Annotated in this window: 51 protein-coding genes and 1 tRNA gene (1 of these 52 running past the window's edge); 20 read left to right on the top strand and 32 right to left on the bottom strand. The window is 63.9% G+C overall.

Annotated features, from left to right (window positions below):
- Positions 1-756: 756 nt before the first annotated feature.
- Both QXZ85_RS31605 and QXZ85_RS31600 read left to right on the top strand, forming a co-directional pair.
- A complete protein-coding gene (locus QXZ85_RS31605) occupies positions 757-954 on the top strand; it encodes a hypothetical protein (RefSeq protein ID WP_006614936.1) in 198 nt (65 codons plus the stop codon).
- 82 nt (positions 955-1,036) lie between these two features.
- Positions 1,037-1,519 carry a GcrA family cell cycle regulator gene (locus tag QXZ85_RS31600; protein WP_315743305.1) on the top strand — a complete coding sequence of 161 codons (483 nt, stop codon included), beginning with the start codon at positions 1,037-1,039 and terminating at the stop codon, positions 1,517-1,519.
- A 130-nt stretch (positions 1,520-1,649) separates the two neighbouring features.
- On the opposite strand, the gene QXZ85_RS31595 is transcribed toward QXZ85_RS31600, so the two are convergent.
- Positions 1,650-2,618 (bottom strand): SDR family NAD(P)-dependent oxidoreductase, encoded by a 969-nt coding sequence (locus QXZ85_RS31595; RefSeq protein ID WP_316175481.1) that lies wholly within the window; start codon positions 2,616-2,618, stop codon positions 1,650-1,652.
- Between the two features lie 199 nt (positions 2,619-2,817).
- Between QXZ85_RS31595 and QXZ85_RS31590 the strand changes: the two genes are divergently transcribed.
- The 9 genes from QXZ85_RS31590 (at position 2,818) to QXZ85_RS31550 (ending at position 12,002) form a co-directional block, all read left to right on the top strand.
- On the top strand, positions 2,818-2,949 hold the full coding sequence (locus QXZ85_RS31590; RefSeq protein ID WP_315703405.1) for a hypothetical protein: 132 nt from the start codon (positions 2,818-2,820) through the stop codon (positions 2,947-2,949).
- Between the two features lie 535 nt (positions 2,950-3,484).
- Positions 3,485-4,594, top strand: a complete 1,110-nt coding sequence (locus QXZ85_RS31585; protein ID WP_315703404.1) for a BMP family ABC transporter substrate-binding protein — start codon at positions 3,485-3,487, stop codon at positions 4,592-4,594.
- A complete protein-coding gene (locus QXZ85_RS31580; protein ID WP_315766606.1) occupies positions 4,591-5,700 on the top strand; it encodes an ABC transporter permease in 1,110 nt (369 codons plus the stop codon). The genes QXZ85_RS31585 and QXZ85_RS31580 overlap by 4 nt, the downstream gene beginning before the upstream one ends.
- The gene (locus QXZ85_RS31575; protein WP_316175482.1) at positions 5,700-6,626 is read left to right on the top strand and encodes an ABC transporter permease; all 927 of its coding nucleotides are present in this window, start codon (positions 5,700-5,702) and stop codon (positions 6,624-6,626) included. The genes QXZ85_RS31580 and QXZ85_RS31575 overlap by 1 nt, the downstream gene beginning before the upstream one ends.
- A gap of 16 nt (positions 6,627-6,642) precedes the next feature.
- On the top strand, positions 6,643-7,326 hold the full coding sequence (locus QXZ85_RS31570) for an isochorismatase family cysteine hydrolase (protein WP_315703401.1): 684 nt from the start codon (positions 6,643-6,645) through the stop codon (positions 7,324-7,326).
- Positions 7,327-7,361: 35 nt separating this feature from the next.
- The gene (locus tag QXZ85_RS31565; protein ID WP_315704256.1) at positions 7,362-8,837 is read left to right on the top strand and encodes an ABC transporter ATP-binding protein; all 1,476 of its coding nucleotides are present in this window, start codon (positions 7,362-7,364) and stop codon (positions 8,835-8,837) included.
- Between the two features lie 138 nt (positions 8,838-8,975).
- Positions 8,976-9,788 carry a hypothetical protein gene (locus QXZ85_RS31560; RefSeq protein ID WP_315703400.1) on the top strand — a complete coding sequence of 271 codons (813 nt, stop codon included), beginning with the start codon at positions 8,976-8,978 and terminating at the stop codon, positions 9,786-9,788.
- A 233-nt stretch (positions 9,789-10,021) separates the two neighbouring features.
- Positions 10,022-11,581, top strand: coding sequence for an oleate hydratase (locus QXZ85_RS31555; RefSeq protein ID WP_315766603.1), 1,560 nt, complete (start codon positions 10,022-10,024; stop codon positions 11,579-11,581).
- Between the two features lie 166 nt (positions 11,582-11,747).
- A complete protein-coding gene (locus QXZ85_RS31550) occupies positions 11,748-12,002 on the top strand; it encodes a septal ring lytic transglycosylase RlpA family protein (protein WP_315763080.1) in 255 nt (84 codons plus the stop codon).
- Positions 12,003-12,483: 481 nt separating this feature from the next.
- Here the strand turns inward: QXZ85_RS31550 and QXZ85_RS31545 are convergent, their stop codons facing one another.
- A complete protein-coding gene (locus QXZ85_RS31545) occupies positions 12,484-13,356 on the bottom strand; it encodes a class I SAM-dependent methyltransferase (protein WP_315762972.1) in 873 nt (290 codons plus the stop codon).
- Between the two features lie 315 nt (positions 13,357-13,671).
- Between QXZ85_RS31545 and QXZ85_RS31540 the strand changes: the two genes are divergently transcribed.
- Complete coding sequence (locus tag QXZ85_RS31540) at positions 13,672-15,678, top strand: acyltransferase family protein (protein ID WP_316175484.1); 2,007 nt, start codon at positions 13,672-13,674, stop codon at positions 15,676-15,678.
- Positions 15,679-16,128: 450 nt separating this feature from the next.
- Here the strand turns inward: QXZ85_RS31540 and QXZ85_RS31535 are convergent, their stop codons facing one another.
- A complete protein-coding gene (locus QXZ85_RS31535) occupies positions 16,129-16,380 on the bottom strand; it encodes a hypothetical protein (protein WP_315769147.1) in 252 nt (83 codons plus the stop codon).
- A 495-nt stretch (positions 16,381-16,875) separates the two neighbouring features.
- Positions 16,876-17,955, bottom strand: a complete 1,080-nt coding sequence (locus QXZ85_RS31530) for an AI-2E family transporter (RefSeq protein ID WP_315769146.1) — start codon at positions 17,953-17,955, stop codon at positions 16,876-16,878.
- A gap of 297 nt (positions 17,956-18,252) precedes the next feature.
- Here QXZ85_RS31530 and QXZ85_RS31525 point away from each other — a divergent pair, with 297 nt between their 5' ends.
- Entirely contained in the window at positions 18,253-18,528 is a 276-nt protein-coding gene (locus QXZ85_RS31525; protein ID WP_315703389.1) for a hypothetical protein, read from the top strand.
- A gap of 302 nt (positions 18,529-18,830) precedes the next feature.
- Positions 18,831-19,004 carry a hypothetical protein gene (locus QXZ85_RS31520; protein ID WP_315703388.1) on the top strand — a complete coding sequence of 58 codons (174 nt, stop codon included), beginning with the start codon at positions 18,831-18,833 and terminating at the stop codon, positions 19,002-19,004.
- Between the two features lie 332 nt (positions 19,005-19,336).
- Here QXZ85_RS31520 and QXZ85_RS31515 read toward each other — a convergent pair whose 3' ends face one another.
- A complete protein-coding gene (locus QXZ85_RS31515) occupies positions 19,337-20,167 on the bottom strand; it encodes a hypothetical protein (protein ID WP_315730190.1) in 831 nt (276 codons plus the stop codon).
- A 402-nt stretch (positions 20,168-20,569) separates the two neighbouring features.
- On the opposite strand from QXZ85_RS31515, the gene QXZ85_RS31510 reads away from it, so the two are divergent.
- Positions 20,570-20,800 (top strand): helix-turn-helix transcriptional regulator, encoded by a 231-nt coding sequence (locus QXZ85_RS31510; RefSeq protein WP_315703387.1) that lies wholly within the window; start codon positions 20,570-20,572, stop codon positions 20,798-20,800.
- Positions 20,801-20,904: 104 nt separating this feature from the next.
- Here the strand turns inward: QXZ85_RS31510 and QXZ85_RS31505 are convergent.
- From QXZ85_RS31505 to QXZ85_RS31470, 8 genes are all read right to left on the bottom strand, one after another.
- A tRNA-Pro gene (locus QXZ85_RS31505) sits at positions 20,905-20,982 on the bottom strand.
- A 237-nt stretch (positions 20,983-21,219) separates the two neighbouring features.
- Entirely contained in the window at positions 21,220-21,954 is a 735-nt protein-coding gene (locus QXZ85_RS31500; RefSeq protein WP_315703386.1) for a porin family protein, read from the bottom strand.
- 205 nt (positions 21,955-22,159) lie between these two features.
- Positions 22,160-22,729, bottom strand: coding sequence for a MerR family transcriptional regulator (locus tag QXZ85_RS31495; protein ID WP_315703385.1), 570 nt, complete (start codon positions 22,727-22,729; stop codon positions 22,160-22,162).
- 124 nt (positions 22,730-22,853) lie between these two features.
- Positions 22,854-23,210, bottom strand: coding sequence for an integration host factor subunit alpha (locus QXZ85_RS31490; RefSeq protein ID WP_315703384.1), 357 nt, complete (start codon positions 23,208-23,210; stop codon positions 22,854-22,856).
- A 130-nt stretch (positions 23,211-23,340) separates the two neighbouring features.
- Positions 23,341-24,315 (bottom strand): beta-ketoacyl-ACP synthase III, encoded by a 975-nt coding sequence (locus tag QXZ85_RS31485; RefSeq protein WP_315703383.1) that lies wholly within the window; start codon positions 24,313-24,315, stop codon positions 23,341-23,343.
- Complete coding sequence (gene plsX / locus QXZ85_RS31480) at positions 24,312-25,373, bottom strand: phosphate acyltransferase PlsX (RefSeq protein WP_315703382.1); 1,062 nt, start codon at positions 25,371-25,373, stop codon at positions 24,312-24,314. The genes QXZ85_RS31485 and plsX overlap by 4 nt, the downstream gene beginning before the upstream one ends.
- 282 nt (positions 25,374-25,655) lie before the next feature.
- A complete protein-coding gene (locus QXZ85_RS31475; protein WP_315703381.1) occupies positions 25,656-26,282 on the bottom strand; it encodes a DUF177 domain-containing protein in 627 nt (208 codons plus the stop codon).
- Positions 26,283-26,287: 5 nt separating this feature from the next.
- Complete coding sequence (locus tag QXZ85_RS31470; RefSeq protein WP_315703380.1) at positions 26,288-26,830, bottom strand: ubiquinol-cytochrome C chaperone family protein; 543 nt, start codon at positions 26,828-26,830, stop codon at positions 26,288-26,290.
- 124 nt (positions 26,831-26,954) lie between these two features.
- On the opposite strand from QXZ85_RS31470, the gene QXZ85_RS31465 reads away from it, so the two are divergent.
- Entirely contained in the window at positions 26,955-27,416 is a 462-nt protein-coding gene (locus QXZ85_RS31465) for an outer membrane protein assembly factor BamE (RefSeq protein WP_315745437.1), read from the top strand.
- A 128-nt stretch (positions 27,417-27,544) separates the two neighbouring features.
- On the opposite strand, the gene QXZ85_RS31460 is transcribed toward QXZ85_RS31465, so the two are convergent.
- The 13 genes from QXZ85_RS31460 to QXZ85_RS31400 form a co-directional block, all read right to left on the bottom strand.
- The gene (locus QXZ85_RS31460) at positions 27,545-29,665 is read right to left on the bottom strand and encodes a sodium-translocating pyrophosphatase (protein WP_315703378.1); all 2,121 of its coding nucleotides are present in this window, start codon (positions 29,663-29,665) and stop codon (positions 27,545-27,547) included.
- A 209-nt stretch (positions 29,666-29,874) separates the two neighbouring features.
- Complete coding sequence (gene thiL, locus QXZ85_RS31455; RefSeq protein WP_316175487.1) at positions 29,875-30,870, bottom strand: thiamine-phosphate kinase; 996 nt, start codon at positions 30,868-30,870, stop codon at positions 29,875-29,877.
- Positions 30,871-31,059: 189 nt separating this feature from the next.
- On the bottom strand, positions 31,060-31,566 hold the full coding sequence (gene nusB, locus QXZ85_RS31450; RefSeq protein WP_315703376.1) for a transcription antitermination factor NusB: 507 nt from the start codon (positions 31,564-31,566) through the stop codon (positions 31,060-31,062).
- A gap of 3 nt (positions 31,567-31,569) precedes the next feature.
- Positions 31,570-32,061, bottom strand: coding sequence for a 6,7-dimethyl-8-ribityllumazine synthase (ribH, locus tag QXZ85_RS31445; protein ID WP_315762982.1), 492 nt, complete (start codon positions 32,059-32,061; stop codon positions 31,570-31,572).
- Positions 32,062-32,280: 219 nt separating this feature from the next.
- Positions 32,281-32,889, bottom strand: coding sequence for a riboflavin synthase (locus QXZ85_RS31440; protein ID WP_315703374.1), 609 nt, complete (start codon positions 32,887-32,889; stop codon positions 32,281-32,283).
- Entirely contained in the window at positions 32,890-34,038 is a 1,149-nt protein-coding gene (gene ribD, locus QXZ85_RS31435) for a bifunctional diaminohydroxyphosphoribosylaminopyrimidine deaminase/5-amino-6-(5-phosphoribosylamino)uracil reductase RibD (RefSeq protein WP_315762984.1), read from the bottom strand.
- A complete protein-coding gene (gene nrdR / locus QXZ85_RS31430) occupies positions 34,035-34,520 on the bottom strand; it encodes a transcriptional regulator NrdR (protein WP_315703372.1) in 486 nt (161 codons plus the stop codon). Before nrdR ends, ribD begins: the two co-directional genes overlap by 4 nt.
- A gap of 172 nt (positions 34,521-34,692) precedes the next feature.
- Positions 34,693-35,997: a serine hydroxymethyltransferase gene (glyA, locus tag QXZ85_RS31425; protein ID WP_315703371.1), complete on the bottom strand. Its 1,305-nt coding sequence runs from the start codon at positions 35,995-35,997 to the stop codon at positions 34,693-34,695.
- Positions 35,998-36,201: 204 nt separating this feature from the next.
- Complete coding sequence (locus tag QXZ85_RS31420; RefSeq protein ID WP_315745433.1) at positions 36,202-36,660, bottom strand: hypothetical protein; 459 nt, start codon at positions 36,658-36,660, stop codon at positions 36,202-36,204.
- 89 nt (positions 36,661-36,749) lie between these two features.
- On the bottom strand, positions 36,750-36,971 hold the full coding sequence (locus QXZ85_RS31415; RefSeq protein ID WP_315703369.1) for a hypothetical protein: 222 nt from the start codon (positions 36,969-36,971) through the stop codon (positions 36,750-36,752).
- 10 nt (positions 36,972-36,981) lie between these two features.
- On the bottom strand, positions 36,982-37,209 hold the full coding sequence (locus QXZ85_RS31410; protein WP_315703368.1) for a hypothetical protein: 228 nt from the start codon (positions 37,207-37,209) through the stop codon (positions 36,982-36,984).
- 189 nt (positions 37,210-37,398) lie between these two features.
- Positions 37,399-37,908: a transcriptional regulator LdtR gene (gene ldtR, locus QXZ85_RS31405; RefSeq protein WP_315703367.1), complete on the bottom strand. Its 510-nt coding sequence runs from the start codon at positions 37,906-37,908 to the stop codon at positions 37,399-37,401.
- Between the two features lie 383 nt (positions 37,909-38,291).
- A complete protein-coding gene (locus QXZ85_RS31400) occupies positions 38,292-38,756 on the bottom strand; it encodes a DUF6163 family protein (protein ID WP_315703366.1) in 465 nt (154 codons plus the stop codon).
- Positions 38,757-38,963: 207 nt separating this feature from the next.
- On the opposite strand from QXZ85_RS31400, the gene hemB reads away from it, so the two are divergent.
- The 3 genes from hemB to QXZ85_RS31385 all read left to right on the top strand — a co-directional run bounded on the left by hemB (position 38,964) and on the right by QXZ85_RS31385 (position 41,583).
- Complete coding sequence (gene hemB / locus QXZ85_RS31395; protein WP_315703365.1) at positions 38,964-40,028, top strand: porphobilinogen synthase; 1,065 nt, start codon at positions 38,964-38,966, stop codon at positions 40,026-40,028.
- A gap of 157 nt (positions 40,029-40,185) precedes the next feature.
- The gene (locus QXZ85_RS31390) at positions 40,186-40,731 is read left to right on the top strand and encodes an RDD family protein (protein WP_315703364.1); all 546 of its coding nucleotides are present in this window, start codon (positions 40,186-40,188) and stop codon (positions 40,729-40,731) included.
- A 75-nt stretch (positions 40,732-40,806) separates the two neighbouring features.
- The gene (locus QXZ85_RS31385; protein WP_315703363.1) at positions 40,807-41,583 is read left to right on the top strand and encodes an arginyltransferase; all 777 of its coding nucleotides are present in this window, start codon (positions 40,807-40,809) and stop codon (positions 41,581-41,583) included.
- A gap of 78 nt (positions 41,584-41,661) precedes the next feature.
- On the opposite strand, the gene QXZ85_RS31380 is transcribed toward QXZ85_RS31385, so the two are convergent.
- The gene (locus QXZ85_RS31380; protein WP_315703362.1) at positions 41,662-43,041 is read right to left on the bottom strand and encodes an Nramp family divalent metal transporter; all 1,380 of its coding nucleotides are present in this window, start codon (positions 43,039-43,041) and stop codon (positions 41,662-41,664) included.
- A gap of 223 nt (positions 43,042-43,264) precedes the next feature.
- On the opposite strand from QXZ85_RS31380, the gene QXZ85_RS31375 reads away from it, so the two are divergent.
- Positions 43,265-44,494, top strand: coding sequence for an MFS transporter (locus QXZ85_RS31375; RefSeq protein WP_316175491.1), 1,230 nt, complete (start codon positions 43,265-43,267; stop codon positions 44,492-44,494).
- On the opposite strand, the gene QXZ85_RS31370 is transcribed toward QXZ85_RS31375, so the two are convergent.
- The 5 genes from QXZ85_RS31370 to parC form a co-directional block, all read right to left on the bottom strand.
- Positions 44,491-44,925, bottom strand: a complete 435-nt coding sequence (locus QXZ85_RS31370; RefSeq protein WP_315703360.1) for a universal stress protein — start codon at positions 44,923-44,925, stop codon at positions 44,491-44,493. The genes QXZ85_RS31375 and QXZ85_RS31370 overlap by 4 nt on opposite strands.
- A 59-nt stretch (positions 44,926-44,984) precedes the next feature.
- Positions 44,985-46,265, bottom strand: coding sequence for an adenylate/guanylate cyclase domain-containing protein (locus QXZ85_RS31365; protein WP_315703359.1), 1,281 nt, complete (start codon positions 46,263-46,265; stop codon positions 44,985-44,987).
- Positions 46,266-46,294: 29 nt separating this feature from the next.
- The gene (gene dmeF, locus QXZ85_RS31360; protein WP_315703358.1) at positions 46,295-47,278 is read right to left on the bottom strand and encodes a CDF family Co(II)/Ni(II) efflux transporter DmeF; all 984 of its coding nucleotides are present in this window, start codon (positions 47,276-47,278) and stop codon (positions 46,295-46,297) included.
- Between the two features lie 181 nt (positions 47,279-47,459).
- Entirely contained in the window at positions 47,460-48,404 is a 945-nt protein-coding gene (locus tag QXZ85_RS31355) for a cation diffusion facilitator family transporter (protein ID WP_315703357.1), read from the bottom strand.
- Between the two features lie 87 nt (positions 48,405-48,491).
- Positions 48,492-48,658, bottom strand: partial view of a DNA topoisomerase IV subunit A gene (gene parC / locus QXZ85_RS31350; protein ID WP_315703356.1) — the 3' end only. It continues 2,086 nt past the right edge of the window; 167 of the gene's 2,253 nt are visible here — the last part of the coding sequence; its start codon lies beyond the right edge, outside the window; the stop codon is at positions 48,492-48,494.

Raw genomic sequence — 48,658 nt, 5'->3', positions numbered from 1 at the left:
CTGCCATCCCCTGTTCGAATCACGGCGGATTCCAACACTCAAGCATAAACTTAACGCCTATGCGGCCTTCCCTGCGCGATGGTCTTCACGTTTATACGCAGTCTCCCTGGTGCACCGGGCTTTCTGGCCACCATTCGCGACAACGCGCTTGCGCACGTTGCGCGGGACACCAGCATCGGGGTGTCAGGACGCTGCGACTTCACGTCCGCGCGCTGCCGTTCGTCCGCGTGCATCGAGCACGCTGCGGCACCTCGCGGCCATCGCTCCCCGCCTCGCGTGTCGTGACGATCGCGCGCAACGCCCCTCCGTGCCGAGGCGGGATGCGCGCAGTAAAGCACGATTTCCGAAAAAACGAAAGGCATATTTCTGAATTTACGAAACGGTGCGAGCATTCCGATGGCACGACCGACCGGCGTTCGGGCGCTGCCCGTTCTCGCTGCCGGCCATTCCTCGCCCCGCTGAATCGGGCGATTGCCTCGCCCCTCACTAGCATCAGCCTTGAATACACGCATCTCGCGCATCTCTCGGAGGAACCCAGGCCGAATCCGCCCGTCGTGACCGACCTGCCACAGATCCCCGACCGTCGCCCTCACTGCACGTTTGCCGAGTCTCGGTCGAACGCAGAAAAATCAATAAATTTATTTCAAATTCAATAACTTAACCACTTTCGACGCAAGCACCTGTACAACTTATCCGATTCCTAATAGAGTCTAAAAAGTTACTTTTCTGTACACCGGTTACGGACTAGCTTTTGGCATGGCCACGGAAAAAGCCGAGACTGACCGCATTCCCGTAACCCTCGCCCTGGCGACCATCGGCTACCTTGAGAAGCTCGTGAAACAGGGCACCCACGGCACCAGCGTTCCAGGTGTCTGCAGGACGTTGATCGAAGAAGGCATAAGGCTCGCCATCAAGGACGGGCTTTTGTCGATCCGCGACAACGGCAGGGCGTGAACGGAGGCGTTTGAGCGCGAAGTTTCGGCGGCACGCGACGGCCAGGACGATCCAGCATGGATCCAACTTGGAAACATAGAATATGCCCGCCGACCGACCCACTGCACCTTCCACCTGGACCGAGGAACGAATCCAGCTCCTGAAACAGCACTTTGAGGCCGGGCTGACCTGCCGCGAAATCGCCGCTGAGCTTGGCGTCAGCCGCAATGCGGTGATCGGCAAGATCTCGCGCCTGGCGCTGATCCGCGACAATGGCGGTGACACCCGCCGCGTGATGCGCGCGGACGGCAAGGACGGCGTGCGGACGCGTCCGGTGCCGAAACTGCGCCGGCGGATCCTGAAGGCGATTCAGATCGCGCCGGCGCCCGAGCCGGTGGTCGAGGAGACCGTCGTTGCGGTCGCAAACGGCTGCTCGCTGTTCGAGCTCTCCAAGGAGCGATGCCGCTGGCCGATCTCGACACCAGGGGCCGACGATTTCTGCTTCTGCGGCTCGAGGCCGGTCGAGGGCCTGCCCTATTGCGCCGGCCACACCCGGATGGCCTATCGCGTGGCATCGTCGCGGTAAGCGGCGAAGGCGATCACTCTTTGCTCGGTCGACGCTTTCTGCGAGGACGTCGCGGCGATCTCGTCTCCCCTCCCCCTTGCGGGGAGGGGAGCCCACGCCCTCGCGGTGAGAGACCATCTCCCGAGAACCCCTACCCCAACTTCCACCCCGCCTCCTGGGCGAAGCGCTGGAAGAATTCGGGCTCGTAGGCCTGTTCCGGCGATTGCCGGACGCGGAGGTCGAGCAGCTTGGCGTCCTCGCCGACCAGGATGCGCCATTGCTCCGCTTTCACGCCGTCGAGAATGATCCTGGCGGCCTGCGCGGCCGTGGTCGGCGCATCCTCCAGGAAGCTGCGCGCGCGCTCGGCAGCCGCAGCCTGGACGTCCTCGTCGGTCATTGCCGCCACGTCGATGCCCATGCCCTTCATGCGCTGGCGCGCCTGCTGGATCTCGGTCTCGCTCAGCCGGTCCGACTCCGTGCCGCTCTGCACCTTGCGCGAGTTCGACACGATCGAGGTGCCGATGTGGCCCGGCATCACCACCGAGCATTTGATATGCGGCGCGTTGAGGCGGAGATCGTTGATCAGCGCCTCGGTAAAACCCTTCACGGCGAATTTCGCCGCGCTATAGGCGGTGTGCGCGACACCCAGGCCGACCGAGGCCCAGAAGCCGTTGACGCTGGAGGTGTTGACGATGTGGCCCTCGTCCGCTTTCAACAGCAGCGGCAAAAAGGTCCGGACGCCGAGATAGACCCCGCCCCAGCAGATGTTGAAGGTGCGCTCCCATTGCTCGCGGCTGTTGGTGAACAGGCTGCCGCCGCCACCGATGCCGGCGTTGTTGAACAGCAGATGGATCCTGTCGGTCGCCTGCTGCTCCATCAGCTCATCGCGGAAGCGCTTGAGCTGATCCTCGATGGCGACGTCGGCGATATGCGTGGTGATCCGCAGGCCCTGCGGCAAGCGTTCCGCTTCGCACAAGCGCTTGGTTTCGGCCATCGCCTCGGCCGAGACGTCGCACATCGCGACATTGCAGCCTTCGGCGACGAGCTGACGCGCCAGCTCCCGGCCCATACCGGTGCCGCCGCCGGTGACGACGGCGAACTTGCCCGCAAAATCCTTCATGGAACGCTGGTCCTTCCCTTCTGCTTATTCGACGTCCTCTGCACGGGACGCCCGCTCAGCTTAGGGCATTTCGGAGCGTGAGAGCCAGACCAGCGGTAAGCCGCACGGGAGTTCGCACGCACGTTGAACCTGCCATCGGGCGCACGCGACGCATCAAAAAGAACAACCATCACATCGAAACAGCGCGCAGGAGGCTCAGATGGCGCACTGGCATGATCAGATGGTCGACCGCCCCGAGGCGGACGACAGCGGCGCCTACCTGACCGGCTGGACCATCAGCGGCATCGCCGTGCTCGGCACGATCGTCGCGGTCTGGCTGCTCGGGATCTGAGGCCGGCTGGAGCCCGGAACGAAGCGGCCGGGCATGGTGGTGCTCCCGGAGCCGCCCACCGGTGGAGCCGTTGGTGGCTCGGGCGCTCTGCGCCAACGCGGCGTCGCCCGCGACGATGAGGGCTGCTGCCCGTCCGATCGCGGTTAGTCCCATGGTCATTTCCATTTCGAAAGACCGCAGACAAATCCTTGAATTACTTACCGTTCTCCGAACCGCGGCGGATCGCGTCGACGGTCTTCGCTGACCTCGTCGCGCCAACGCCAGCGGCTAGCCGACAGGACGCGCAGGGCTCACCGCTTGCACACAATATTGCATACAATGATGACGTACTGACTAATTTATAGTCTCAACAGACAGTCGGCGGCAAACGAACGTTATCCGACAAGAGCTATTTTCAAATATTTTCAATGTGTTTTCGAGTCGCGCCCAACAAAGCGGCGATGGCACGAAGCTTGCGAAAGCTTCCCATGAGGCTCCGCCCGAACCGGTGAAGCCGAGATAGCAGCGGACGCGCGGTCCGAGAGGGGAGCACACCATGGACTTTGGCAGGATTTCACGACGGCACCTGTTGCAAGGCGGCGCGGCGCTGACGCTGGGCGCCGCGGCCGGCTTGCGGCCGGCCTTCGCAGCGGAGACGACGATCGGCTTCATCTATGTCGGCTCCCGCGACGACTACGGCTACAACCAGGCCCATGCGCAAGGCGCGGCGGCGCTGAAGAAGCTGCCCGGGCTGAAGGTGATCGAGGAAGAGAAGGTGCCGGAGACCGACGCCGTCGAGAAGACGATGGAGTCGATGATCAATCTCGACGGCGCCACCCTGCTCTTCCCGACCTCGTTCGGCTACTACACCCCGCACATGATCAAGATCGCCAACAAGTACCCGAAGCTCCGCTTCGAGCACTGCGGCGGCCTGTGGACCGACAAGGACCCGAAGAACGCCGGCTCCTATTTCGGCTATATCGACGAGGCGCAATACATCTCCGGCATCGTCGCGGGCTACACGACCAAGAGCGGCAAGCTCGGCTTCGTCGCGGCCAAGCCGATCCCCCAGGTGCTGCGCAACATCAACGCCTTCACGCTCGGCGCCCGCCTCGCCAATCCCAAGGCCACCACGCAGGTGATCTTCACCGGCGACTGGTCGATGCCGGTCAAGGAGGCCGAGGCGACCAACAGCCTGATCGACCAGGGCGTCGACGTGCTCACCTGCCATGTCGACGGTCCGAAGACGATGGTCGAGAACGCGGCGCGCCGCGGCGCCTTCGTCTGCGGCTATCACGTCAACCAGTCGCCGCTGGCGCCGAAGGCCTATCTCACAGGCGCCGAATGGAATTGGGAGGCGCTGTATCCGAAATTCGTCAAGATGCTGCAGGCAGGCGAAAGCATCCCGAACTTCTATCGCGGCGGCCTCAAGGAAGAGGTGGTCAAGGTGTCGCCCTACGGCGAGGCGGTCTCCGAACAGGCGCGCAAGCACGCCGACGAGATCAAGGCCAAGTTCATGGCCGACGGCTACACGATCTTCAAAGGCCCGATCAAGGACAACAAGGGCAACACCGTGATCGCCGCCGGCACCGATCGCGGCCAGACCGACCCCGAGCTCGAGAAGATGGACTATCTGGTCGAGGGCGTGCTCGGAGCCACCTCATGACCTCGGAGACGGCCGATCCGTTGGACGCGGCCGTCATCGCGCCGGCCGCCGATCCCGGCTTTCTGCAGCGCTACGGCGCCTCGATCGAATATGTCCTGATCCCGGGCGCGGCGCTGGCCGCCGCGCTCCTCGCTTTCGGCGGCTTCGTCGCGCTGTTCGGCAAGAGCCCGCTCGATCTCTACTGGTATATGTATTACGGCGCGTTCGGCACCTGGTTCTCCTGGCAGAACACGCTGACCCGCGCCGCTCCTCTCATTCTGACCGCGCTCTGCACCGCGCTGCCGGCGCAGCTCGGCATGGTGATCATCGGCGGCGAAGGCGCGCTCCTGATCGGCGCGCTGGCCGCGACCTCGGCGGCGCTGGCGCTGCCGGGCATGCCGCCGCTGGTGGTGCAGTTCGCGATGGTCTGCGCCGGCATGATCGGCGGCGGGCTCTGGATCATGCTGGCCGGGGGCTTGCGCCACTATCGCGGCGTCAACGAGACCATCGCCAGCCTGCTGCTCGTCTATATCGCGCTCGCCATTCTCAATCATCTCGTCGAAGGCGCGATGCGTGATCCCTTGAGCCTCAACAAGCCGTCGACGCGCGAGATCGGCGCGGCCAATATGATCGGCTCCATTCCCGGCACCGATGTGCATTGGGGCCTGGTGTTCGGCCTGATCGCGGCGCTTGCCGCTTACGTCCTGATCTTCCACACCACCTTCGGCTTCGCCGCCCGGGTCGCCGGCGGCAACATCCGCGCCGCCAAGCTGGTCGGACTTTCCGTCGGCAAGCTGATCCTGACCATCTGTTTCCTGGCCGGCGCCTCTGCCGGGCTCGCCGGCATGGTCGAGGTCGCCGCGGTGCAGGGCCGCACCAACGCCAACCTCGCCGTCGGCTACGGCTTCACCGGCATCCTGGTCGCGTTCCTTGCGAGGCAGAATCCGCTGGCGATCGTTCCGGTCGCGATCCTGCTCGGCGGCCTCGGTGCGAGCGGCGGCCTGCTGCAGCGGCGGCTGGGCTTGCCCGACGCCTCGGTGCAGGTGCTGCAGGGCCTCATCTTCATCTTTGTGCTGGCGAGCGACGCGCTCTACGGCCGCATCGGCTTGCTGAAAGGAAAATCCTGATGGCAGACGGGGCGATCGGTTATTGGACCGTGCCGCTGGCGGTGCTCGGCGGCGCCATCCGGGTCTCGACACCTTTCCTGTTCGTCAGCCTCGGCGAGTGCATCACCGAGCGCTCGGGCCGCATCAATCTCGGCCTCGAAGGCACGCTGGTGATGGGAGCGATGAGCGCTTACGGCATCTCCTATCTCTCGGGCTCGCCGTGGCTCGGGGTGCTCGCAGCCGGTGCCACCGGCGCGCTGTTCGGGGCGCTGCATGCCGGGATCTGCTCGCTGCCGCGGGTCAACGACATCGCGGTCGGCATCGCGCTGATGCTGTTCGGCACCGGGCTCGCCTTCTATCTCGGCAAGCCGCTGATCGAGCCGACCGCAGCAAGGCTGCCCGCGATCGATTTCGGCTGGTGGAGCGACATTCCGCAGCTGCGCGCGGCGCTGCGCATCAACGTGCTGTTCCTGATCGGCGTCGCGCTGGCGCCGCTCTTGTTCTGGGCCTTCCGCACCACGCGCTGGGGCCTGTTGATCCGTACCGCCGGCGAGAGCGCGGACGCGGCGCGCGCGATGGGCCATTCGGTGCTGCTGATCCGCCTGCGCGCCACCATGGCCGGCGGCTTCCTCGCCGGCATCGGCGGCTCCTTCCTGTCGCTGTTCTATCCGGGCAGCTGGAACGAGGGCTTGTCGTCGGGCCAGGGCATCACCGCGGTGGCGCTGGTGATCTTCGCGCGCTGGGACCCGATGCTGTGCCTGTGGGCCTCGCTCGCCTTCGGTGGCGCCGCGGCGCTGGGGCCTGCGCTGCAATCGGTCGGCATCACCTCCGGCTATCACCTCTTCAATGCCGCGCCCTACATCCTGACGCTGCTCATCATGATCATCACCTGCTCGCCGAAGCGCAACTTGAGCGGTGCGCCGGCTGAGCTTTCGATCACCCGCTAACGAACGAGGCTGCGACATGACTGCGCGCACCATCCGCTCCGAACCCTATGCCTGGCCCTACAATGGCGACCTGCGGCCGGAGAACACGGCGCTGATCGTGATCGACATGCAGACCGACTTCTGCGGCGTCGGCGGCTATGTCGACAAGATGGGCTATGATCTTTCCCTGACGCGGGCTCCCATCGAGCCGATCAGGAAGCTGCTCACGGTGATGCGTGCGCAGGGTTTTCACATCATCCACACCCGCGAGGGCCACCGCCCCGACCTCTCCGACCTGCCCGCCAACAAGCGCTGGCGCTCGCAGCAGATCGGCGCGGGCATCGGCGATCCCGGGCCGTGCGGCCGCATCCTGGTGCGCGGCGAGCCCGGCTGGGAGATCATTCCCGATCTCGCCCCCCTTCCCGGCGAAGTGATCATCGACAAGCCCGGCAAGGGTTCGTTCTGCGCCACGGATCTTGAATTGATCCTGCGCCTGCGCGGCATCGAGAACATCGTATTGACCGGCATCACCACCGATGTCTGCGTGCACACCACCATGCGCGAGGCCAACGATCGCGGCTTCGAATGCGTGCTGCTGTCGGACTGCTGCGGCGCTACGGACAAAGGCAACCACGACCACGCGCTGAAGATGATCAAGATGCAGGGCGGCGTGTTCGGCGCGGTCGCGACCTCGGCGGCGCTGATCGAGGCGCTGTCGTGAGCGCGGACCCGCCGATCGGGGTCGAAGCCATCGCGATGACGATGCGCTTCGGCGACTTCGCCGCGCTCGACGATGTCGAACTGAAGGTGCGACCGGGTTCGTTTCACGCCCTGCTCGGCGAGAACGGCGCCGGCAAATCGACCTTGGTCAAATGCATCATGGGCTACTATCGGCCGACCGAAGGGGCCGTGCTGATCGGCGGGCGGGAGCGCGCCGTTTCCAACCCGAAGGACGCGCACGCGCTCGGGCTCGGCATGGTCTATCAGCACTTCACTTTGGTGCCGGCGATGACGGTCGCCGAGAACCTGGTGCTGGCGCGAGATCACGTGCCTGCCGTGGTCGACTGGACCAAGGAGCGCGATGAGCTCGCCTTCTTCCTGTCGAAGATGCCGTTCCAGGTGCCGCTGAATGCGAAGGTCGCCGACATCTCCGCCGGCGAGCGGCAGAAATGCGAGATCCTGAAGCAGCTCTATCTGAAGCGACGCTTCCTGATCCTGGACGAGCCGACCTCGGTGCTGACGCCCGGCGAAGCCGACGAGGTGCTCGGCATGCTGCGCGACATGGTCAAGGCCGGCGATCTCACCGTGCTGATGATCACGCACAAATTCCGCGAGGTGATGGCCTTCGCCGACGAGGTCACCATCCTCCGCCGCGGCAGGCTCGCCGGCCGCGGCAAGGTCGGCGAGCTGACGCCGGACGACATGGCGCGGATGATGATCGGCGCCGAGCAGTTGACGGTGCAGCCGGCCCGCACCGGCGAGGCCGGCCCCATCAGGCTCGAGCTCGACAAGATTCTCGCGCGCGACGATGCCGGCGGAGTGGCGGTCAACGGGTTGTCACTCGCGGTGCGCGCCGGCGAGATCGTCGGCATCGCCGGCGTCTCCGGCAACGGCCAGCGGCAGCTGGTCGAAGTGCTGGCCGGCCAGCGCGAGGCGGACAGCGGCACGATCCGCGTCTCCGGCGAGACCTATCACGCAGCGCGCGAGGAGATGCGCCGGCACAAGATGTCGCTGTTGCCGGAGGAGCCGCTGAAGAACGCCTGTGTCGGCGGCATGAGCGTGGCCGACAACATCGCATTGCGCGAGTTCGATCGCGTGCCGTTTGCGCGCCGCAGCTGGTGGCTCAGCCGCACCGCATTCCGCGACAACGCCAAGCGGAAGATCGGGCGCTACAAGATCAAGACCCGCACGCCGGACACCCCGATCGCCGCGCTCTCCGGCGGCAATGTGCAGCGCGCGGTGCTGGCGCGCGAGCTCGGCCACGATGTCGAGGTGCTGATCGCCGCCAATCCCTGCTTCGGCCTCGACTTTGCGGCCGTGGCGCAGATCCATGCCGAGATCATGGCCGCGCGCAACCGCGGCGCCGCCGTGCTACTGGTCAGCGAAGACCTCGACGAGCTGCTCGAACTCTCCGATCGCCTTGTCGTGATGTTTCATGGCAGCCTGGTCTACGAGACCCGTGCCAGCAACGCCGACCTGACTGAAGTGGGCCGCCACATGGCGGGACACTGAACGGAGAGCGCCTGCCCAGCGGCCGTTACATCCCCCGCCTCTGCGTCGGCGCAGTCAGGGTTGCGAGGATACCCATCTGCGCGCTACAGGAATGCGCGGAATGTCTGGGCGATCAGATGCCTGGACGCGGGGGATCCGATGCGCGCTCTGATCATTCTGCTTTGCCTGTTGCCCGAGCTGGCACTTGCTTCCCCCGTCAAGACCGATCTGTTCGGTCATAGCATTGAGATCAAGACGATCCCGCCCGACGATGAGGAGGCGCTGTTCGTCGACGGCAAGCAGATGCTGGAAAACCAGATCATCAATCTCGAAGAAAACGGCCAGATCGGATCGACCTCCTTCGCGATCGGCAGCAGCAGTGGCGGCGGCAATATCTGCGACGCATCGCCCTTCGTGCTCCGGTTCACCGCCAACGCGCCCGTACAGATCGACGGCCCGCTCGACAGCTGCAACCCTGTCGCGCACAAGATCGAGAAGGATCACGTCACCTTCGAATCCCCTGCCTTGCCCACGGCAAAGGGCGCGCGCTGGATCTGGACCGCGAATGGCTTCGGTCCCGAGCAGCCTCTGACGTTCAAGCCGAGCCCGAACAAAGGCTGGGACGCGCTGCGGCGCGGCGCCATTCATCATCCTCTCGACCTGCTGGGCCATGCCGATCTCGCCCAGCAACTGCGAAAAGAGGTGTCGGATGCGCACTACGAGGCTTTCAAGCGGCTCGTGAGCGGGCCGGGCCACGCGCGGTATGACGGCGGTCTCTTCATCGGCGAAGCCTGCCAAGCCCACATGTGCGACGATACGGCAGTCCTGATCGTGATCGACCCCGCTGCCAAGCGCATCGCGGTCGCCATGAAGGATGAAGACAAACCGGTCCTGATCGTTCCTGGCGAAGGGGCGTGGCCCGCCGCAGCCAAGCCGGTCCTGCAGAGCTGGCGGCAGAGCTGGTCGCGATAGACCTTCGCGCCGATTGGGCAACAGGGTCCGCCGACGGTGGTTGCCGACGGCGGCTCGACCATCGATCGGACCAAAGATGCGAGCGGCAAAATCATGTCCGCGCCTCAAGTCGTAACCATGCTGCGACCAGCGGCATCGTGATCGCCGCATCGCGACCACGTTGACCTGGATCAGTTGCCGTCGGTCCGTCCGCTGTTACCCCGGTTCCAGCTTGATCAGACCGGGTAAGCAATATGAAGGCCTATTTCATCGGCAGCGGCATCGGCGCGCTCGCGGGCGCGGCATTCCTGATCCGCGACGGCGGCGTTGCGGGGCGCGACATCACCATCTTCGAGAAGCACCTGCCGTTCGGCGGCAGTCTGGATGGCACGGCGCTCCCCGACGGTTCCTATTCGTTGCGCGGCGGCCGCATGCTGACGACGGACCATTACGAATGCACCTGGGATCTGCTCTCGAGCATCCCGGGCGCAGGCGATCCGAGCCGGACGATCCGCGAGGAGACGATCGCCTTCAACGAGGTCCACGTCGCGCATTCGCAGGCGCGCCTGGTCGACAAGAACCGCCACAAGGTCGACGTCTCCACTATGGGCTTTTCGATGCAGGACCGGATCGAGCTCGTGCGACTGACCGAAGCCTCGGAGGACAAGCTCGGCAATTCCCGCATCACCGACTGGCTGTCGCCGCCATTCTTCACCACCAAGTTCTGGTACATGTGGCAGACCACCTTCGCCTTCCAGCCCTGGCACAGCGCGGTGGAGTTCAAGCGCTATCTGCACCGCTTCATGAGCGAGTTTCCGCGCATCGAAACCCTGGCCGGCGTCAAGCGCACCAGGTTCAATCAGTACGATGCGATCGTGAAGCCGCTGACCAATTGGCTGCAGGGCCACGGCGTCAATCTGGTCGGTGGCGCCGATGTGACGGACATGGCGATCGCGACCGAGCACGGCAAGCACGTCGTCAAACAGTTGACGCTCGACGACGCCGGCAAGATCAGCACGATCGATGTTGCCGACGGCGATCTGGTGTTTTTCCAGAACGGCTCGATGACGGATGCGACCAGCCTCGGCACGCAGGACACGCCGCCACCGCGGCTGACCAAACGGGACAGCCAAGGCTGGGCGTTGTGGGAAAAGATCGCATCGGGGCGTCCCGACTTCGGCAATCCCGCCGCGTTCAACGCATCGATCCCTGAATCCTGCTGGGAATCCTTCACCGTCACCTGCCGGAATTCTCGGTTCTTCGACGCCATGCAAGCCTTCAGCGGCAATGAGGCCGGCACCGGCGGGCTTGTCACCTTCACCGATTCCAACTGGCTGATGTCGATCGTGCTCTATCATCAGCCGCACTTCCTCAACCAGCCGAAAGACGTCCAGGTGTTCTGGGGCTATGCGCTGCACCCAGAGCGCATCGGCAATTTCGTCGCCAAGGCGATGTCCGATTGCGGCGGCGCCGACATTCTCAAGGAGCTGTGCGGCCATCTCAACTTCGACGTCTCGGTGTTCGAGAATGCGACCTGCGTGCCCTGCCGCCTGCCCTACATCACCAGCATGTTCATGCCGCGTCACAAGAGCGACCGACCACTGCCGGTCCCGGCGAATTCGAAGAACCTCGCCTTCGTCAGCCAGTTCGTCGAGATCCCCGATGACGTGGTGTTCACGGTGGAATACTCGGTGCGCGCGGCGCAGATCGCGGTCTATCAGTTGCTCGGCATCGGCCGTGCGATTCCGCCGATCACGCGGCACGACAAATCCTTGCGCGTGCTGATCGAGACGGTGGAGAAAGCATTCGCCTGAAGGGCGCAAGTTCCATCGCCCCGATTGGGCCGCGCCTTCTCCTCATTTACAACGAAAGTCAGTCAAGAGAGCGCCAGAGTTGCGATCCCCCCTTGCGCGGGGCAGCAACTCCGGGAGATTTCCCTTGAAGAAACTCACTTTGGTTGCGACCGGCTTGCTCGGCGCGATGGGGTCTGCACAAGCCGAGTCAGGCCTTGCGTCCTACTATGGAGGGCGTGGTCATCACGGCGAGATGACCTGCGCGCATCGGACGCGGCCGATGGGCAGCATGATCACCGTCTCGCATAATGGTCGCTCGATTCAATGCCGCGTGAACGATCGTGGGCCGTTCGTGCGCGGGCGCGTGATCGATCTCTCGGTCAGCGCGGCACGCGCGCTTGGGATGATGAATGCCGGCGTCGCGCGGGTTTCGCTGCAGTGAATTCAGTATCCGAGCAGCGCCAATCCGACCCAGCTCACGGCGAACAGCGATACCACCGATGTTGCCGCAGCAACGACAGACAGTGAAATCTTCAAAGCCTTGAGGACCATACGCGCCTCCTCAACAATAGCGCCAGCATCGGGATCAACCCGGCGCCGACCTGAAATGTCCTGGAAAATCGGCTCATTGGCGAGCCAAACTCTCCATTGGTGCGCGTGGGATCGAAAAGGTTCAATGCCGGCGTGCGGCTCCGTCCGATCCCATGCGCCCGATGCAAACACCGTTTAGGGGTCAACGGTTCCCTGCATTCGAAAGCGGCCCACATTTTTTTGGCGACGAACGCGATCACGCGCTCGACGGCGCGAACGCGCATCACGGCGGCCGTCGCATTCATGCGCACGGATTGCCGCAGCCCAGAGTGATCACCCGATTTGAGCAGACGTGCTGCTCAGTTCAGCGGCAGCCCGCGGTCGTGGCCAGCCTACGGATCGACCGCGGTCACGATCCAGAACGAGGCTGGCACCAGCACCGTCTCGCCCCTGGCGTAACGCGACAGCGCCGCCTTGACGGCGGTGGCCGCCGCCGCAACAGCCTCGGTCCGCTGGCCCGCAACAGCGCGGCACGCCGGACCGATCGCAAGCGCGGTCGACGCGGCGCCCTCGAGGCCGCCGTCTGCGCCCATATCGAGCGGAAGCTCGCAATGTTCGAAGCGGATCCGGCGCAGGCCGACTTCGCCCAGCACATGCTCGACCCAGTCGCGCGAGGCGAAGGCGAAATCGTCCGGCGCATGCGGCGCGAGGCCGGTCAGCTTCGGCACGTGGTCGTAAACCGCCTGCAGCGGCTCCAGTGCCCACGGGTTGTCGTGCAGCTCGCCCCAGCAGGCAAAGGCGATGCGGCCCTCGGAGCGCAACGCGGTGTGGATATTGAGGAAGGCGCGGACCGGATCGGCGAAATACATCGTGCCGAGGCGTGAGATGACGAGATCGGCGCTCGCGGCCGTGAAGTGATGCACCATCGCATCGCCCTGCATGAAGGTGACGGGGGCATCGGCCGGCGCGAGATCGTTGGCGCGCACCAGCATCGGCGCAGACACGTCGACGCCCACGACCTGGCCACCAGCACCGACCTTGTCGGCCACCGCGATCATGGTGGCGCCACAGCCGCAGCCGATGTCCACCACGCGCTCGCCGGGCTGGATCTCGGCGCGCGCGATCAAGCGCTCCTGGATCGGCGTCAGCATATGGTCCAGCGCGGCCTGCCGCTCGACCCAGCGCTGTCCGCCCACGCCATTCCAGAACGCAATCTGCTCGGCGTTCTCAAAATGGCCGAAAGAAATATCGGGGGCGGTATCCATGGCTGCGATCCAAATTCCGGTTTCATTCTCAGCATCGTGCTGATGAATCTCTTTCCGGTTCCAAAACGACGTTCTCAAATTCCATCAGTGCTCTGCGGTCTTCAGCTGCCCTGCGTCAAGCTCGGAGCGGCCCGGGCGACCCCGCCCGCCGTCCGGCCACGGCGCGAAATGTTGCCCGACGGCTACAGCCCCGCGGCTGCCATTTTCGATGGGTATCAGCGCATTGCCATTCATTTCAATTCATGTCATTCGGCGCAGGTGATACACCTAAGATAAGCTATGAACACGATAACAATCTGAAGGTGTTCTTGAGGTATGTCGCTGCGATTCCGGGCTGACATCGATTATCTGCGCGCGGTCGCAGTCATTTCGGTTATCGGCTTTCATTACGGCATCCCTGGTTTCCAGGGCGGCTTCGTCGGCGTGGATATCTTCTTCGTCATTTCCGGCCACCTGATCACCCGCCTGATCTGGGCGGGAATTCATGCCGGCAATTTCTCGTTCTGGGAGTTCTACGACCGCCGCGCACGCCGGCTGCTCCCGGCGCTGTACGTCATGGTTCTCGGCACCGGCATCGGGGCCTGGTTCCTGGCGGCGCCCGACGATTACCGCATGTTCTTCGAGAGCGCGGTGTCGACCGTCCTGTTCTCCTCGAACATCTTCTTCTGGCTCCAGGCCGGCTATTTCGATCTTCCATCCGTCGGCAAGGTCCTGATCCATACCTGGTCGTTGGCGGTCGAAGAGCAGTTCTATTTCTTGTTTCCACTCCTCACCGTGCTGTGGAGCAAGCGCTTTCGGGATCCCACCACGCGGCTGTCGCTGATCCTGCTGCTCGCCGGCACGGTCGCCCTCTGTATCGCCGACGAACTCCTGATCAAGAACTCCGCCCCAGCGGCCTTCTATCTCTCGCCGTTGCGCGGCTGGGAATTCCTGATCGGCGGCTTCTCGTTCCTGCTCGAGCGCTGGTCGCCCGCCGATGTCCGATGGCGTCTGGCCATGGCAATTGCGGGCGCGCTCCTGATGTTGGCACCGGTCGTGCTGTTCACAGGCGCGACCAGATTTCCCGGCTTCCAGGCGCTCATTCCTTGCCTGGGCGCGGCGTCGTTCATCATGGCCTTCAACCGGGAGGACGGCCGTCCGATTCCGCTGCCGTTCAGACGCACGGGCCTTTTCCTGGGCAGGATCTCCTATTCACTGTATCTGTGGCATTGGCCGGTGTTCGTCCTCGGCACCGTCGCCATGCCCATCACATGGGCGGGCTCGCCGACGGCGATCACGGGACTACTCGCCTGCTCCTTCGCCCTCGCCTACCTGTCCTACCGGCTGGTGGAAACGCCGGCGCGAGGCCGCACCGCGTGGCTTGGCATCAGGACTTCGGGCCTGATTGCGACTGCCGCGACGATTCTGTTGGCGATCGGCGCCGCCGGCATCCTACAGCGCGGCTTTCCGGATCGCTTCCCGCAAACAGCCCAGCGCATGTTGCGCTACACTGCGGCGACGATGGCTCCACTCTACGGCGCCCCCAACTGCTTTCTCGAACCGGACGAGCCGTTCGCACACTATCGGCGGAGCGAGTGCCTGACGCCGGCGAGCAACAAGATCAACATCCTCCTCTTCGGCGACAGCACCGCGGCACACTACGTCCCGTCCCTGCGCAATCGTCTCGATCCGAACCGTTACCATCTGCTGCAGCTCACCTCCGGCAATTGCTCGCCGTTCGTCGACCTGCATCACGACACGTCGCGGAACTGCGATGAGCTCAACGCGACGTTCCGTCGTGTGCTGCGTGACCATGGCATCGCGGCCGTGATCCTGTCCGCCCATTGGCGCAACTACATCGACCTGTACGGATCTTCCGACACCAGCAAGTTCGACGCATATCTCGAGGCTACCCTGTCAGCCACTGAGAATGCCGGCATTCCCGTCCTGATGTTTGGCCCGTCCATCGAATTTCCGGGACCGCTGGCCGCAAACCTGGTGCGCTACGAGCTGACACATCTGCCGACGGGTGAGATGCTGAAAGTGACACCGGCGAGCTTTACCGCGGACACGCATGTCGCCGCGCTCGCGGGTCGCCATCGCAATGTGCAATTCGTTTCGGTGCTGGCCGCGGTCTGCCAGGGTCACACATGCCCGCTGACGGTCGATCCCGAAACCACGCTGGTATGGGACACGATTCATCTGACGCCGGAGGGCTCCCGCCACGTCGTGCAGCGGCTGGCCCCGGCGCTGGACGGCTTTCTTGACCGACTTCACCCGGCTCCTGAACTGGTCCAGCAGACCGGCGCACCGCTGGGCCCGATCGGGCCGGTGCTCCGCTGACCGCCCCCGCCATCCTGCGTCTTCGGCTGGTCAGCCTGGAGCAAGGCCGCGTCGTGCGCGCTCAGAGCGCGGCCGGTCAAGATGGTTCGGGCCGTCCACACGGGCAAGAGAAAGGCCGGCCCCTTGGCCGGGGCTATCGCATATGCCCAAACTCGGCCCGGGGCCTCATGGTTCGAGACGCGCCGCATGCGGCGCTCCTCACCATGAGGGTCTGCCATCTTGCCGCGAACAAGCCCCCGTCTTGAAGAACTCGCCGGAGGCAAGCGTCTCGAAGGACGGCCGCAGGAGAGATCGTCGATCGCACTTTCCGATATACGATGGCCCGTTCTGAGGGAAAGCCAAACGCGGACAGCTGAGGTAATTAGTCCGGCAACAAGCCGCGTCGTGCTATCTGTCGAGACGGCAAGCCGAGCGCGGTTCGGTCTCCAAATGCGTCGGCGGAGTCGTCCACTACATCATCGCGTAGGCGCGACGGAAGGCGACCGCACCTGCCAGAGACCGCGGACGAGTCCGCACGGCGTGACCGTCATTGCCGCTGCGCACGACCCACTGTCCGTTCTCCTGACCGACAATCTGCCCGACGTGATGACGCCAGACGACGATGGCCCCCACCGACGGACCGCCTGCATTGACGCCATAGCGGGCCCAGGAGATGGCACGGTTGTACTGCGGCCCCGGATCCTGGCCCACCTGCGTTCGCATGTACCAGCCGCACCAGGCAGCAGGCCGCCCCATTGCGGAATGTGCATAGTGCCTATGACCGTGAGCATAGTGCCGGTGATGATGACGATGAGTTCTGGCTTCTGCGCTTGATGCAAATACGCAAAGCATTGCCGTAGCAGCGACGAGTTTACGCATACGAATGTCCTTCGTGCTGTTGAATGGAACGACCGCAACAAGCGATCAGCAATGGAGCCGCTCAAAGGACGATGGGACGTCTGCGGCTAAGCGCGCGGAATTGATCCGGCTGTTCGGGCTTTAAGAAAGCGCAGATGGCCAAAATATGGCAGCCATCATGCATAGGTTAATGCTTGAGATCGTAATTCCGGACGTCAAATGTTTATTTAAGCGCGAACCAACAACTAATTACAACCATTCAAAGAACAAATACTGCTCGTCGCAATCATGTTCCGAACTCATTAGTTTAGCGACTATAGATCCCACTCGCTCTGTCGCCCATCCGTGAGAGACGTTGAATCAAGTCAACGGCCGACAGTCACGCCGGACGGAAGGACCAGAGCGACTCCAGGCTACGATCAGCTCCCATGCTACAGACAGAATGATAGGGCCGATGAAGAGCCCAACAATTCCATGCGCAAGCGTACCTCCGATCACACCGATCAGAATAACGAGGGTCGGCGTCGTCAGGCCTCGTCCCATCACCAGCGGCTTCAAAATATTGTCGAGAATGCCTACGAGGCCGAGGAATAACGTCAGCGGGACTGCGGTGGTTAAGTCCTTGTCAGTCCAGATCCAGACAATGGCTGGCAGCATGATGATCGCAGCGCCGATCTGCACGATAGAGAGCAGCAGCACGAGCAATGCCAAAAGGCCGGCGATGGGAATACCGGCCAGTTTGAACCCGACGCCAGCCAGAAACGCCTGAATGACCGCTATGCCAATCACACCTTGAGCTACTGCGCGGATGGTCGCACCTGCCAGGTCCACGAAGTGCTCGCTCTGCTCGGGTACGACCTGCGACAGGAAGGCTCTCCCACCAGCCGCGAGCTGCGGCCCAAAGGGAAAAATCAACCCGGCCGCCGCGACCGACAGCAGAAACTTGACGGCGCCGACGCCCGCATCGCCGACAAGACTCAGAAGCGTGCCGGCGAACGGCTTCATATACGGCGTGATCTGAGGCAGAACCGAGCGGAGATTGGTCGAAGCCTGATCCCAGAAATCGTAGAGCTGCGTTCCGACCAGAGGCCAGTTCTTGATCGCGTGCGGAGGCGACGGAATGGCCAGATCGCCCGCGCTGACCCGTTGGGCAAAGTCCTTGATGCCCTCCATGGCGCCGAACCCGAGCCAGGCCACCGGTCCGATTACGATGGCGAGATTGATCGCCGTGAGGATTCCCGCTGCAAGCTTTGGTCGGCCACCAAGGGACTTGGACAGCAAAATGAAGAGCGGGTTGAAGGCAACCGCAAGCACGACCGCCCACGCCAGAATCGTCACGAACGGACGGATCAGGACAAAGGTCCAGACGATCAAAAGGGCAAGCAATCCAAGCCGGATTACAAGCTGGATGGTATCGTCTGACGTGAAAAGCTGACGCATCCTCCTCACGACCCGCCATCTCCACGGTCTGGTTTCAGCCAGATGTTGATGCTGACCAGAATAACCCAGAACGGAAAGACCCCCGGGCTCCGGTCTATGTAGTAGCTGCCCAACCAGGAGAATTGCAGCGACTGCATATCCGCCGTAAGCGAGCCATCGGGGCGTAGGCCTCGTCGCGCCCACCTTTTCCGGATGTCAGCCTCTACGGAAAGATGCGCAACTTGCTTGATCTTGATCAATGGTCTGAACGACAGGCCATGGATCGATGGCATCCGTTCTCAACGAAGGGAGGTCTGCATGAAGCGTAACATGCTCAACAAGGTGCTCGTGACGACCGCCGTGGTCGGCTTGGGGATTTTCGGCTCGCTGGACTGGTCGTCCGAAGGACCCTCGCTGTCCTTAGGCAAGGCGGAAGCACGGGTCGGCCGGCCAGCCACGCCTGCGTCTGTCGCGGGCGTAGCGCGCCGCACCACGAGGCGCACGGTCAGGCGCGGCGCGGCCGTTGGTGCTGCAGCCGCAGCGGGCACGGCGTGCGTGCGCGTGCTGGTCAATGGAGCCTATGTCTGCCGCTGACCCGTCGTTGCATTTCAGCCGCAAACGCCAACCTGCGGATGTCCGTCCGCGGGTTGGCTCAAGCTGACGTCGTGACGTCTTGGCACGACAACTCGCTCACGCGGTGAACCCGAACATGAATTCCTCAATTCCTCGCCTCTCGGAAGGATCAAGCAGCGACGCGCAACGTCCCGGCTGGATGAGTTTCGCGGGATATTCAGAATCGTGCGCACGAGCGCGCTGAACATTCCGCAATGGCTTGGAGCTCGGCAGCCAATGGCACGAGAACACGCCTCGACCATTCCGGTGGCTGCTCCGGCGGAATGGGCAACGATGTGGAGGCTTTTTTGCAGCGTTCTGTTCGCTTTTCGTCTCGCGCGGTAACGGCGCCGAAAACCGAAAAAGCATTTCCCATGGACACCGTCGCCAGCGCACTGCGGCGCATCATCGGCGACAAGCCGGCGACAGTGCAGCCCGACCTGAAGCTTGTCGGCTGAAACATTCATCGCCTGCCGGAGGCCGGTGTTCTGCAGGATGCGATCCGGCGTTGTGCCACCGCGGTGCGCGAGAGCCGATCAAACGACTGGTTTGTTCTGGCCCGCACCGGCTTGGAAGCGGCTGTCAGATCTGCCGATGATCTGAGGGAGCTGTTCGATAGCGCCACGCCGTGCCAGTTCAGAGCTGGTGATGTCCGCTTTGCCCCAGAACGCGAAAATCAGAGCCGCGCACCGGCATGTCCGTGAAGGGCTATGACCGCGCATTCGGGACGGTCAACGGGGCAAGAGCTATACGATGAGCCAATTTGACTGTCTTCCATTGATCTTGCCGGTTAATGCCTAAATCCGGCGGATGGAATTGGCGCAGCTAGAGATGGTTGATAGTTGCGCGGAAAGACTATTTCTGAACGTGGCTGAGATACTATTGGCGCCAGCGCCGGGGTCCTAGCCAGCTCCCGAGCCTCTCTAGCTAAGTCTCGCGTACGTTGCGCAATGTCCCTTTGAAATCGAGCGTGCTCGTCTAGGCGCGTGCTGGTCTCTAACTGGCGTAGGGCAGCATCATTCATGCCGTGTTCGCGCAGAGACCTTGCAGTTTCCATTGCGCGATGCGCTTCCCTCATGGCTTCTTCGCTGAACTTGCGGGCCTCGGCAGACACGCGGTCCGCTTCCCATGCCGTATTAAACCATTCTGTTCTGGTGGGCGGCCTATCTCGCTCGGGGGCAAAGGACGGGACTATTGGCTCAAGCGGCGATGGTTGCGCGCCGCCACCCCGCAATTTTGATCGGCTTTGAATAATTCGAGCAATTCCCGCTGCCTCATCTGCTTCCAAGACCCCCAACTGAGTCCAACTTCGGTCAGAATGCTGCTCAGCTTGCTGCAGTTGCTGTAGAACCCACTCTCCGCTTTGCTCAGCCCAAATCGCGAACTGCTGTGCTTGCTGCGCCGTAATCTGCTGTTGCAACAAGTCTTGCTGTTGCTGCAGCAGCAAGGGAGTCATTATGTCAGGCAGCGGAACGGGCATGATTTGCATTGGCGGCAGCATCAGAGGAAGCGCTGGCACGTCAAATGGCTGCGCTGACGCGGGAGACCCCGTCCCGTGGAGCAGGAGGCCGGTCACGATTCCAGATATGAGGTAGCGCACCGCTTTGGCATACCTGGTCATGCCACCTCCTAATGTTGGATGAGGCGCAGCCAATATCTGTGACATCTGCCGCTAGCGGGCTTGATCTGGATCAACCTGGATGGTGAGGGCGCGCCACACTCACCCCGACAGCCGGCGAGCATCTTAATGCAGTCGGGGTTGGTAGGCCTCATTTGCTGCCAATCCCCACGACCTGAGGTCTGCTTTAAGCTCGATTGCGGGCTTGGCTGTGGCATGACGTTCGCCGAAGCGAGCTAGCAGATCGATCATCTGCCGGGACAATTGCTGCTCTCAGACCGCAAATACGGCGGAATAAATGTGCCAAAGATGGCCGAGGAGGATGGACCAGAGGCCGAGCAACTGCTTGCCAAGCCTGCGAGAGGCCGAGGTGCTGCTACCGGCGGCGTGAGGAGGGCCCAGGCCATGACTGAGACCGAAGACAAGGTGCGCAAGATGCTGAACATCGAGCAGGTGCTACAGCTCGTGCCGGTCAGCCGCAGCACCCTGCTCAGGATGGTCTCCAAAGGACAGTTCCCGCTGAGCCACAACATCAGCCCGAACCGCTGCGCTTGGTACGAGCACGAGGTCCTGGCTTGGCAAGCCAATCTGACGGTCAACGATCGCGTGAGCCGGGCCTCAAGGCGCCGGGCGTGACACTAAGGACAGAGTAAGGACAGAGCCAATTTTGCCTCTAAAATGTTCTTCAGCAAAAACGCCTCAGAAATGAAAAAAGCCCTGCATTTGCAGGGCTTTATGTTTGGTCGGAGCGGCGGGATTCGAACCCACGACCCCTAGTCCCCCAGACTAGTGCGCTAACCGGGCTGCGCCACGCTCCGATGCCCCTCCTCTAACCGTGATCCGGCCGCGGCGCAAGGCATGGACTCGCACGTTCCACGGCCGGCGAGCAAAGCTCGCTGGGAATAGCGTTCCTGGCGAACCTGGCCCTCGGTGCGAACAATAAGGCAAGGCCGGAGCGGCGAACCCAAACCCGCCGCACCGGCCTCACTCCGCCTCATCGCCGTCACGAACCGAACCGAACCGGCGGCCAAGGAGCCGCCGCCCCCGCCCCGGTTTCAGAAGCGATAATTCACCCCGACCGTGACGGTGTGGATCTGATCCCTCAGATTCATGCCGGAGACGGTCACGTCCCTGGCGACGTCAACCAGCGTCATGGTGTGCCGGCCGAAGTCGTAATAGTTGTATTCTAGGTTCACCGACCAATGCGGCGCGAATAGCCACTCCGCGCCGGCGCCGACGGTCCAACCGGTGCGCGTGCTGGTCGCCGTCGGGGCGACAGCGGGACCTCCGGGGATCGTGAACGCATCGACGACCTTTTCCCGGGTCCAGGCCGCGCCGCCCCGCCCATAGATCAGCCAGCCCGGCGCAAAGCTGTAACCGAGCCGAGCCGTGGCCGAGGCCAGGAAGTCATTGCTGAGGCTGAACTGCGCCGGCACCGTCACGCCGGTCGCGAAATTCGTGACCGAGGCAGCCTGTGTGCTCTTCAGGCTGGACCAGGCGGCCCGCCCCTCGGCGCCAATGACCCAATTGGGCGCAAACTGGTAATCGCAGCCGACCTGGCCGCCGCCCACGAAGCCGGTCGAGCTGAAGCTATTGGCCTGACCAAATACGTTGGTGGTGCGGTCCTGGCTCACGGCGGCTCCGAGGTGTCCGCCGACATAGCAGCCGGTCCAGGAGAAGGCCTCGACCGGCGGGGGCAACCGTGGCGCCTTTACTGCCAGGTCGGCAGCGAAGGCGGATGACGTTGCAGAGATCGCCGCCAGCACGGCGACAGAGAGGAAGCTACGCATAACCAAAACTCATCCCTCACAGAAACATTGTGCAAACCAAGTAGCACTTGGTCGCCACGATTTCTGTATCGGGCCCGCAACATGCGCGTTGAGGTTGTTGTTCCCACGGTAGCGGCTTGGCGGCCGAAAGATGATCGGTCACGCTCTCAGTGTGGCATAGCGTGGCAATTGCGGCACAGCTCGGCGACGGCCGGTCCGATTCCGGCTAGCCGTCCTTCATCGCGCGGTCGAGCAGTTGGCGGCAATCGACCAGCTCTTTCAAGACGCCCTCGAGCCGCTCGCGGTCCTCGGCCTTGATGCCGGCACGGGCCGGCGGTCCGACCCGGAAGGTGTCGAGAATATCGTCGTCGGTCTCGACGAAGCGGAAATCGATGCCCTCGTCCTCGGAGGCTTCCTGCTCCTCGTCCTCAGCGGTTTCGACCTCCAGCTCCTCCTCGGGATGGTCGGTCTCCATCAGCGCCTGGCCGAGCGTCTCCTCGATCGCCCCGAACGAGACCGCCGCGGATGCGTCCGCCAGTCCCTGTACGGATTTGACGCCGTGCTCCTTCAGGATCCGCTGCACGCCGCGGATGGTGTAGCCCTCGCCGTAGAGCAGCCGGCGGATGCCCTTGAGCAGATCGACATCGTCGGGCCGGTAATAGCGGCGGCCGCCGCTCCGCTTCATCGGCTTGATCTGAGCGAACCGGGTCTCCCAAAACCGCAGCACGTGCTGCGGAATGTCGAGTTCCTGGGCGACCTCGCTGATCGTTCGAAAAGCATCCGGCGCCTTGTCCAAATGCCCGTTCCCCTTCGATCGTGCTGACAAGAAATTACGCTGGTTCGAACTATGACTCAGATTCGGCTGATTCGGACCGGTTCCATGGCCCGAGATCGCAACTTTGCCGCGTGGGCGCCGACGGCTATTCCGTCTCGGCGCCGACCTGGTCCGGCTGCGCCTCGCCGTTCATCTTGCCGGCCCCATGGCCGTTGATGCGCTGCTTGAGGATCGCCGACGGCTTGAACACCATCACCCGGCGCGGCGAGATCGGCACCTCGGTTCCGGTCTTGGGATTGCGCCCGATGCGCTGCCCCTTTTTGCGTACCATGAAGGAGCCGAACGACGACAGTTTCACCGTCTCGCCCCGCTCCAGACAATCGGTGATCTCTTTCAGCACCAGTTCGACGAACGCCGAGGACTCCGTCCGCGACAACCCGACCTTCTGATAAACTGCCTCGCAGAGATCAACGCGTGTGACCGTCTTTCCTGTGCCCACCATCGCCCGCCCCACCTCTCGGCGAATAATTTTGCCACGAAATTAAGAGGTTAAGGGGCAATGGTCAACAGCAGCGTGACCCCGGCCGATGCGAAAAAGCAGGATTCCGGCCGGCGTTAAGGGAGCGTTCAGCCTACCAGCGCAGCAGCGCCGAGCCCCAGGTGAAGCCACCGCCCATCGCTTCCAGCAGCACCAGATCGCCGCGTTTGATCCGGCCGTCCTTCACCGCAACGTCGAGCGCCAGCGGAATCGAAGCGGCCGAGGTATTGCCGTGCCGGTCCACCGTCAGCACCACTTTCTCCGGGGCGATATGCAGCTTGTGCGCAGAGGCATCGATGATTCGCTTGTTGGCCTGATGTGGCACGAACCATGTGACGTCCTCGGCGGTGACGCCGGTCGCATTGAAGGCATCGACGATGACGTCGGTGATCATGCCGACCGCGTGCTTGAACACCTCCCGCCCCTCCATCCGGAGATGGCCGACAGTCTGCGTCGAAGACGGACCGCCGTCGACATAGAGCTTCGATTTGTGGCGGCCATCGGAGCGCAGATGCGTGGTCAGCACGCCACGGTCGGCGGAGGTGCCCGGCTGGTCCTGCGCCTCCAGCACCAAGGCGCCGGCGCCATCGCCGAATAGCACGCAGGTACCGCGATCGTTCCAGTCGAGAATGCGCGAGAAGGTCTCGGCGCCGATCACCAGCGCGCGCTTGTAAGCGCCGGTGCGCAGGAAGTTGTCGGCGGTGGCGAGCGCAAACACGAAACCGGAGCAGACCGCCTGCAGGTCGAACGCCGCACCATGCGTGATGCCGAGCCCGTTCTGAACCGCGACCGCGGTCGCCGGAAAGGTATTATCCGGCGTCGAAGTCGCAAGCACGATCAGCTCGATCGACTGCGGGTCGATATCGGCGGAGCGAAGCGCGGCGCGCGCCGCATTGATCGCGAGATGCGAGGTGAACTCGCCGTCGGCGGCGATATGGCGCTGATGAATCCCGGTACGCTGAACGATCCACTCGTCGGAGGTATCGATGCGGCTTGCCAGTTCGGCATTGGTCACGATGCGCTGCGGCAGGTATGAACCACAGCCGAGCACCACCGAACGTTTGATCACGAGACAGGCTCCTGGTCGGTCGGTACGGAGGCCAACGCACCGCCGTCGCGATTGAGTGTTTGATTGATCTTGGTCAGGAGATCGTAGCGGGCCATCTCATAGCCAACATTGACCGCAGAGGCAAAGCCCTCGGCATCGGTTCCGCCATGGCTCTTGACCACGATGCCGTTGAGGCCAAGCAGCACGCTGCCGTTGGACTTGCCCGGATCCAATCGATTGCGCAGCGCGCGGAATGCGCTGCGCGCGAGCAGATAGCCGATCCGCGCCCGCCACGTGCGCTCGATCTCGCTGCGCAGATATTGCGTGATCTGGCGCGCGGTTCCTTCCGCGGCCTTGAGCGCGATGTTACCGCTGAAACCTTCGGTCACGACCACATCGGCGGCGCCCTTGCCGATGCCGTCCCCCTCGACGAAGCCGATATAATCGAGCTGCGGCAGATTCATCGCGCGGAGCAACTCCGCCGCCTCGCGGATCTCCTCGTGTCCCTTCATCTCCTCGACGCCGATATTGAGGAGACCGACGCTCGGGCGCGGATTGTTGAACAGCACGCTCGCCATTGCCGCGCCCATCGCCGCGAGTCCCACAAGGTGGCGGGCGTCGCCGCCGATGGTGGCGCCGAGATCGAGCACCACGGATTGGCCGCGCATGGTCGGCCAGATCGCCGCCAGCGCCGGCCGATCGATGCCGGTCAGCGTGCGCAGGCAGAACCGCGCCATCGCCACCAGCGCGCCGGTGTTGCCGGCGGAGACCGCAACATCGGCCTCGCCCTTTTTCACGGCCTCGATCGCAAGCCACATCGACGATGTCTTGCGGCCACGTCGCAGCGCCTGGCTCGGCTTGGCATCATTGCTGACGGCGACGTCGGTGTGGATCACGCGCGAGGCCGCCTTCAGGGCGGGGTGCCGGTCGAGCTCAGGGACGATCTTGGCGCTGTCGCCGAACAGCAGGAACTGCGTGTCGGGACGGCGGGCCAGCGACATCGCCGCACCGGGAATCACGACAGCCGCGCCGACGTCCCCGCCCATGGCGTCCAGCGCGATTCGAACCTTTTGCGGCATGACGTCCCGGAAACCTGATCTCTTAAGCGAGCCTCGTGAAGGAACACCCCGGCACGTGGAGAGGCCCGCACCCATCCGGGTGCGACAAGGTCACCCGGCCCGGCCGGACAATAGCGTCTCCGGATGCCGAAACAACCTCTTGACCTCACGCGATTTTCTGCCCGCCGGTAGCCACGGGCACAAGCTCACAGCCGATTCCCTCAACTGTTCCAATGCATTATGGCCGCTTTACGAGGATTGGTGCCAAAGCCTCCGCGCAACTGTCTTGTGCGCAAAACAATGTCACTTGTCGTTCGCCTTGCCCGTGGGCTTGTTGGGGCGGGCTTTGCCTTCGCTCGCCCCGCCGACCGGGTTGAGCGCTTTCAGCGCCGCGAAAGGATGATCTTCGGGATTTGCGGCGGTGACAGCCTGCTCGAACACGGCGCCCGGCTTGCGCGGATAGGGATCGATGCCGAGAAGCAGGGCGTCGGTCGCCAGGCGTGCGAGGTCGATCTGGCCGTTCAGAATCGGCTCCGGCGGGTCGGGCACTTCGGCATCGCTCTCGCCATTGTCGTCCACGAGGTCGGCCAACTGCGGAATCTGCTCCGGTGGCGCGAACATCTGGTCGATGGGCTCATCGATCTCGCTCTCGATCGGATCCAGCGTCACCACGCAGATCTGCCCGACGCGCGCGCGGACCCTGCCCTCGACATGGACCTTGCCATCGCGCTTCAAGAAGACGTCGAAGGAGGCGTGAGCCGAGATCACCTCGGGCAGGTCGGCGATTTCGGCCATGGCGGCACGGGCGGCCGGATCGGCCTCGATCTCGCGATGCAGTCCGGCTTCCGGAATCTGGGCCACGATCACCGGGGGCGCGCGCCATGGCTCCCGCGGAGCGGGTTTCGGGGCGTCTCTGTCTGCTCTGCTCATCCAGCTCAATCCTGCTCCAGCGGCGCGGGGAAGGTCCAAGCGGCCCGCAACAGCGCCGTGTCGTCAAGCGCCGCGAGGCTTGCCGCCACCTTGCTCGCATAGACCGCAAGGCGCTGCGCGCTTTCGGGGTGCTTCCCATTCAAGATATTCTTCTGCAAGGCGTCCGCCAGACGCGGCTCGCCATCCTGCCAAGCGAGGTCGTAAGCCGCGGTGCGGCCATAGAACGCCTCGCCAAAGGTGCGCATGCGCCGGGGCACGGCGAGGTCCCCCACTCCCATTTCGCGCAGATTCGCGTCCATATCGTCGCAGAAATGGTCGAACAGAGCCTGCGACAGCTCCGTTCCGCCGCTGGCCGTGCGCAGCCGCAGCAAGACCAGCCAGAGGTGGAGGATCAAGAGATCGAACCGGCCATCCACCGTATCAGGCACACCCAAGTGTTTATAAAACAAGGGTTCTCGGGCCTGCGCCACGATCATGCCATAGATCGGCTCAATGGTCGCCCGCGGGGACAGCCGAGATTTCCTGACATGGTTGAACGGCCAAAACATCGACGGTTCCGCTCCTTGCCCCCTGCTTGCGGAGGCATGTTGCAATCGGCGGGCTTGCCCGGTACGTCAACCCCCGGCCCGACGCAAGGGGACGGGATCCGTTCTTGAAAAGATGACCCAGACAATGCGAATGACTGCCCGCACGTTCTCTCGCGGCCTGAGTGCCCGTTTGCGTATCGCAGGCGCCGTGGCGCTCACCTGCCTCGTGCTCGGTGCCTGCACCGGCGAACAGTTCCAGAAGGGCTACATCCTGCCACCGGGCGCGCTCGAGCAGATCCCGATCGGGGCGAGCCAGGACCAGGTGCTGATCGTGATGGGGACGCCGTCGACCGTCGCGACCCTCGACGGCGAGGTCTTCTATTACATCTCGCAGCGCGCCGAGCGTCCGGTCGCCTTCATGAATCAGAAGGTCGTCGACCAGCGGGTGATCGCAGTCTATTTCGACAAGAACCGTCAGGTGCGACGGCTCGCCAATTACGGCCTGAAGGACGGCAAGATCTTCGACTTCATCAGCCGCACCACGCCGACCTCGGGCCAGGAGCTCAGCTACCTGACGCCGCTGTTCAAGCTGCTCAGCTTCAACTGACGGCGAAGCCGGAGTCTCGAGATTATCGATCGAGATGCCGGTTCGCGCGCACCGGCAGGACAGCGAAGACATCAAAAACCCCGCGGCTCACACCGCGGGGTTTGTCATTCAGGAGGCGCCCGCCGACCTCAGTGTGCCAGGATCGCGAGCAGCAGCAGCGCGACGATGTTGGTGATCTTGATCATCGGGTTCACCGCGGGCCCGGCCGTGTCCTTGTAGGGGTCGCCAACGGTGTCGCCCGTCACCGCCGCCTTGTGGGCGTCGGAGCCCTTTCCGCCGTAATGGCCGTCCTCGATATACTTCTTGGCGTTGTCCCAGGCGCCGCCGCCCGAGGTCATCGAGATCGCCACGAACAGTCCGGTGACGATGACGCCGAGCAGCATCGCGCCCACGGCCGAGAACGCCGCCGACTTGCCGGCCGGGCCGCCGCCCGCGATCGCATAGATCGCGAAATAGACGAAGATCGGCGACAGCACCGGCAGCAGCGACGGGATGATCATCTCCTTGATCGCCGCCTTGGTCAGCAGATCCACGGCCCTGCCGTAGTCCGGCTTGTCGGTGCCCTGCATGATGCCGGGCTTCTCCCGGAACTGGCGGCGCACTTCTTCGACGATGGCGCCGGCGGCACGGCCGACCGCGGTCATGCCCATCGCGCCGAACAGATATGGCAAGAGGCCGCCGAACAGGAGGCCCACCACCACGTAAGGATTGTTCAGCGAGAAGTCCGGATTGACGCCCTTGAAGTAGAGGTGGTTCGCGGAGTCGGCGATGAAGAACTTGAGGTCCTGATTATAGGCCGCGAACAATACGAGAGCGCCGAGACCGGCGGAGCCGATCGCATAGCCCTTGGTGACCGCCTTGGTGGTGTTGCCGACCGCGTCAAGCGCGTCGGTGGACTTGCGCACCTCCTTCGGCAGGCCCGCCATCTCGGCGATGCCGCCGGCGTTGTCCGTCACCGGGCCGAACGCGTCGAGCGCGACGATCATGCCGGCCAGCGACAACATGGTCGTGGTGGCGATCGCGATGCCGAACAGGCCGGCGAGGCTGTAGGTGATGAGGATGCCGGCGATGATGACGAGCGCAGGCAGCGCGGTCGCCTCCATCGAGATCGCGAGCCCCTGGATCACGTTGGTGCCGTGGCCGGTGACCGAGGCGGCTGCGATCGACTTCACCGGACGATATTCCGTGCCGGTGTAGTATTCGGTGATCCAGATGATCAGCCCGGTGACAACAAGGCCGACGATGCCGCATTCGAACAGTGCCATGCCGGTGAACTCGACGCCCTCGAGCTTGCCGAAGCCGACCAGCCAATAGATCACGAACGCCACGCCGACCAGTGACAGGACGCCGGTCGCGATCAGGCCCTTGTACAGCGCCCCCATGATCGACTGGCTGGGGCCGAGCTTGACGAAGAAGGTACCGATGATCGAGGTGATGATGCAGATGCCGCCGATCGCCAGCGGCAGCGTCATCATGTCGGCGAGAAGCAGCGTCTTGGCAAAGAAGATCGCCGCCAGCACCATCGTCGCGACCGCGGTCACCGCATAGGTCTCGAACAAGTCGGCCGCCATGCCGGCGCAGTCGCCGACATTGTCGCCGACATTGTCAGCGATGGTGGCGGGATTGCGCGGATCGTCCTCGGGAATGCCGGCCTCGACCTTGCCGACGAGGTCGCCACCAACGTCGGCGCCCTTGGTGAAGATGCCACCACCGAGACGGGCGAAGATCGAGATCAGCGAGGCGCCGAAGCCCAGCGCGACCAGCGCATCGACCACGGTGCGGCTGTCGGGCGCGAACTTCATGAACTGGGTCAGGACCATGAAATAGATCGTCACGCCGAGCAGCGCGAGACCGGCGACCAGAAGCCCGGTTATGGCGCCGGACTTGAACGCAAGCTCCAGCCCGCCGGCGAGCGAGGTCGTCGCAGCCTGCGCGGTACGGACATTGGCGCGGACCGAAACATTCATGCCGATGAAGCCGGCCGCACCGGACAGGATCGCGCCGATGGCAAAGCCGATCGCCACCAGCGTGCCGAGGAAATAGGCCAGGAGCAGGAAGATGACGACGCCGACGATCGCGATCGTCGTGTACTGACGGCGCAGATAGGCCTGTGCGCCCTCGCGCACCGCGGCCGCAATTTCCTGCATGCGTGCGTTCCCGGCGTCCGCCTTCAGGACCGACGACGTGGCCCAGATCGCGTAGACGACCGCAAGCGCCCCGCAGAGCACGATCACCCATAATGCTGACATGTAGTTTCCTCGGCTTTCTGCTTCCAGCTTATACCCACGTATCGCCGCGGTTGTGCGACGCACGCGCCCCATATTCGGCCCCCCACTTGCGGGGAGGTCCTAAACGGCCTCGACCTTGCCAAAATCGCCATCATGGCGCAACGCCGCGAAAGCCGAACCGCTGTAAAATCGGTCAGCCTTTCGTCGGACGATGCGGGCGCGAATGGGTGTCAGAAGTGACTGAAGGACAAGTGCTTCAAGCTGATCTCGGCGCCCCGTCCATCCAGAAAGCGGGGACGAGCCATTCCCGCAACGACGGTACCGATCTCGGTGACCGCGACACCGACGCGTCCGGCCGCCGCCAGAAATCCGTCGCGCTGCGCTGCAGGAACCGTACAGAGAATCTCATAATCGTCGCCGCCGGAAATCAACGTCTCGATCCGCGCTGCACCAAGGGTGAGCAACGAGTTGGCGGCGGACGAGGTCGGAAGACGTGACAGTTGGATGTCGGCGCTGACACTGGAGGCGGCGCAGAGCTTGGCGAGGTCGCCGGCCAGGCCGTCCGAGACATCCATGGACGCCGTCGCAAAATCCCGGACCGTCGCGGCCAAGGCGTTGCGCGGTTGCGGCACCCGATAGCGTCCGACCAGCATCTCGCGCGCGGCAGGATCGCTCGCAAGCGCCTTGGCCGCGGCGCCGCCCTTGAGCACGTCGAGGCCGAGCACGGCATCCCCGATCGTCCCGGTGACAAAGACGCCATCTGCCGGCATGGCCCCGAAGCGGTGCACCATGCGGCCCGAAGGCACCCTGCCCCAGGCCGCAATCGAGATCATCACCGGTCCCGGCGTCGAGACGGTGTCGCCGCCGAGCAGCGGACAGCCGAAGCTTGCGGCATCCTCGCCGAGCCCACGGGCGAAGGCGCTGAGCCAGGCATCATCGGCTTTGCGCAGCGCCAGCGTCAGGACGAAGCCGGCCGGCGTCGCGCCCTTGGCTGCGAGATCGGAGAGATTGACCCGCAGCGCCTTCTTGGCGATCGCATCAGGCGGATCGTCGGGCAGATAGTGGACCCCCTCGACGATAGCGTCGGTCTTGACCACAATATCATCGCCATCGGCCTTGATGATCGCGGCGTCATCGACGAGGCCGAAGGCACCGGGATCGGTCGCCAGCGGCTTGAAATAGCGCGCGATCAGGGAATCTTCGCCGGAGGGAGGGTCATGGGTCATCAGTTCCCTCGCCGCGCCACATTGTCAGCGCTCGGCTTGACCGGGCGATCAAGCACGCCGCGGCCCGTCCGTATCCCTCGAATGTCTCTGGAATACTGGTTCACCCGCCTTCGCGGGTGATGACAGCCGAATAAACCGGTTGGTTCCGAACCGTTCCGCAACGATTGTGCTCCGGCCCAATGCATCCAACTACTTCTGCTCGAACTCGTCACCGCGATATTGCCGCGCGAGCTGATCGAGCACCGCATTCACCATGCCGGTCTCGTCACGCTCCACGAAAGCATGCGCGACATCGACATATTCGGACACGACGACGCGCGCCGGAATATCCTTGCGATGTTCGAGCTCATAGGCGCCGGCGCGCAGCACCGCACGCAGGATCGCCTCGATCCGCTTCAGCGGCCAGCCGCGCGACAAAGCCTCGTCGAGCACCGGATCGATCTTCTTCTGATCGCGCACCACGCCGGAGACGATATCGCGGAAGAAGGCGGCTTCGGCCGGCAGATATTGCTCGCCCTCGACCTCATTGCCGATCCAGTGGCTCTCATATTCGGCGAAGATGTCGTTGATGCCGGTGCCGCCGATGTCCATCTGGTAGAGCGCCTGCACGGCGGCGAGCCGCGCCGCCCCGCGGCGATTGGCCTTGCGATCGGGGCCCTTGTGCTTGGTCTCGGTCTTGTTCCTGGGCTCGGCCATGGATCAACCTCTGGCAAGGCGGCGCTTGATGCGCAGCATCGCGAGCGCGGCACGTGCCGCGTCGCCGCCCTTGTTGAGCTCGGCAGCGCGCGCCCGTGCCCAGGCCTGCGCCTCGGTGTTGACGGTGAGGATGCCGTTGCCGAGCGGCAGCCGCCTGTTGACCGCGAGGTCCATCAGCGCGCGTGAGGATTCGTTGGACACGATCTCGAAATGGATGGTGTCGCCGCGGATCACGCAGCCGAGCGCGATCGCCGCGTCATAGGGCTTGCCGTGGCTCTCCGCCGCGTCCAGCGCGATGGCGATCGCGGCCGGGATCTCCAGCGCACCGGGGACCGTGAGCACGTCATACGTGACGCCGGCCCCCTTCAGCTCGGCCACCGCCCCTTCGAGCAGCGCGTCCTGGATGTCGTCATAGAACCGCGCCTCCACGATCAGCGCCCGGGCGCCGGAAATGTCGGTCTGGTCCTTCAATGGGGCGCGCCGCGCGTCTGCCATCAGTATGTTTCCATCGTCATGGTGCCTCACCCGGAGGAGCGGCCAATTGGCCGCGTCTCGAAGGGGCGGATGAATTTCGGCCTCATGGTTCGAGACGGCGCTTTCGGAGCACACCGTCCGCCGACAACCTCGCGACCGGTCGGCCTGCTCGGGTGCATGCGCCTCCTCGCCATGAGGGTTGGCCTTGTAAGCGTGGCCGCCGACAATGCCAAGGAAAAGCTATCTCATCTCCGCCAGGCGCGCCGCGTAGCGCGCCATGAGGTCGACCTCGATATTGACCTCGGTGCCTGCCTGCCAGGACGACAACGTGGTCACCTCGAGCGTATGCGGAATGATCAGCACCGAGAACGTCACATCGTCCACCGTGTTGATCGTCAGCGACACGCCATCGAGCGTCACCGAGCCTTTCGGCGCGATGAAACGGGCAAGCTCGCGCGAGGTCTTTAGCACGAAGCGCGCCATGTCCGGCAGATCCTCGCGGCTCACGATGGTCGCGATCCCGTCGACATGGCCGGCGACGATATGGCCGCCCAACTCGTCGCCGATCTTCAACGCCCGCTCCAGGTTCAACCTGGTGCCGACCTTCCAATGTTTCGCCGTGGTCAGCGCCAGGGTCTCGGCGGCGGTATCGACCTCGAACCAGGTCTTTCCATCGGCAATGCCGGATTGCACAACTGTCAGGCAGACGCCGTTATTGGCGATCGAAGCGCCATCGGCGATCCCAGCCCGGTCGTAATGGCAGGCAACGCGCAACCGATGCAGCTGGCCCTGCGCCGTCGGCGTCAGGCTCAGGATCTCACCCACATCGGTGACAATGCCGGTAAACATTTAGGTGCGCTCATAAATCGTGAGGGTGTCGGTATCGAGCGTCTCGCTAGCACGAACCCGGTAGGCCGGCGACTGCGTGATTGCGGCGAGCGGCAATGCACTCAGCGCAGCGATCCCATCCGCCCCGATCGGCTCAGGTCCGCGCAGCAGCCAGATTTCATCGACCAGGCCGCTGGCCATGAAAGAGGATGCCACCTGGCTGCCACCCTCGACCATCAGGCGGGTGACGCCGCGTTCGGAGAGCGCGCGCAGGACGGCCGCGAGGTCAAGCCCGGGCGACGGGCAAGGCGGCATCCGGATCACCTGCGCGCCCGCCGCGCCGAGCCGAGTGGCCGCCGCAGCCTCCGCCGTTTCGGCGCAGGCCAGCCAGAGCGGCGTCGCGCGCGCCGACCGCATCAGCCGGCTGTCTGCCGGAATGCGCAGCGCCGTGTCGAGCACCACCCGCACGGGCGATCGGCTCGCCATGCCCGGCAAGCGGCAGGTCAGAAGCGGATCGTCGGCGAGCACCGTGCCGATGCCGACCAGGATCGCATCGCATTGGGCGCGGAGCAGGTGAACGCGTGTCCTGGCGGATTCGCCGGTAATCGCCACCGGCTTGTGGCCGGCCGCCGCGATCTTGTCATCCGCGGAGACCGCCAGCTTGAGGATGACATGCGGGCGCCCATCGCGGACGCGGCGGAAGTGACCGGCGTGGTCACGCGCCGCGTCAGCCGAACACAGGCCGACCTCGACCTGGATGCCGGCAGCGCGCAATTTCGCATGGCCCTGCCCTGCAACCTCCGGATTGGGATCTTCGATCGCCGACACCACGCGCGCGACGCCGGCGGCAATCACCGCATCCACACAGGGCGGCGACTTTCCGAAGTGCGAGCACGGTTCGAGCGTCACATAAAGCGTGGCGCCTTTTGCCGCTGCGCCGGCGCGCCTGAGCGCCTCGGGCTCCGCATGCGGACGCCCGCCGGGCTGGGTCCAGCCGCGCCCGACGATGATGCCATCCTTGACCACCACGGCCCCGACCGCCGGATTGGGCCAGGTGCGGCCCAGCCCACGCTGCCCGAGCGACAGCGCCAGTTGCATGAAGCGGCGGTCGGCTTCCTTCTGCGCGCGAAGCTTCTCGCCGACCTGGTCGATCAGCACGCGAAAGATCATTTGCGGACCGGCGCGAGCCGCGGCGCGTCGTCCTCGGAAGACAGCTCGCCGAGAACCGCCTCGAAATCCTTGGCTTCGCGGAAATTGCGATAGACCGAGGCGAAGCGGACATAGGCGACGTCGTCGAGCTGACGCAGGTGCTCCATCACGATCTCGCCGATCGCCTCCGACGACACCTCCGCCTCGCCGCCGCTCTCGAGCTCGCGCACGATCGCCGAAACCATCTTCTCCACGCGCTCCGGATCGACGGCGCGCTTGCGCAAGGAGATTTGCACCGAGCGCATCAGCTTGTCGCGGTCGAACGGCACGCGGCGACCGTTGCGCTTGATCACGGTGAGTTCGCGCAGCTGCACCCGCTCGAAGGTGGTGAAGCGAAAGTTGCAGGAGAGGCAGACCCGCCGCCGCCGGATCACCGAGGAGTCCTCGGTGGGCCGGGAGTCCTTCACCTGCGTATCGAGGCTGTTGCAGCTGGGGCAGCGCATCTAGTGCTCCGATTCCGAAGTTCGCATCGTCTCGCGGCCACCTTCTTTTGCGAACTTCGGCATCAAAGCAGCACTAGCGACTTTCGATTTTCGTGCGGCTTTGAATCCGAAGTTCCGACAAGCGGGTGCGGCAAAGATGAGGAAAGTTCAAATCCGCCGCACCAGTTGAGCCTTACTGATAGATCGGGAAACGATCGGTCAGCGCCTTCACCTTCTGCTTCACGGCGGCCTCGACCAGCGGCGCGCTGCCGTCCGGCGCCTGCGCGATCGCGTTCAGCACCTCTGCGATCAGGCCGGCAACCTCCTGGAATTCGGCGACGCCGAAACCACGGGTGGTCGCCGCCGGCGTCCCGAGACGGAGGCCAGAGGTGACGAAGGGCTTCTCCGGATCGAACGGGATGCCGTTCTTGTTGCAGGTGATTCCGGCCCGGACCAGCGCCTTCTCCGACACGTTGCCCTTCAAGCCCTTCGGCCGCAGGTCGACCAGCATCAGATGGTTGTCGGTGCCGCCGGAGACGATGTCGAAACCGTGGGCGCGCAGGGACTCCGCGAGCGCCTTGGCGTTCTCGACGATGTTCTTGGCGTAGGCCTTGAACTCGGGACGCAGCGCCTCGGCAAAGGCCACCGCCTTGGCCGCGATCACGTGCATCAGCGGGCCACCCTGCAGGCCCGGGAAGATCGCGGAGTTGAGCTTCTTGGTCAGGGACTCGTCGTTCCACAGGATCAGGCCGCCGCGCGGGCCACGCAACGATTTGTGCGTCGTCGTGGTTACGACATGGGCGTGCGGCACCGGCGAGGCATGGACGCCGCCGGCGACGAGGCCGGCGAAGTGCGCCATGTCGACCAAGAAGTAGGCGCCGACGCTGTCGGCGATCTCGCGGAAGCGCTTGAAGTCCCAGGGGCGCGAATAGGCGCTGCCGCCGGCGATGATCAGCTTCGGCTTCACCTCTTCGGCCTGCTTGGCGACCGCGTCCATGTCGATCAGTTGGTCCTCGCGCCGCACCGTGTAATGCGAGGCCTTGAACCATTTGCCGGACATGTTCACCGGCGAGCCATGGGTCAGGTGACCGCCCGCCGCGAGGTCGAGGCCCATGAAGGTGTCGCCAGGCTGCAAGAGCGCCAGGAACACCGCCTGGTTCATCTGGCTGCCGGAGTTCGGCTGCACGTTGGCGAAGTTGGCGCCGAACAGCTTCTTGGCGCGGTCGATCGCGAGGTTCTCGGCGACGTCGACCCATTCGCAGCCGCCATAATAGCGCGCGCCCGGATAGCCTTCCGCATATTTGTTGGTCATCACCGAGCCCTGCGCTTCCAGCACGGCCCGGCTGACGATGTTCTCGGATGCGATCAGCTCGATCTCATGCCGCTGGCGACCGAGTTCGCCCTTGATGGCTGCCGCGATCTCCGGATCGGCCTCGGCGAGCGTGGCGGTGAAGAAGGAATCGGGGGCGGATGAGGGCTTGGCGCTGGTGGCTGTCATCGGCGAAATATCTCCGCGGCCGCAAGCCTTTAGCGGATTGCGGTCGGTTTCTCGAGGCGGTCGGAAAGAACTCTTCGCCATTACCACACCGGCCGGGTCAGGCCAAGCGGTTGCGGTCAGGCCTCCGATTTATGCCAAGATATGGTGGACGGGCACGCGCTGAAAGCCCTCGGCCCTGGGAGGCTCCGGCCGCGCCAACCGCCGTCAGGCCCCGCCGCACATGTGCTGGTCGTCGGGCATCTTCCAGGCCTGATTGGTCCGGAGATTCGTGGTCTCGTAGACACGACCCCGGTCATCGCCGGGCGGACAATCCTTCGGAATGGAGATGAGGCAGAACCGAACCTTGTCGCCCACTTTCGAGCCAGCAAGCGCAGCATCCCACTCATACGACACCTGCGTGTCCTTGTTGGTGTAGCGAACATAGCTGCCGGGATCGATCACACCCTTCTTGATCGGTTTCCGCGAGAGCTTCTCCCCGGAGCGGTCCGCGATCTCGGCGATCGTTCTCTCCGCACATTCGCCGACCTTGGTCGGATTTGCGACCAGGACCGGCTCCGCGGCGGCCGTGGCGTTGCCAACGGCATCGGCAGTTGGCGACGCGTTCTGGGAACAGGTCGAGATCAACAAGAGCGGAATGTAGAATGCGCGCGACAACCCCAGCATCGGTGCCCCCAACACGAAAACCTGTATGAAGCGGTCGCTTCATACAGGTTGTGTCTGTGCCGATGCAATCGTTTTGCGTGGGGGTAGGCTCAAAGCCCCGTATAGCCCGCCTTCACCGGATCGACGCGGCCATCGAGCTGGCGCAGATAGGTCAGGCCACACACGGTGAGCCGGTGTGGGTCGCGCTCGCCGGCTTCGAACAACGTCTTCACGTAGTCGGCCACCTTGCGCCGCGCCTCTTCGCTCGCCGCAGAGGTACGGTTCGCGAGCAGGTCGTAGGTGTGCATGATGCGATCGATCGCAGCTTCCATGGGGTCCCCTTCAGTCAGGCGGCGTCGCAGCCTCGAACATTGCGATCGCCATGTTGGCGAGCTTCAGCTTGTTGAACTCGCCGCGTTGAAACAGGAGAACGATGATGTCGACCAGGTGGTCGTTGGGCTGGAACGTGTCGGGCATGCCGCCTGAGCGGCGCAAGTAGTTCGCAGCGATGGCATAAGCATCGCTTACGACCTCCGCACTCATCGCCTGCATGCCACGTTCAACCAGCATCGTTCGTCCTCCGGCGCGGTGGGACAACCCCGCTGACGCCGATCTGGTTCCAATGCGCAACGGGAGTTTTCCGCGAACGCAAAAGACGAACGCGCCGGCTCGCATCACGAGCCGGCGCGCCGGGACATGTCAGGTTGTACAGCAAGGCGCTTTGCGGGCGCGCCCCCGCCCGACCTTGTTTGACTGCGATCAGAGCCGATAGAGGATCTGATCGGTCCAGAAGCGCTCGAGCCGGTGCAGCGACTTATTGAGCGTTGCGAACTCCTCGTTGGAGATGCCACCCACCTGCTCCACCGTCTTGACGTGCTTCTGATACAGCGCCTCGACGATCTTGCGGATCTCCTGGCCCTGCGGCGTCAGGCGGATGCGCACCGAGCGGCGGTCGACGCGCGAGCGCTGATGATCGAGGAAGCCGAGTTCGACCAGCTTCTTCAAGTTATACGAAACGTTGGAGCCGAGATAATAACCGCGGGTGCGCAGCTCACCGGCGGTCAGCTCCTTGTCGCCGATGTTGTAGAGCAGCAGAGCCTGAACCGAGTTGATATCAGAGCGACCGCGGCGATCGAACTCGTCCTTGATGACATCGAGCAGGCGGCGGTGCAGCCGCTCCACCAAGGTCAAGGCTTCCAGGTACGCCGACTGCACGGTGCCCTGGGGCGCGCGCTCAGTCTCCACGGCCGTAGCAACGGCTTTCATCATGACACTTCCCCTGTCGTCGTTTTTGTCGACTTATTCGACGAAACTTTTGTCCCGTCTGATAAAACGAGCTTAAGGGGGCCGATTTGAATATCGGCTTAAACAAGAGCATAAATACAGAATGAATTTAAGAGAGTGAATTCTCTTTTAAGCCAGCGATTAAAGCACTTTACGCAAGACTCCATTGACGGTGAGCGTGTGATGTTCGCGCTTTGTCCCAAGCCCTGTCACATTCCAAAACAGGTGCATCGCCCCGCGCTAAGGAGCGCGTAACAGCTGTGGCGACGGACTTTAAGCTGTTCGAAACGTTACCCGCAACCCAGAGACGAGATCGAGACGCAAAGCTCATTGCGCACAACCTCACGATGCCGAGACCGTTAACGCCGCTATGGCGGACGTTCCCGTGCCGCCATCCAGGCCAACACGAGATAGGCCGCCAGCATGACGGCTTCGCCCCCGACCACGATCAGGCTGCCGCCATAGATGGCGGGGAACATCAACTCGATCACCGCCATCGAGACCACGGTGGTCAGCCAGACCACCGCCCCCCAGGGCGTGGCGAGCCACAGCCCGACCGCTGCGACCAGCTCGATCACGGCGAAATAGACGGTTGCCGCCTGCCAGGCCATGGGCTGGTTCTCGAAAGCCTCGTCCTCGCCCCCGATGAAGCCTGTCACCTGGGCCCAGTGATAAAGCCCCTTGGCGATCGACAGCATCGCCATCACCCGCAGGAACAGAACGAGGCGCCGCGTCCAGACGTTATCGTCGCTGTCCGGACGCTCCGACGACAGCGCTGCAACCGACATGGCGCCATCGCGCGGCAGATCCCGCGGGGTGGGAATTTCAGGCATCGAGACCTCGTCTGATCGGGCAAATGGCCTTCATGTGGCCCCTTTCGGTCATGCGTGGCGCGCGATTATCGGTGAGCTGCTGCGTCAAAATGAGCGGGCAGCTTGCGCGAGGTCAAGTGACGCCGCGCGGTCAAGGTGCTACAGAAATTTGGAATTACAACAAGTCAAATCAGCCGGCCGGCAACCTCCTCCAGGAGAGAGACTCTTATGGCGATCAAATTCGGGCGTCCGATCGAAGTGCGCGACGTTGCGCGCAATGTCACCACCACCGTGGCTCCTTCCCTCGATCTGACCATCCGTCCCCGCCGCAACCGCAAAGCCGAATGGGCCCGTCGCCTGGTGCGGGAAAACGTCCTGACCACTGACGATCTGATCTGGCCGCTGTTCGTGGTCGAGGGCCAGAAGACCCGCAGCGTGGTCGCGTCGATGCCCGGCGTCGATCGGCTGAGCGTCGACGAAATCGTCCGCGACGCCGAGCGCGCGGTCAAGCTGAACATCCCCTGCCTGGCCCTGTTCCCCTATACCGATCCCTCGCTGCGCGACGAGAACGGGTCCGAGGCCTGCAACCCGGACAATCTGGTCTGCCAGGCCGTGCGTGCCATCAAAGCGGAGTTCCCCGACATCGGCGTGCTCTGCGACGTCGCGCTCGATCCCTTCACGAGCCACGGGCATGACGGGCTGATCAAGGATGGCCGGATCCTCAACGACGAGACGGTGGCGGTCCTGGTCAGGCAGGCGCTGGTGCAGGCCGAAGCCGGCTGCGACATCATCGCGCCGTCGGACATGATGGACGGCCGGGTCGGCGCCATCAGGCAGGCGCTCGATCAAGCCGGCTTTCAGGACGTGCAGATCATGGCCTACGCCGCGAAATATGCCTCTGCATTCTATGGTCCGTTCCGCGATGCGATCGGTTCGGCCAAAGCGTTGACCGGCGACAAGCGCACCTATCAGATGGACAGCGCCAATTCCGACGAGGCCCTGCGCGAGGTCGAGCTGGATATCGCCGAAGGGGCCGACATGGTGATGGTGAAGCCCGGCCTGCCCTACCTCGATGTCGTCCGCCGCGTGAAGGACACGTTCGCGATGCCGACCTTCGCCTATCAGGTCTCCGGCGAATACGCGATGATCGCGGCGGCCGCGAATAATGGTTGGATCGACGGCGATCGCGCGATGATGGAGAGCCTGTTGGCGTTCAAGCGCGCCGGCGCCGACGGCGTGCTGACTTATTTCGCTCCACAGGCGGCGGAAAGGCTGCGGCAGCAGAATTCGTAGTTCTGCAACTCCCGAGGCTGCCGGAGACCGTGAACCCGTCCGGCGCTCCTGGCGCAGCCCCGGAATTGCCTGAATATTTGCGACGGCATCTCGCCGCACGCCCTTGCAAGGCCGGAGGCGGTTCCCATGTCCTGCTTGCCAATCGGGAGGACAATCCATGACCTATACGGGCTCGGGTGGTAGCCGCTGGGGCGGTGGCGGACCGGATATTCGGCCTCACGCGTTTGATCCCGCTCTGCAGCCGGAGCTGTTTCGCGGCGTGCTGTTGCGACGCATGGTCGCGTTCCTGATCGACCTGGTCGTGCTCGCGATTCCAGTGGTCCTGGCCGTGATCTTCATCGCGGTGTTCGGCCTCATCACCCTTGGGCTCGGCTGGGCGCTGTTCTGGCTGATCTCACCGGCATCGGTGATCTGGGCGCTCGTCTATTACGGCAGCACCATCGGTGGTCCGCATTCCGCCACCATTGGCATGCGCCTCATGGATCTCGAACTCCGCACCTGGTACGGAGCACCGGGCTATTTCGTGCTCGGCGCCGTGCATGCAGTCTGTTTCTGGATCTCGATTTCGGTGCTGTCACCGTTGGTGCTTCTGCTTGGGCTCTTCAACAGCCGCCGGCGGCTGCTGCACGACTTCCTTCTGGGAACCGTGATCGTCAACACCTCGGTGCGCTCGCAACGGGTTGAGCCGGTCCGCACCTATTGACTCATCAAACCGATTGACCGGCAGCGTCCGGAGCGCAATTCTATCGATCATCGCTTTGGAGGCTGATGAGCATCCTTGACCCAGCATTCGCGTGATACCCCGCAATTCTACCTGACGGCGCCCTCGCCTTGCCCCTATCTACCGGGGCGGCAGGAACGGAAGGTCTTCACGCATTTGGTCGGCGACAAGGCGACCGATCTCAACGACCTCCTCACCCATGGCGGCTTTCGGCGCAGCCAGTCGATCGCGTATCGTCCGGCCTGCGACCAGTGCCGGGCCTGCGTCTCGGTGCGGGTGATCGCGAATGAGTTCCGAGCCTCGCGCAACTTCCGCAAGGTACTCGCCCGCAATGCCGACCTCGTCGGCGAGCAGCGCAGCGCCGTCCCCACCTCGGAGCAATATTCGATCTTCCGCAGCTATCTCGACCAGCGGCACCGGCACGGCGGCATGGCCGACATGACGGTGCTGGATTACGCCATGATGGTCGAAGACAGCCATGTCGAGACCCGGATCATCGAATATCGCCGGCGCAATCCAAGCAACGGTCCGAACGGACGGGGCGGCGAGCTCGTCGCGGCGGCGCTCACCGATGTGCTCAGTGACGGCCTGTCCATGGTCTATTCGTTCTTCGATCCGTCGGAGATCTCGCGCTCGCTCGGCACCTTCATGATCCTCGACCATATCGCCCGTGCGCGACGGCAGGGCCTGCCTTACGTCTATCTCGGTTATTGGATCGAGAGCTCCCAGAAGATGGACTACAAGAGTCGCTATCTGCCGCAGCAGCGGCTGGCCGCAGCCGGCTGGCTGCGCGTGGATGCCGAAGGGCACACGGCGCCGGAGCCGCAGGATTGAAGCAGGCCGATTGGCGAATAGGGAGTAGCGAATGGTTCGTTTCCCTACTCGCTACTCCTCATTCGCTACTCGCTTCGCTTATCCCAAATAATCCGCGACCAGCTTCACATTCAGCCCGATGATCGCAACCGCGATCGCGCTCGCAACGGCCGTCAGCCAGCGCGGCGCGACGAACGCGCCCATCTTGGCGCGGCTCGCCGTGATCAGCACCAGTGGGACGATGGCGAATGGCAGCTGCAGGCTGAGCACGACCTGGCTCAGGATCAGGAGCTGACCGGTGGCCTTCTCGCCAGCCCAGATGGTGACGACCACGGCCGGCACGATCGCGATCGTCCGTGTGATTAGCCGGCGCAGCCACGGCGCAATCCGCCAGTGGAGGAAGCCTTCCATCACGATCTGACCCGACAAGGTCGCGGTGATCGTCGAATTCAGGCCACAGCATAGGAGTGCGATCGCAAACAGGCTCGGCGCAATCGTGGAGCCCAGCAGCGGCGCGAGAAACGAATGCGCCTGATCGAGCTCTGCAACCTCGAGCTGTCCTCTCCTGTGGAAGGTCGCCGCAGCCAGGATCAGGATCGAGGCGTTGATGGTCAACGCAAGGCACAGTGCAATGGAAGAATCGATCGTCGACAGCGTGATCGCCTCGCGCTTCTCCGCGGGGCTGTCGCCATAACCGCGCGTCTGCACCAAGCCCGAATGGAGATAGAGGTTATGCGGCATCACGGTGGCGCCGAGAATGCCAAGGGCGAGATAGAGCATCTCGGAATTCGCAAAGAGCTGCCCGGTCGGCACGAAGCCCTTGAGAACGGCGCCCCAATCCGGGTGCGCCATCGCGATCTGGGCCGCGAAACAGGCAGCAATCACCCCGAGGAGCGCGACGACAAAGGCCTCGATCCAGCGGAAGCCAAAGGCCTGCAAGGCCAGGATGAGAAACACATCCAGCGCCGTGATGCAGACGCCGATCGCGAGCGGGATACCGAACAGCAGACCGAGGCCGATCGCGGTGCCGATCACCTCCGCAAGATCGGTCGCGGTGATCGCGACCTCCGCCGACAGCCACAGCGGAATTGAGACCCAGCGCGGGGTCGCATCGCGACAGGCTTGCGCGAGATCGCGCCCCGTGCCCACCCCGAGGCGGGTGCAGAGCGACTGCAGCACGATCGCCATCAGATTGGAAAGCAACGCCACCGACAGCAGCGTGTAACCAAACTTTGAGCCGCCGGCGAGCGACGTCGCCCAGTTGCCGGGGTCCATATAACCGACAGCAACAAGGTAGCCGGGGCCGAGGAACGCCAGCAACTTGCGCCACAGCGATCCTTTGGCCGCCGTCCGCACCGAGCCGAACAGCTCTCCCAGCGACGGCGCACCACGATCCCCCTTCCAGCCACGCGCCAGCGGGCCGCCGTCCGCCGGCGCGACGCTATGTCCTTGCGAAAATTCTGACGGATGCGCGTCCATGCTGCTATTCTGAACCAGAACTCTTTTTAATGCAACTGATTTGCAACTGCAATTAGGCCAATCCGTTCCGGTCGGCTCTCTTTAAGGGGAGCACCAGTAACTGATCGGTTCGGCGTAACGGGACATCGTCACACAGCAGCTTGAGGGCCCAATCGGAAAGCGGGTGGGCGCGCGTTGCCGGCTTGCCGAGAATGGCGGGCATCATCGCCTCAAGGACCGTGCAATGTTCCACTCTACGCCCGCCCTGCCCGTGACATTCAACCGCCTGGCCTGGTCCAATCTCGCCGCGCAGTCCGCCGAACAGATTGCGCTGGCTGCCGCTCCCATCGTCGCCGTGCTCGTGCTCGGGGTCGGCGAAGGCCAGTCCGGCTTGTTGCAGACCGCACTGACCGCTCCATTCATCCTGTTTGCCATTCCGGCTGGCCTGCTGACGGACCGTCTCTCAAGACGAATTCTCATGGCCTCCGCCGAGGCGTTGCGGGCGCTCGCCCTGCTCATCATCTTCCTGGCAATCTGGGCCAACGCGCTCACATTGTCCTTGCTTGCGGCGCTCGGCTTTGCCGCCGTCTGCGGCACCGTCGTCTTCAGTGTCGCCGCCCCCGCGCTGGTCCCTTCATTGGTGACGCCGGCTTTATTGCCTGCGGCGAATGCGCGGATCGAACTCGCCCGCACGATCGCCTTTGCGTCGGGACCGGCGCTCGGTGGCATGCTGGTGGGCTGGATCGGAGCGGCGGCGGCCTTCGCCTGCGCTGCAGCGCTGTCCATCGCCGCCGTGGCCTGCCTGACCGGCGTGGAGGAGCCGTCCCGTCCACCGCGGCCCCGACGGCATCCGCGAGCGGAGATCCAGGAAGGCGCCGCGTTCGTGCTGCGGCATCCATTGCTGCGCCCGGTCTTCGTCACCCAGTTCATCTTCAACACCGCGCATTTCCTGCTGCTGGCCGTGTTCGTGCCCTATGCGGTGCATCGACTCGGGCTGTCGGCGACCGGGGTCGGCACCGTGCTCTCGATGTTCGGGTCCGGCATGGTCCTCGGCGCCCTGCTCGCCACCCGGATCATGCGACGGCTGGCCTTCGGCATCGTGATCGGTCTTGGGCCCGTCGCCGGCTTCGTCGCCGCGCTGCTGATGGCGTTGACCACGTTCGTCCCGTCGCCATGGCTGGCCGGCTTGAGCTTCTTTCTCCTCGGCGCGGGACCTATTCTGTGGGTGATCTCGACCACCACCCTGCGCCAATCGGTGACGCCGGCCAGCCTGCTCGGTCGCGTCTCGGCCATCAACATCCTGAGCTATGGCGCGCGGCCGCTCGGATCGTTGCTGGGCGCCATCATTGGCGGCACCTATGGAGCCGATGTCTGCCTCTACCTCGTCGCCCTCATTTTCGGCCTTCAGGCCCTGGTCATCCTCACATCGCCTGCGGTGACGCTCGCGCGCCAGCCGGAGATGCAGGCCGCCTAGCGATAGACCAGGATCGGAACGGTCGAGTGCGTGAGCACCTTCAGCGTCTCGCTGCCCAGGATCGCTGAGACGCCGCGCAGGCCATGCGAGGCCATCACCACCAGATCGCAGTCGCGGTCGCGGGCGGTATCGACGATGGCTTCGTATGGCTTGTCGTGCTCGACACACAGCGTTTCGCAGGCGACCCCTACGCGCTCGGCGTCTTCCTTGACGTGGTTCAGATATTTCGCGGTCTGCTCGGCGACCAAGGCCTTGTACTGCGCCAGCGCCCTGGTGGCAGCGGTGGGATCGACGACCAACGAGTGCAGAGGCGTCGAGACCACGAGCGCCGTGATCTTCGCGCCCGTCGCTTTGGCAAGTGCAATCCCGTGCTTCATCGCGGCTTTGGACAGGTCGGAACCATCGGTCGGCAGCAGAATGTGCGTATACATAGCGTGATCTCCCACTCATGATCCTGGGCGGAGTTCGCGCTCCATTGCATTGACTTGGCTCAAGGTCCCCGATTCAAAGTGCCGGCTCCGAGATAGGCCTCGTAGCCGCGCGCTGCCGCCTCGCTCGCGGCGATTTCAGGATCCAGCGTATAGAGGTCTTGCGCGCGTCCGATGCCTCGCAATGCATAACGGCCGGTCGACACCAGGTGCGGGCGGCCTTCTGCATCGAGCCCGTCGCAGAACTCCGCCGAGGCCAGCAATTCGCGATCGATCGAACGGCACATCGAGGCGATGCGGCTGACCTCATTCACCGCGGGTCCGACCACGGTGAAGTCGAGCCGGTCCTCGCTGCCGATATTGCCGTAAAAGACTTCGCCGACATGCAGACCGACATAGGCCGACGTCACCGGCCGCCCCTCCTGTGTCCGCCGGGCGTTGAGAGCGGTCATATTGAGTCGAAACCGGTGCTCGGCACGCAAGGCCGCCCGCCGCGCTTCGGACATGTCCTGGCCGGTGAAAATCGCGAGAACACCATCGCCGATCAGTTTCAGGACATCACCGCCTGCCTCGTGAATCGCGTCGATCGAGGCCTGGGCGTAGTCGTTGAGCAGCGGGATGATCTCGTCCGGCGAGATGCTCTCCGAGATCGCGGTCGAGCCGCGCAGATCGGAGAACCAGAGCACGGCGTTGATGCGTTCGGTGATACCGCGCGAGATCTGGCCTTGGAGCACCTGCTCGGACGCACCGCGGCCTAGATAGACCCGGCCCAGCGTTCGCACGATATCGACCTGCTGCGCAGACTTGATGGCAAGGCCGAGCACGGGCACGAGGTCGCGCAGCGCTTCGACCTGCGTTTCCGCGAAGCCGCCGATGCGCCGGGTCAGCCAGCAGGAGTAGAAGCAATCCATCTGGCCGAGGGTGCCGGCCTCGCCGAAGCGGTGCACGAAGGAGAGGAAATGCTGGTGGCCCTTCTCTGCGAACTCATGGATCAGCGAAAAATCCAGATGGGCACAATTCGTGAGATCGATGCTGAACTCGTCGTGGCCCTTCTCCAGCATGTAGTGAAAGGTCGAACGCTTCCAATTGTTGGCCGCTTCGCCCTCGCTGGTCGATCCATACTCGAACGTATCGCTTTCATTGGTCGGCCGATCGTTCCAGCGAAAGCCACGTCCCTCAAAGATCGGATGCAGCGTATCGATGAAGATCATCCCGCGGGACAGCTCGATTCCACCCTGCCGGCAGCGCTCGCAGAAGCCGCGCAGAATGTCTTTCTCCGGCACCCCGGAGAGGCTCTGCCCCACCAGCCAATTGATCAGCACGAGGCGGTCGGAGATATCCATCTTCGGTCTTTTACTTCTATCTTTCGCGTTCAGCGCCGCAGTCCATGCTCGACCTCCACCGTGACATGGCTCAGCGTGGTCAAGTCGCGCAGACGTTGCTTGTAGGTCGCCGGTGCCAGGGGATTGTCGGAGACCAGCGAGACGACGACGCCCCGGTGCCCCGGACCGAGCTGCCACAGATGCAGATCCGTGACATGGTCGCCGCCGGCCTCCAGCCGCGCGCGGATGGTTGCCTCGAGCCGCCGGTCGGCATTGACGTCGAGCAGCACCGCACCGGCGTCGCGGATCAGCCCATAGGCCCAGCTCGCAATGACGGCGCTGCCGATCACGCCGACGACGGCATCCGCCCAGGCCCACCCCGAATACATCCCGACCAGAAGCGCAGCGATCGCCAGCACAGAGGTCGCGGCATCGGCCAGCACATGGACATAGGCCGCGCGCAGGTTGTTGTCGTGGTGGTGACCATGATGGTGGTGATGATGATCGTGATCGTCGTCATCATCATGGTGCTCGTGACGATGGACGTGTTCGTGGCCATGACCGTGATGATGATGATCATGGCTATCAGCCAGCAGCCAGGCGCTGGCGAGATTGACCACCAACCCCAGTGCCGCTACCGCCACGGCCTCGCCATAGGCGATCGGAACCGGGTTGATCAAACGGAGCACGCTCTCATAGGCGATCTGGATCGCGATCAGCAGCAGGATGATGGCGCTGGAGAAGGCGGCGAGTTCCCCGAATTTTCCGGTGCCGAATGTGAACTGCGGATTGCGCGCGTAGCGGCGCGCAAACAGGTAAGCAAGCCCGGCGATCCCGAGCGCTGCCGCGTGGGTCCCCATGTGCCAGCCGTCGGCCAGCAGCGCCATCGAGCCGAACAGCGAGCCGGCGACGATCTCGCCGATCATCATCGCGAGCGTCAGCGCGACCACGAACCAGGTGCGGCGCTCGTTGCGCTCATGCTGCGCCCCCAGAAACACATGATCATGCGCCCACTGATCCGCATGTGACGGCATTCTCGCTCTCCCTCAGCCTATCCCGCACCGGCATATGCATGGCCACGGCGTCCGGCGTCGACTACAGACACGGCCGTTGACATTATCACGACAGAACTTGGATTCCGACCCGCTGCCGCCGCTCGGCATCGGCACCGTGGCCGTCGTGCTCGGATTTCCGGGGGCTCGCCGGGCCACCGCTCTACACCACATGCGCCGGGGCGAGCTTGCAGGCGCAACCATCGGTCTCGATCTGCAGGGTCGGATGCTGGATGTTGAAGCGGTGCGACAGTTCCCCACAAACCCTGTGCAGAAAGTCATCGTCGGCGCCGCCGCACCGGACGAGATGGGCCGTCAATGCGGTTTCGTTGGTGCTCATCGCCCAGATGTGCAGGTCGTGGACCTCGCTGACGCCCTCGAGCGAGGCAAGATAATCCCGGACTGCCGGCAGTTGGATGTCGCGGGGAACAGCATCGAGCGCCAGATTGACGCTGTCGCGCGCCAGCTCCCAGCCGCTCACCAGCACCACGGCCGCAATCAGAAGGCTGACCACCGGATCGACCCAGAGCCAGCCGGTCGCCATGGTGATGATGGCGGCAACCACCACGCCAAAGGACACGCCGGCGTCGGCGGCCATGTGCAGATAGGCGCCGCGGATGTTGAGATCGTCATGCCGGCCGCGCATGAACAGCAGCGCGGTGGCGCCGTTGATGACGATGCCGAGGCTGGCCACCCATAGCACGGTCGCGCCCGCGACCTGTGTCGGGCTTTGCAGCCGGTCGATGGCCTCGACCGCAATGCCGCCGACCACGAGGAGCAGGAGGCCGGCATTGACGAGCGCGGCGAGAATCGAGGCCCGCCTGTACCCGTAAGTGTGCCGGTCGGTCGGCCGCTTCTGCGCGAGCCAAAGCGCCCCCCAGGCGAGCAGCAGCGACATCACGTCGGACAGATTGTGGACCGCGTCCGAGATCAGCGCCAGCGAATGCGCGGCATAGCCGAAAACGAGCTCGGCAATGACGAAGGCGGTATTGAGCGCCACGCCGATCGCAAACGCCGCGCCGAAACTCGCCGGCGCATGGCTGTGGCCGGCATGGCCGTGCGCATGGGAGTGGCCATGGGAATGATCGCCGGAATGAGAATGCGCCATCCGAGCTCGCCCCGATCAGCGACAGCAACCGCGCGATCGCTTTCGCTCAAGCATATAGGCCGACGCCGGACGGATACTATTACCTCGCTACTCGATCGGCCGGCTGAACTTGTTCGACTTCGGCAGGCCCTGCGCGATGCGGCCGGCATCGGCGCGGTTGCCGCGGAAGTCGGCCAGATCCTTCCAGGAAAGGCCCTGGTCGCGGCCCGCCGAGTCCTTCCAGCCGAGCCCTTCCTTCTGGTCGAAGGTCGCGA

Origin of the sequence: Bradyrhizobium sp. SZCCHNGR1005, from assembly GCF_032489995.1 — a bacterium.
In the GTDB taxonomy this organism is placed as follows: Bacteria; Pseudomonadota; Alphaproteobacteria; order Rhizobiales; family Xanthobacteraceae; genus Bradyrhizobium.
The sequence above is the reverse complement of the archived record's forward strand: the minus strand, read 5'-3'. Positions and strand labels throughout refer to the sequence as shown.

What these genes read in the sequence shown, in the direction of transcription:
- QXZ85_RS31370 (WP_315703360.1), bottom strand. Translation starts at nt 44,925, where the DNA reads ATGTATACGCACATTCTGCTGCCGACCGATGGTTCCGACCTGTCCAAA.
- QXZ85_RS31400 (WP_315703366.1), bottom strand. Translation starts at nt 38,756, where the DNA reads ATGCCTGAAATTCCCACCCCGCGGGATCTGCCGCGCGATGGCGCCATG.
- plsX (WP_315703382.1), bottom strand. Translation starts at nt 25,373, where the DNA reads ATGCCGCAAAAGGTTCGAATCGCGCTGGACGCCATGGGCGGGGACGTC.
- nusB (WP_315703376.1), bottom strand. Translation starts at nt 31,566, where the DNA reads ATGGCCGAGCCCAGGAACAAGACCGAGACCAAGCACAAGGGCCCCGAT.
- QXZ85_RS31565 (WP_315704256.1), top strand. Translation starts at nt 7,362, where the DNA reads ATGACGATGCGCTTCGGCGACTTCGCCGCGCTCGACGATGTCGAACTG.
- ribD (WP_315762984.1), bottom strand. Translation starts at nt 34,038, where the DNA reads ATGATCTTTCGCGTGCTGATCGACCAGGTCGGCGAGAAGCTTCGCGCG.
- QXZ85_RS31570 (WP_315703401.1), top strand. Translation starts at nt 6,643, where the DNA reads ATGACTGCGCGCACCATCCGCTCCGAACCCTATGCCTGGCCCTACAAT.
- QXZ85_RS31410 (WP_315703368.1), bottom strand. Translation starts at nt 37,209, where the DNA reads ATGCTGGTTGAACGTGGCATGCAGGCGATGAGTGCGGAGGTCGTAAGC.
- QXZ85_RS31560 (WP_315703400.1), top strand. Translation starts at nt 8,976, where the DNA reads ATGCGCGCTCTGATCATTCTGCTTTGCCTGTTGCCCGAGCTGGCACTT.
- QXZ85_RS31415 (WP_315703369.1), bottom strand. Translation starts at nt 36,971, where the DNA reads ATGGAAGCTGCGATCGATCGCATCATGCACACCTACGACCTGCTCGCG.
- QXZ85_RS31605 (WP_006614936.1), top strand. Translation starts at nt 757, where the DNA reads ATGGCCACGGAAAAAGCCGAGACTGACCGCATTCCCGTAACCCTCGCC.
- nrdR (WP_315703372.1), bottom strand. Translation starts at nt 34,520, where the DNA reads ATGCGCTGCCCCAGCTGCAACAGCCTCGATACGCAGGTGAAGGACTCC.
- QXZ85_RS31530 (WP_315769146.1), bottom strand. Translation starts at nt 17,955, where the DNA reads ATGCGTCAGCTTTTCACGTCAGACGATACCATCCAGCTTGTAATCCGG.
- QXZ85_RS31595 (WP_316175481.1), bottom strand. Translation starts at nt 2,618, where the DNA reads ATGAAGGATTTTGCGGGCAAGTTCGCCGTCGTCACCGGCGGCGGCACC.
- QXZ85_RS31515 (WP_315730190.1), bottom strand. Translation starts at nt 20,167, where the DNA reads ATGACCAGGTATGCCAAAGCGGTGCGCTACCTCATATCTGGAATCGTG.
- QXZ85_RS31355 (WP_315703357.1), bottom strand. Translation starts at nt 48,404, where the DNA reads ATGGCGCATTCTCATTCCGGCGATCATTCCCATGGCCACTCCCATGCG.
- QXZ85_RS31520 (WP_315703388.1), top strand. Translation starts at nt 18,831, where the DNA reads ATGGGCAACGATGTGGAGGCTTTTTTGCAGCGTTCTGTTCGCTTTTCG.
- QXZ85_RS31525 (WP_315703389.1), top strand. Translation starts at nt 18,253, where the DNA reads ATGAAGCGTAACATGCTCAACAAGGTGCTCGTGACGACCGCCGTGGTC.
- QXZ85_RS31420 (WP_315745433.1), bottom strand. Translation starts at nt 36,660, where the DNA reads ATGCTGGGGTTGTCGCGCGCATTCTACATTCCGCTCTTGTTGATCTCG.
- QXZ85_RS31365 (WP_315703359.1), bottom strand. Translation starts at nt 46,265, where the DNA reads ATGGATATCTCCGACCGCCTCGTGCTGATCAATTGGCTGGTGGGGCAG.
- QXZ85_RS31585 (WP_315703404.1), top strand. Translation starts at nt 3,485, where the DNA reads ATGGACTTTGGCAGGATTTCACGACGGCACCTGTTGCAAGGCGGCGCG.
- ribH (WP_315762982.1), bottom strand. Translation starts at nt 32,061, where the DNA reads ATGGCAGACGCGCGGCGCGCCCCATTGAAGGACCAGACCGACATTTCC.
- QXZ85_RS31490 (WP_315703384.1), bottom strand. Translation starts at nt 23,210, where the DNA reads ATGGTGGGCACAGGAAAGACGGTCACACGCGTTGATCTCTGCGAGGCA.
- glyA (WP_315703371.1), bottom strand. Translation starts at nt 35,997, where the DNA reads ATGACAGCCACCAGCGCCAAGCCCTCATCCGCCCCCGATTCCTTCTTC.
- QXZ85_RS31475 (WP_315703381.1), bottom strand. Translation starts at nt 26,282, where the DNA reads ATGAGCAGAGCAGACAGAGACGCCCCGAAACCCGCTCCGCGGGAGCCA.
- QXZ85_RS31600 (WP_315743305.1), top strand. Translation starts at nt 1,037, where the DNA reads ATGCCCGCCGACCGACCCACTGCACCTTCCACCTGGACCGAGGAACGA.
- QXZ85_RS31590 (WP_315703405.1), top strand. Translation starts at nt 2,818, where the DNA reads ATGGCGCACTGGCATGATCAGATGGTCGACCGCCCCGAGGCGGACGAC.
- QXZ85_RS31390 (WP_315703364.1), top strand. Translation starts at nt 40,186, where the DNA reads ATGACCTATACGGGCTCGGGTGGTAGCCGCTGGGGCGGTGGCGGACCG.
- QXZ85_RS31555 (WP_315766603.1), top strand. Translation starts at nt 10,022, where the DNA reads ATGAAGGCCTATTTCATCGGCAGCGGCATCGGCGCGCTCGCGGGCGCG.
- thiL (WP_316175487.1), bottom strand. Translation starts at nt 30,870, where the DNA reads ATGACCCATGACCCTCCCTCCGGCGAAGATTCCCTGATCGCGCGCTAT.
- dmeF (WP_315703358.1), bottom strand. Translation starts at nt 47,278, where the DNA reads ATGCCGTCACATGCGGATCAGTGGGCGCATGATCATGTGTTTCTGGGG.
- hemB (WP_315703365.1), top strand. Translation starts at nt 38,964, where the DNA reads ATGGCGATCAAATTCGGGCGTCCGATCGAAGTGCGCGACGTTGCGCGC.
- QXZ85_RS31540 (WP_316175484.1), top strand. Translation starts at nt 13,672, where the DNA reads ATGTCGCTGCGATTCCGGGCTGACATCGATTATCTGCGCGCGGTCGCA.
- QXZ85_RS31465 (WP_315745437.1), top strand. Translation starts at nt 26,955, where the DNA reads ATGCGAATGACTGCCCGCACGTTCTCTCGCGGCCTGAGTGCCCGTTTG.
- QXZ85_RS31550 (WP_315763080.1), top strand. Translation starts at nt 11,748, where the DNA reads ATGGGGTCTGCACAAGCCGAGTCAGGCCTTGCGTCCTACTATGGAGGG.
- QXZ85_RS31380 (WP_315703362.1), bottom strand. Translation starts at nt 43,041, where the DNA reads ATGGACGCGCATCCGTCAGAATTTTCGCAAGGACATAGCGTCGCGCCG.
- QXZ85_RS31375 (WP_316175491.1), top strand. Translation starts at nt 43,265, where the DNA reads ATGTTCCACTCTACGCCCGCCCTGCCCGTGACATTCAACCGCCTGGCC.
- QXZ85_RS31440 (WP_315703374.1), bottom strand. Translation starts at nt 32,889, where the DNA reads ATGTTTACCGGCATTGTCACCGATGTGGGTGAGATCCTGAGCCTGACG.
- QXZ85_RS31460 (WP_315703378.1), bottom strand. Translation starts at nt 29,665, where the DNA reads ATGTCAGCATTATGGGTGATCGTGCTCTGCGGGGCGCTTGCGGTCGTC.
- QXZ85_RS31510 (WP_315703387.1), top strand. Translation starts at nt 20,570, where the DNA reads ATGACTGAGACCGAAGACAAGGTGCGCAAGATGCTGAACATCGAGCAG.
- ldtR (WP_315703367.1), bottom strand. Translation starts at nt 37,908, where the DNA reads ATGATGAAAGCCGTTGCTACGGCCGTGGAGACTGAGCGCGCGCCCCAG.
- QXZ85_RS31500 (WP_315703386.1), bottom strand. Translation starts at nt 21,954, where the DNA reads ATGCGTAGCTTCCTCTCTGTCGCCGTGCTGGCGGCGATCTCTGCAACG.
- QXZ85_RS31580 (WP_315766606.1), top strand. Translation starts at nt 4,591, where the DNA reads ATGACCTCGGAGACGGCCGATCCGTTGGACGCGGCCGTCATCGCGCCG.
- QXZ85_RS31545 (WP_315762972.1), bottom strand. Translation starts at nt 13,356, where the DNA reads ATGGATACCGCCCCCGATATTTCTTTCGGCCATTTTGAGAACGCCGAG.
- QXZ85_RS31470 (WP_315703380.1), bottom strand. Translation starts at nt 26,830, where the DNA reads ATGTTTTGGCCGTTCAACCATGTCAGGAAATCTCGGCTGTCCCCGCGG.
- QXZ85_RS31575 (WP_316175482.1), top strand. Translation starts at nt 5,700, where the DNA reads ATGGCAGACGGGGCGATCGGTTATTGGACCGTGCCGCTGGCGGTGCTC.
- QXZ85_RS31535 (WP_315769147.1), bottom strand. Translation starts at nt 16,380, where the DNA reads ATGCGAACGCAGGTGGGCCAGGATCCGGGGCCGCAGTACAACCGTGCC.